The organism is Streptomyces sulfonofaciens, assembly GCF_014656295.1.
GTDB classification, from domain to species: domain Bacteria; phylum Actinomycetota; class Actinomycetes; order Streptomycetales; family Streptomycetaceae; genus Streptomyces; species Streptomyces sulfonofaciens.
The window spans coordinates 229668-272670 of sequence record NZ_BNCD01000013.1 but is presented as its reverse complement, the minus strand read 5'-3'; the positions used below and the strand labels follow the sequence as shown (position 1 = coordinate 272670).

The 43003-nt window shown below is 76.0% G+C and carries 20 protein-coding genes and 1 pseudogene; 7 read left to right on the top strand and 14 right to left on the bottom strand.

Annotated elements, in window-relative coordinates:
* The 6 genes and pseudogenes from IE313_RS35370 to IE313_RS21895 form a co-directional block, all read right to left on the bottom strand.
* Nucleotides 1-13319 (bottom strand): type I polyketide synthase (locus IE313_RS35370; protein WP_229924839.1); only part of this gene is annotated, 13319 nt, incomplete at its 3' end.
* A gap of 185 nt (nt 13320-13504) precedes the next feature.
* A complete protein-coding gene (locus IE313_RS21910; RefSeq protein WP_189934832.1) occupies nt 13505-18862 on the bottom strand; it encodes a type I polyketide synthase in 5358 nt (1785 codons plus the stop codon).
* Nucleotides 18863-19065: 203 nt separating this feature from the next.
* On the bottom strand, nt 19066-20130 hold the full coding sequence (locus IE313_RS21905; protein ID WP_189934830.1) for a ketoacyl-ACP synthase III family protein: 1065 nt from the start codon (nt 20128-20130) through the stop codon (nt 19066-19068).
* Nucleotides 20131-20492: 362 nt separating this feature from the next.
* A complete protein-coding gene (locus IE313_RS21900; RefSeq protein ID WP_229924838.1) occupies nt 20493-21272 on the bottom strand; it encodes a 4'-phosphopantetheinyl transferase family protein in 780 nt (259 codons plus the stop codon).
* A 199-nt stretch (nt 21273-21471) separates the two neighbouring features.
* A pseudogene (locus IE313_RS35365) lies at nt 21472-21555 on the bottom strand (prephenate dehydrogenase dimerization domain-containing protein); the annotation flags it as partial.
* Between the two features lie 297 nt (nt 21556-21852).
* Nucleotides 21853-22419, bottom strand: coding sequence for a rhodanese-like domain-containing protein (locus IE313_RS21895; protein WP_189934828.1), 567 nt, complete (start codon nt 22417-22419; stop codon nt 21853-21855).
* Nucleotides 22420-22509: 90 nt separating this feature from the next.
* On the opposite strand from IE313_RS21895, the gene IE313_RS21890 reads away from it, so the two are divergent.
* The gene (locus tag IE313_RS21890; RefSeq protein ID WP_189934825.1) at nt 22510-22788 is read left to right on the top strand and encodes a metal-sensitive transcriptional regulator; all 279 of its coding nucleotides are present in this window, start codon (nt 22510-22512) and stop codon (nt 22786-22788) included.
* Between the two features lie 10 nt (nt 22789-22798).
* Here IE313_RS21890 and IE313_RS21885 read toward each other — a convergent pair whose 3' ends face one another.
* Nucleotides 22799-23089: a hypothetical protein gene (locus IE313_RS21885; RefSeq protein ID WP_189934823.1), complete on the bottom strand. Its 291-nt coding sequence runs from the start codon at nt 23087-23089 to the stop codon at nt 22799-22801.
* 426 nt (nt 23090-23515) lie between these two features.
* Here IE313_RS21885 and IE313_RS21880 point away from each other — a divergent pair, with 426 nt between their 5' ends.
* Nucleotides 23516-25525 carry an arabinofuranosyltransferase AftB family protein gene (locus IE313_RS21880; protein WP_189934821.1) on the top strand — a complete coding sequence of 670 codons (2010 nt, stop codon included), beginning with the start codon at nt 23516-23518 and terminating at the stop codon, nt 25523-25525.
* Between the two features lie 77 nt (nt 25526-25602).
* Here the strand turns inward: IE313_RS21880 and IE313_RS21875 are convergent, their stop codons facing one another.
* From IE313_RS21875 to iolC, 7 genes are all read right to left on the bottom strand, one after another.
* Nucleotides 25603-26403 carry an ABC transporter permease gene (locus tag IE313_RS21875; RefSeq protein ID WP_229924846.1) on the bottom strand — a complete coding sequence of 267 codons (801 nt, stop codon included), beginning with the start codon at nt 26401-26403 and terminating at the stop codon, nt 25603-25605.
* Between the two features lie 302 nt (nt 26404-26705).
* The gene (locus tag IE313_RS21870) at nt 26706-29690 is read right to left on the bottom strand and encodes an alpha/beta fold hydrolase (protein ID WP_189934819.1); all 2985 of its coding nucleotides are present in this window, start codon (nt 29688-29690) and stop codon (nt 26706-26708) included.
* A gap of 500 nt (nt 29691-30190) precedes the next feature.
* The gene (locus tag IE313_RS21865; RefSeq protein WP_189934817.1) at nt 30191-31693 is read right to left on the bottom strand and encodes a CoA-acylating methylmalonate-semialdehyde dehydrogenase; all 1503 of its coding nucleotides are present in this window, start codon (nt 31691-31693) and stop codon (nt 30191-30193) included.
* 22 nt (nt 31694-31715) lie between these two features.
* The gene (gene iolD / locus IE313_RS21860) at nt 31716-33596 is read right to left on the bottom strand and encodes a 3D-(3,5/4)-trihydroxycyclohexane-1,2-dione acylhydrolase (decyclizing) (RefSeq protein WP_189934815.1); all 1881 of its coding nucleotides are present in this window, start codon (nt 33594-33596) and stop codon (nt 31716-31718) included.
* A 70-nt stretch (nt 33597-33666) separates the two neighbouring features.
* Nucleotides 33667-34539, bottom strand: coding sequence for a 5-deoxy-glucuronate isomerase (iolB, locus tag IE313_RS21855; protein ID WP_189934813.1), 873 nt, complete (start codon nt 34537-34539; stop codon nt 33667-33669).
* 74 nt (nt 34540-34613) lie between these two features.
* Nucleotides 34614-35513: a Cgl0159 family (beta/alpha)8-fold protein gene (locus IE313_RS21850; protein ID WP_189934811.1), complete on the bottom strand. Its 900-nt coding sequence runs from the start codon at nt 35511-35513 to the stop codon at nt 34614-34616.
* A complete protein-coding gene (iolC, locus tag IE313_RS21845) occupies nt 35510-36505 on the bottom strand; it encodes a 5-dehydro-2-deoxygluconokinase (protein WP_189934878.1) in 996 nt (331 codons plus the stop codon). Before iolC ends, IE313_RS21850 begins: the two co-directional genes overlap by 4 nt.
* Before the next feature lie 279 nt (nt 36506-36784).
* Between iolC and IE313_RS21840 the strand changes: the two genes are divergently transcribed.
* From IE313_RS21840 to IE313_RS21820, 5 genes are all read left to right on the top strand, one after another.
* On the top strand, nt 36785-37684 hold the full coding sequence (locus tag IE313_RS21840; RefSeq protein WP_189934809.1) for a sugar phosphate isomerase/epimerase family protein: 900 nt from the start codon (nt 36785-36787) through the stop codon (nt 37682-37684).
* 381 nt (nt 37685-38065) lie between these two features.
* Nucleotides 38066-38266, top strand: a complete 201-nt coding sequence (locus tag IE313_RS21835; protein ID WP_189934807.1) for a helix-turn-helix transcriptional regulator — start codon at nt 38066-38068, stop codon at nt 38264-38266.
* A 378-nt stretch (nt 38267-38644) separates the two neighbouring features.
* Nucleotides 38645-39319 (top strand): GNAT family N-acetyltransferase, encoded by a 675-nt coding sequence (locus IE313_RS21830; protein ID WP_189934805.1) that lies wholly within the window; start codon nt 38645-38647, stop codon nt 39317-39319.
* 463 nt (nt 39320-39782) lie between these two features.
* The gene (locus IE313_RS21825) at nt 39783-40043 is read left to right on the top strand and encodes a heavy-metal-associated domain-containing protein (RefSeq protein WP_189934802.1); all 261 of its coding nucleotides are present in this window, start codon (nt 39783-39785) and stop codon (nt 40041-40043) included.
* A gap of 85 nt (nt 40044-40128) precedes the next feature.
* A complete protein-coding gene (locus IE313_RS21820; RefSeq protein ID WP_189934800.1) occupies nt 40129-42645 on the top strand; it encodes a heavy metal translocating P-type ATPase in 2517 nt (838 codons plus the stop codon).
* The last annotated feature ends 358 nt before the right edge of the window (nt 42646-43003 follow it).

Below are 43003 nucleotides of genomic sequence, written 5' to 3'. Positions count from 1 at the left end.
CCCAGGGTGCCCGTGCCGCCGGTGATCAGGACCGTGCCGTCGGGGTCGAGCCGCACGGCGTCCGCGCCGGACGGGCCCGCGTCCCCCGCGGTGGCGCTGACGCGGGTCAGCCGTGGCACCAGGACGGTGCCCTCGCGCACCGCGAGCTGGGTCTCGGGTGCCGCGGCGCCGGACGCCCTCGGGGCGCCGGCCAGCAGGTGGCCGTGGTCCTTGCCGGTGAGCCCGGCGAGCGCGGCCGGATCGGTGAGGTCCTCGACGTCGACGAGGACGATCCGGCCCGGGTGCTCCGTCTGGGCGGAGCGCACCAGGCCCCACAGTGCCGCGCCCGCCACGTCGCGCACCGCCCGGTCCGCCCCCGCGGCGATGGCGCCCGAGGTGACCACGGCGAGCCGTGCCGCGGCGTACCTGTCGTCGGTGAGCCAGTCCTGCAGCAGGGAGAGGGCCCGGCGGGTGACGGCCCGGGACGCGGCGGACGAGGGGTCGCCGAGCGCGGCCGGGAACGGCGCGACGACGAGCGTGGGCACCGGGTCCCCGGCGTCCACGGCCGCGCCCAGCGCCTCGGCGTCGGGGTAGGACCGCACCTCGACGTCGCCGCCGCACCAGGCGGCCGTGCGGTCCGCGGCGCCGAGCACGGCCCAGGGGCCCTCGGGCGCGGCGGCCGGTGCCCCGCCGCCCGGTACCGGGATCCAGTCCAGCTCGAACAGCGTGTCGTGGCGGCCGGCGGCGCGCTCCAGCCGATCTGCCGCCATCGGCCTGACCACCAGCGAGTCGATCGTGGCGACGGGCCGTCCCGTGCCGTCCGTGACCCGTACGGACAGGCTGTCGGGACCGGCCGGGGCGGTGCTCACCCGCAAGGCGGCGGGTGCCGCCGGGCCGTGCAGGCGTACGCCGCCGAAGGAGAACGGCAGCGGGACCTGCCGCTCGGACCCGTCCTGGTGCGCCTCCTCCCGCAGCAGGACCGTGTGCAGGGCGGCGTCCAGGGCGGCGGGATGGATGCCGTAGGCGCCGGTCAGGCCGTCCGGGAGGGCGACCTCGGCGTGGATCGCGTCGCCGTGCCGCCATGCCGTGCGCAGCCCCTGGAAAGCGGGCCCGTAGGCGAGGCCGCGGTCGAGCAGGTCGCGGTGGAAGCCGTCGACGCGCACCGGCACGGCACCTGCCGGGGGCCAGGCGGTGTGCTCGGCGTACTCGGCACCGTCGCCACCGGCCCCGGCGGGCGCGAGGGTGCCGGTGGCGTGCTCGGTCCAGGGCGCCTTCGCACCGGCCGGGCGCGAGCGGGCGGTGAGCGTTCTGCGGCCGGCGGCGTCCGGCGCACCGGTGAGCAGATGGAGGTGCACCGCGCCCTGCTCGGGCAGCACCAGCGGGGCGCTCAGCGTGAGGTCGTCGAGCCCGCCCGCGCCGGTGTGTGCGGCGGCGTGCAGGGCGAGTTCGACGAAGGCGGTGCCGGGGAGCAGGACGGTGTCGAGGATGGTGTGGTCGGCCAGCCAGGGGTGGGTGGCGAGGGAGAGGCGGCCGGTGAACAGGTGGCCGCCGTCGGGCAGTTCCACCGCCGCGCCCAGCAGCGGATGACCCGCCTCGTCCAGACCCGCCGCCGCGGCGCCGCCGGTGCGGGGCGGAGCGTCGAGCCAGTAGGGCCGGCGCTGGAAGGCGTAGGTCGGCAACCGGACGGGGCGGCCGCCGCCCCGGCCGAGGAAGGCGTCCCAGGCGGGGCTGGTGCCGCGGGCGTGCACGGTGAGCACGGCGCGGGTGACTCCGGCGGCCTCCGGCTGGTCGCGGCGGAGCGCCGGGACGACGGTCGGTGCGGTGGCGGCCTCGGCGAGGGTGTCCTCGACCAGGCCGGACAGCACGGGGTGCGGGCCGAGTTCCAGGTAGGTGCTCGTGCGGTGGTGCCCGTGCAGGTGGCGGATGCCGTCGTGGAAGCGGACGGTGGAGCGTATGTGGTCGGTCCAGTACTGCGGCGAGGTGAGCTGCTCGTCGGTGGCGGTGGTGCCGGTGACGTTGGAGACGACGGGGATGCGCGCCGGATGGTACGTCAGCGTCTCGGCGACCGCGCGGAACTCGGTGAGGACGCTGTCCATGTGGGCCGAGTGGAAGGCGTGGCTGACGGCCAGCCGCGTGGTCCTGCGGCCGTTCTCCTTCCAGCGCGCCGCCAGCGCCAGCACCGGCTCCTCGTCACCGGCGATGACGGTGGACGTCGGCCCGTTCACGGTGGCGACGGTGACGCGGTCGTCGCCCTCGGGGAGGGTGGCGCGGACCTCGTCCTCCGCGGCCTGGATGGCGATCATCACACCGCCGGCCGGTGCGGCCTGCATCAGGCGGCCGCGCGCGGCGACGAGCGTGCAGGCGTCCTGAAGGCTGAACACGCCCGCGAAATGGGCGGCCGTCAGCTCGCCGACGGAGTGGCCGATGAGCCGGTCAGGGCTGACGCCCCAGTGCTCGAACAGCCGGAACAGGGCCACCTGGAGGGCGAAGAGGCAGGTCTGCGTGTAGCGGGTCTGGTCGAGCAGGGCCGCCTCGTGGGTGCCTTCCGCGGCGAACATCAGCGTCTTGAGCGGCCGGTCCAGATGCGGGTCCAGATGGCCGCAGACCTCGTCCAGGGCCCGGGCGAAGACGGGGAACGCCTCGTACAGCTCGCGGCCGATGCCGGGGCGCTGGCTGCCCTGGCCGGAGAAGAGGAACGCGACCCTGGCGTTCTCGGCGGCCCCCGTGGTGCCGCGCAGCACCGCGGGCGCCTCCCGGCCGGCGGCGAGAGCGTCGAGCGCGGCCAGCAGTTCGCGCCGGTCGCCGCCCTCGGGGAGCACCGCGGCGCGGTGCGCGAAGTGGGTGCGGGTGGTGGCCAGCGCGTGCGCCACGGCGGACGGATCCAGATCGGGGTGGGCGGCGGCGAAGTCGCGCAGGCGTGCGGCCTGGGCGCGCAGTGCCTCCTCGTCCTTGGCGGAGAGCACCCACGGCGCGTGCGGGACCGGTGAGCCGGTGTCCGTGGGAGCCGGGGCGTCCTGCGCGGTGGCGGCCCGGGCGGGCTCGGGCGCCGCTTCGAGGATGACGTGGGCGTTGGTGCCGCTGATGCCGAAGGAGGAGACGGCGGCGCGGCGTGGTCGGTCGGTGGTCGGCCAGGGGGTCTGCTCGGTGAGCAGTCGGACGGCTCCGGAGTCCCAGTCGACGTGCGGCGAGGGCTCGTCCACGTGCAGCGTCCTGGGCAGCACCCCGTGCGCCATCGACCGGACCATCTTGATCACACCGGCGACACCCGCGGCGGCCTGGGTGTGGCCGATGTTCGACTTGATCGAGCCCAGCCACACCGGTGGTCCGGACGCGTCGCGGTCCTTGCCGTAGGTGGCGAGGAGTGCCTGTGCCTCGATGGGGTCGCCGAGGCTGGTGCCGGTGCCGTGGGCCTCGACGGCGTCGACGTCGGCGGGGGTCAGGCGGGCGGCGGCCAGGGCGGCACGGATGACCCGCTGCTGGGAGGGGCCGTTGGGGGCGGTGAGGCCGTTGCTCGCGCCGTCCTGGTTGACGGCCGAGCCCCGCACCACGGCGAGCACCCGGTGCCCGTTGCGCTCGGCGTCCGAGAGCCGCTCCACCAGCAGCAGCCCCGCGCCCTCGGAGAACCCGGTGCCGTCGGCGGCGGCCGCGAACGCCTTGCAGCGCCCGTCGGGCGCCAGCCCGCGCTGCCGGCTGAACTCGACGAACGTCGCCGGGGTCGCCATCACCGTCACACCACCGGCCAGCGCCAGATCGCACTCACCACCGCGCAGCGCCTGCGCCGCCAGGTGCAGTGCCACCAGCGACGACGAACACGCCGTGTCCACCGTCACCGCAGGCCCCTCAAGACCGAACGTGAACGAGATCCGGCCGGACGCGACGCTGCCGTGGCTGCCGTTGCGCAGATAGCCCTCCAGTTCCGCGGGAGCCTCGCGCAGCCGGCCGCCGTAGTCGCCGTACATGATGCCGGTGAAGACGCCGGTGCGGCTGCCGCGGAGCGCGGCCGGGGCGAGCCCGGCGTCCTCGAAGGTCTCCCAGGCGACCTCGAGCAGCAGCCGCTGCTGCGGGTCGGTGGCCAGCGCCTCGCGCGGGTTCATGCCGAAGAAGTCGGCGTCGAAGTCGCCTGCGTCGTGCAGGAACCCGCCGTGCCGGGTGGTCACCTTGTGGGCGCGCTCGGGGTCGGCGTCGTACAGGTCCTCGATGTCCCAGCCGCGCCCGCGCGGGAAGTCGCCGACGGCGTCGCGGCCCTCGGCGACCAGCCGCCACAGGTCGTCGGCGGAATCCACGCCGCCGGGGTAGCGGCAGCCGATGCCGACGATCGCGATGGGCTCGTCCGCGGCCGTGCCGGGCCCGGATGCCGTGGGCTCCTCCCCCGGCCCCGGCGCGCCGGTGAGTTCGGCGCGCAGATGGCGGGCGAGCGCGGCGGGCGTCGGGTGGTCGAAGACCAGGGTGGCGGTCAGCCGCAGGCCGGTGGCCTGGGTCAGGCGGTTGCGCAGCTCGACCGCGGTCAGCGAGTCGAAGCCGAGCTGCTTGAAGGCGCGGTCCGCCTCGACGGCGTCCGGCCCGGTGAGCCCGAGCACCGCGGACGCATGGGTGCCGATCAGTTCCAGCAGCACCCGGTCCTGCTCGGCGGCCGGGCGGCCGGCCAGCAGTCCTGGGAGCCCGCCGCCCGCGGCGGACTCCTCGGGGCCCCCGGCGGCCCGGCGCACCGGGGCGCGCAGCAGCCCGCGCAGCACCGGGGGCAGGTCGCCGGCCAGGGCCCGGCCGCTCAGGGCCGCGGTGTCGAACCGGGCCGGCAGCAGGGCCGGACGGTCCGCGGCGAGCGCGGCGTCGAAGAGCGCGAGGCCGCGCTCCGAGGCGAGCGGCAGCACGCCGCCGCCCAGCATCCTGGCCCGGTCGCCGTCGGCCATCCGCGCGGTCATGGCGCTGGTCTGCTCCCACAGGCCCCAGCCGAGCGAACACGCGGGCAGCCCGAGGGCCCTGCGGTAGTGGGCCAGACCGTCCAGGAAGGCGTTGGCCGCGGCGTAGTTGCCCTGTCCCGCGCTGCCCAGGGTGCCGACCACGGAGGAGAACAGGACGAAGGAGGCCGGTGCCAGGTGCCGGGTGAGCTCGTGCAGGTGCCAGGCGGCGTCGGCCTTGGGCCGCAGCACGCCGGCGAGGCGTTCGGGGGTGAGCGAGCCGATGACGCCGTCGTCGAGTACGCCCGCGGTGTGGACGACGGCGGTGAGGGGGTGCTCGGCGGGGATGTCGTCGAGGAGTCGGCGCAGGGCCTCGCGGTCGGCGGCGTCGCAGGCGGCGACGGTCACCGAGGCGCCCTGCGCCCCCAGCTCCGCCGCCAACCGCGCGGCACCGTCCGCCGCGGGCCCCCGCCTGCTGGTCAGCAGCAGATGCCGCACACCGTGCTCGGCCACCAGATGCCGCGCCAGCAACGCGCCCAGCGTCCCCGTACCACCCGTGACCAGCACCGTCCCCTCCCCGTCGAACGAGGGCTTCGCGGCCGCGGCGGCGGTGTGCTCCCCGGCGTCCTCCGCGGCCTTGGGGGCCCGTACGAGGCGGGGGACGTGGACGGTGCCGGCCCGGACGGCGAGTTGGGGCTCCCCGGTGGCCAGGGCCGCCCCGACGGCCTCACGCGAGGCGTCCTCGTCGTCGAGGTCGAGCAGCAGGAAGCGGTCCGGGTTCTCGCTCTGCGCGGTGCGTACAAGGCCCCACACGGCCGCGGCGGCCAGGTCGGGCAGGTCTCCGGTGCCGGGTGCGGGGACCGCGCCGGTGGTGACGACGGCGAGCCGGGCGCCGGGGAACTCGTCGCGGGCCAGCCAGTCCTTGAGGAGCGCGAGGGCCCGGCCGGTGGCCTCGCGGGCCCCGGCGGCCGGGTCCGCGGCGGGCCCGGACCGCTCGCCGCCGACCGCGGCGAGGACGACGTCCGGCACCGTGCCGCCGGCCGCGACGGACGCGGCGAGCGCGGCCAGGTCGGCGTGGCGGCCGGCGGGCGCGTCGCCCGCCGAGCCCGTGCCGCGTCGAGCCGCCGCGGCGCCGAGCGCGGCCCATGCGGCGCCGGCTTGCGCCCGATCAGCGGCGGGCGCCGCCGGGACCCACTCGACCTCGAAGAGACCGCCCTGCCCCGCGGCGTGCCGGGCACCGGTGAACCGCTCGGGGGCCGCGGGGCGCAGCGTCAGCGATGCGGCGGTGAGGACCACGGCGCCGGTGGTGTCGGCGATGGTCAGCGCGACGGTGTCGGGGCCGGTGCGGGCCCAGTGCACACGGCCCGCGGTGGCGCCGGTGGCGTGCAGGGAGACACCGCTCCAGGCGAACGGCAGCCGGATGCGGCCCTCGTCGTCGGCGCCCAGCAGCCCGCCGAGCGCGAGCACGTGCAGCGCCGAGTCCAGCAGCGCGGGATGGACGCCGAACCGCGCGCCGTCCGCCCGCTGCTCGTCGGCGAGCCGCACCTGCGCGTAGAGGTCGTCGCCCGCCTGCCAGGCCGTCTGCACGCGCCGGAACGCGGGCCCGTAGTCGTAGCCCTGGGCGGCGAGCCGGTCGTAGAGCCGGTCGACGGGGACCTGGGCGGCCCCCGCCGGGGGCCAGGCGGCCAGGTCGGTGCCGTGGGCGCCGGCCGGGGACGGGGCGAGCAGGCCGGTGGCGTGGCGGGTGTGGGGGGCCTCGTCGTCGGCGCCCTGCGGACGGGAGTGCACGGTGACCCTGCGCCGCCCCGAGCCGTCCGGCGGTGCCACGCTCACCTGGAGCAGGACGCCGCCGTGCTCGGTCAGGACGAGGGGCGCCTCCAGGGTGAGCTCGTCGACGTGGTCGCACACGGGAAGGCCGGTGCGGGCCGCGGCGTGCAGCGCGAGTTCGAGGAACGCGGTGCCGGGCAGCAGGACCGTGCCCGCGACGGCGTGGTCGGCGAGCCAGGGGTGGGTGGCCGGGGAGATCCGGCCGGTCATGACCAGGCGGTCGTCGTCGGCGAGGGTGACCGAGGCGCCCAGCATCGGGTGGTCGGCGCCGCCGAGTCCGAGTCCGCCCGCGTCGGTGGCGGCCGGGGTGCGGGTCAGCCAGTGGCGCTCGTGCTGGAAGGCGTAGGTGGGCAGGTCGACCCGGCTGAAGCCGCGGCCGGTCAGCACCGGCCGCCAGTCGACCGGCACGCCGCGCACATGGGCCTCGGCCAGCGAGGTGCACATCCGCTGCCAGCCGCCCTCGTCCCGGCGGAGCGAGCCCACCACGGCACCGCCGGGTCCGGCGGCACCGGCCGTGCCGGTCCCGGCAGCCGCGGCGGCGGCCGCGTCGTCGAGTGTCTCCTGGACGCCGACGGTGAGCACCGGGTGCGGGCTGGCCTCGATGAAGGTGCGGTGCCCTGCGGCGAGCAGCGCGCGGGTGGTCTCCTCGAACCGCACGGTCCGGCGCAGGTTGCGGTACCAGTACTCGGCGGTCAGCTCGGTGGTGTCGACGGGCGCGGCGGTGACCGTGGAGAAGAACGCGGTCCGCGACGCCCGGGGCGTGATGCCGGACAGCACGTCCAGCAGGTGGTCCCTGAGGGGCTCGACATGGGCGCAGTGCGAGGCGTAGTCCACCGGGACCTTGCGGGCCCGGGCGCCCTCGGACTCGCAGGCGGCGACCACCTCGTCGATGGCGCCCGGGTCGCCGGAGACGACGGTGGACGAGGGGCCGTTGACGACCGCGATGTCCAGCCGTCCCGGCCACCGCTCAAGCAGTGCGGCCACTCGCTCCGAGGGCAGCGCCAGGGACGCCATCCCACCGGTGCCCGCCAGCGCGACCAGGGCCTTGCTGCGCAGGGTGACGACGGCCGCGGCATCCTCCAGGGAGAGCGCCCCGGCGACGCAGGCGGCCGCGATCTCGCCCTGCGAGTGCCCCACGACGGCGTCGGGCCGCACGCCGAAGGAGCGCCACAGCTCGGCGAGGGAGACCATGACGGCGAACAGTGCGGGCTGCACGACGTCCACCCGCTCCAGCGACGCGGCGCCCGGCGCGCCGCGCAGCACGTCGATCAGCGACCAGTCGACGTGCGGTGCCATCGCGGCGGCGCAGTCCTGGACGCGGTCCCGGAACACCGGGCTGGTGTCGAGCAGTTCCACCGCCATCCGCGGCCACTGCGAGCCCTGGCCGGGAAACACGAAGACGACTCCGCCGGCCCCGCCCGTACCGCCCGTGCCGCCGGCGTCGGGCGCGGCGCCGCGCACCAGCGACGGCGCGCTGCCGCCGTCGGCCAGGGCACGCAGGCCCTCCAGACGGCCGGCGCGGTCCCCGGCGACGATCACGGCGCGGTGGTCGAAGAGCGAACGGGTCTCGGCCAGCGACAGGCCGAGGTCCCCCGCGCCCGGCGCGTCGTCCGCCGCGGCGTGCTCGTACAGGCGCGCGGCCTGGTCCCGCAGGGCCTGGCCGGTCCTGGCGGAGACCAGCCAGGGGATCACGGGGCCGGTGTCGGGCCCGGCCTCCCGCGGTGGGTGCGGCACGTCGGCGGTGGCCGGCCCGCCGTGCGGGAGCGCGGGCTCGCCCGCCGTGCCGTGGCCGGCGGGGGCCGCGGGGTCCTGCTGCGGGGCCCCGGGCGCCTCCTCCAGGATGACGTGGGCGTTGGTGCCGCTGATGCCGAACGACGACACCGCGGCCCGCCGCGGGCCGTGGCGCCGCGGCCAGGGTCTGGACTCGGTGAGCAGGGACACCGCGCCGGCGGACCACGCGACGTGCGGGCTCGGCTCGTCGACGTGCAGGGTCTTCGGCAGTTCCGCGGCGCGCAGCGCCATCACCGTCTTGATGACGCCGGCCACGCCCGCCGCTGCCTGGGAGTGCCCGATGTTGGACTTCAGCGAGCCGAGCCACAGCGGACTGCCCGCGTCGCGCTGCCCGTAGGTGGCGATGAGGGCCTCGGCCTCGATGGGGTCGCCGAGGGCGGTGCCCGTGCCGTGCGCCTCGACGGCGTCCACGTCCTCGGCCCGCAGCCCGGCGTTGCCGAGGGCCTGGCGGATCAGCCGCTCCTGGGAGGGGCCGTTCGGGGCGGCCAGGCCGTTGCTCGCGCCGTCCTGGTTGATCGCGGAGCCGCGCAGCACGGCCAGCACCGGGTGGCCGAGGCGGCGGGCCTCGGAGAGCCGCTCCAGGACGACGACGCCGACGCCCTCGGCCCACGCGGTGCCGTCCGCGCCCGCCGCGAACGCCTTGCACCGGCCGTCCCCCGCGAGGCCGCGCTGCCGGCTGAACTCGACGAACATGCCGGGGCCCGACATCACGGTGGCACCGCCGGCCAGCGCCATCGAGCAGTCGCCCTGCCGCAGCGCCTGCACGGCCAGGTGCATCGCCACCAGCGACGACGAGCAGGCCGTGTCCACCGTGACGGCGGGGCCTTCGAGGCCCAGCGTGTACGCGATCCGGCCGGAGGCGACGCTTGTGGTGCCGCCCGTCAGCAGATAGCCGCCGAGTCCCTCGGGCGCGTCGTGCAGGGCAGGCAGGTAGTCCTGGGCGGTGGCGCCCACGAACACGCCCGCCGGTGCGCCGCGCAGGGTCAGCGGGTCGATCCCGCAGCGTTCCAGCGCCTCCCAGGAGACCTCAAGCAGCAGCCGCTGCTGCGGGTCCATGGCCAGGGCCTCGCGGGGGCTGATGCCGAAGAAGGCGGGGTCGAACCGGTCGGCGTCGTAGAGGAACCCGCCCTGCGTGGTGTAGGTGGTGCCGTTGGTCTCCGGCGAGGGGTCGAAGAGCTGGTCGAGGTGCCAGCCGCGGTTGTCCGGGAAGGGCCCGATGGCGTCCTCGCCGTTCCTGACGAGCCGCCACAGCGCCTCCGGCGAGTGTGCGCCGCCCGGGTAGCGGCAGGCCATGCCGACGATCGCAACCGGCTCGTCCGGGGCCGCCGGTGGCGCGGCGGCCCGGTCGTGGCCGCCCGCCGGGTCGTCACCGGCCGTCAGCTCGGACAGCAGGTGGCGCACGAGGGCGCCGGGCGTCGGGTGGTTGAAGGTGAGTCCGGTCGGCAGCCGCAGACCGGTCGCCTCGGTGAGGCGGTTGCGCAGTTCGACGGCGAGGGACGAGTCGAAGCCGAGGTCCTTGAACGCCCTGCCGCCGTCCACCGCGTCGGGGGTGAGGTGTCCGAGCACCACCGCCACCTCGGTGCGGACCAGGTCGAGCAGGGCACGCTCACGCTCGGCGGCGGCGAGCGGCGCGAGGCGGCGCGCCCAGGGCAGGGCGTCGTCGGCGTCCGGGGCCGCCCCGTCGCCCGTGCCCGCGGGGTCCTGGAGGTCCGCGGCCGGGGCGGCGGACGCCGGGTACGCGGTGGTTCGGCTCGGGGCCGCGGGACCGGTGCCGGCGGCCGCGGCGTCGAACCGGGGCCAGTGGCGCCGCCGCTGGAAGGCGTAGGTGGGCAGCGGCAGGCGGCGCGGGTGGTGCGGGGCGAGGACCCTCTCCCAGGCGACCCCGGTGCCCTGGGCGTGCAGCCGGGCCAGGGCGGTGAGCAGGGCCTCGGGTTCGGGGCGCCCGGGGTGCAGGGTGGGCAGCAGCAGGTGCCGGGGGGTGGCGGCGTCGCCGAGGCACTCCTCCACCATGCCGGTCAGCACGCCGCCGGGACCGAGTTCGAGGTAGGCGGTGACACCGTCGGCGTGCAGGGTGCGCACACCGTCCAGGAAGCGCACGGCGTCCCTGGCGTGCCGCGCCCAGTACGCGGGCGAGCCCAGTTCCTCGGCGGTGGCCGGGCGTCCCGCCACGTTGGAGACCACCGGGATGCGCGGCGCGGCGTAGCTCAGGCGTCCGGCGATCTCGGTGAACTCCGCCAGCATCGGTGCCATCCGGGGCGAGTGGAAGGCGTGGCTGACGCGCAGCCGCTTCACCTTGCGGCCCCGCGCCTCCCAGTGGGCGGCCACCTCCAGTACGGCGTCCTCGTCGCCGGAGACGACGACGGAGCGCGGGCCGTTGACCGCGGCGACCGCGATCCGCGCCGCGCCGTCCCGGGCGGTGCCCGCGGTTTCGGAGGGTGCGGCCTGCGCGGTCCTGGGCGGTGCGGTGCCCGCGGATCCCGGCAGCCCGGACGCTCCCGACGGTCCGGACAGCGCGTCGAGTGAGGCACGCACCTCGTCCTCGGCGGCCTCCAGCGCCACCATGGCGCCGCCCGCGGGCAGTTCCTGCATCAGCCGGCCGCGGGCGGCGACCAGCGTGCAGGCGTCCGCCAGCGACAGCACCCCGGCGACGTGCGCCGCCGTCAGCTCCCCGACGGAGTGCCCGATGAGCACGTCGGGCGTCACGCCCCAGTGCTCGACCAGGCGGAAGAGCGCGGTCTCGACGGCGAACACGGCCGCCTGGGTGTAGCGGGTCCGGTGCAGCAGCGCGGCGTCGCTGCCGGTGCCGGTGCCGGTGCCGCTGTCGGCGTCGGCGTCGGCGTCGGCGGGGTCCGCGGCGGCGAGGACGACGGCCCGCAGCGGGCGGTCCAGATGCGGGTCGAGATGCCGGCAGACGGCGTCGAACGCGTCCGCGAACACCGGGAACTCCTCGTACAGCGCGGCGCCCATGCCCGCGTACTGGCTGCCCTGCCCGGTGAACAGGACGGCGAGCCGGCCCGTGCCGGTGGCGCTGCCGCGCACCACGCCGGCGCCGGGCTCGCCCGCCGCGAGCGCCCGCAGGCCGGTGAGCAGCGCCCTGCGGTCCCGGCCGACGACGACGCCGCGGTGCTCGAAGGCGGTGCGGGTGGTGGCCAGCGACCAGCCGAGGTCGAGCGGGGCCGCGCCGGGCCGCTCTTCGAGGTGCGCCACCAGGCGTCCTGCCTGCCCGCGCAGGGCGGCGGCAGTACGGCCCGAGAGCAGCCAGGGGACGACCGGGCGGGGCTCGGCACCCGCCGCACCCGCCGCGCCCACCGGGTCCGCCGCGGACGCCGGGTCGGCGGCGGGCGCCGCGGGAGCCGGGTCGGCACGGTCCTGGCCCGGGGCCTGGGCCAGGATGACGTGGCAGTTGGTGCCGCCCATGCCGAAGGAGCTCACCCCGGCGGTCAGCGGGCGGTCCTCGCGGGGCCAGGGTCCGAGCGTGCGCTGCACCCGCAGCCGCAGGCCGTCCAGCGGGATGGCCGGGTTCGGGGTCTCGAAGTTCAGGCTCGCGGGCAGCCGGCGGTGGTGGATGCTCAGGGCGGCCTTGAGGAGGCCGACGATGCCGGAGGAGCCCTCCAGGTGCCCGACGTTGGTCTTCGCGGAGCCGACCACCAGCTCCGACCCGGTGGTGCGCCCGGCGCCGTAGGCGGCGCCCAGCGCGGCGGCCTCGACGGGGTCGCCGACCGCGGTGCCCGTGCCGTGCAGCTCCACGTACTGCACGTCGAGCGGGTCCGCTCCGGCCTTGGCCAGGGCCTCGCGGACGACGTCCTCCTGGGCCCGGGCGCTGGGCACGGTGAGCGCGTCGGTGGTGCCGTCGTTGTTGAGGGCGCTGCCGCGGATCACGCAGTAGACCTGGTCGCCGTCGGCGAGCGCGCGTGCGAGCGGCTTGAGGAGGGCGAAGGCGCCGCCCTCACCGCGTACGTAGCCGTTGGCGCGGGCGTCGAAGGTGTGGCTGCGGCCGTCCGGGGAGAGCGCCCCGAACGCGGCGGTCATCGCCGTGCTGTCGGGGCCCACGATCAGTTGGACGCCGCCGGCGAGCGCGAGCTCGCACTCGCCGGTGAGCAGGCTCTGGCAGGCCATGTGGACGGCGGTCAGCGAGGAGGCCTGGGCGGCGTCCACGGTGAGGCTGGGGCCGCGCAGGCCGAGCGTGTAGGAGAGCCGGTTGGCGATGATGCCCCGGTTGGTGCCGGTCAGCGAGTGCTGGGTGTAGCCGGCGCCGTGCCGGGCGAGCTGGACCGCGTAGTCGTCGGCGATGGCCCCGACGAAGACGCCGGTGCGGCTGCCGCCGAGCGAGCGCGGCAGGATCGCGGCGTCCTCCAGGGCCTCCCAGCCGAGTTCCAGCATCAGCCGCTGCTGGGGGTCCATCTGCACGGCCTCGCGCGGCGAGATGCCGAAGAAGCCCGCGTCGAACCGGTCGATGCGGTCGAGCAGTCCGGCGTGCCGCGGCCCCGCCGCGGCACCGTCCACGGGACCGCCGACCGCCGGACCGCCGGCGTCAGGACCGCCGACCGCCGGGCCGCCGACCGCCGGGCCGCCGTCCTCCGGCTGCTCTTCGAACCGCTCACCGAACCGCTCACCGAACCGCTCGCCGAGCCGCTCTTCGAGCCGTGCGGTGACCGCGCTCGTGCCGTCGGACAGCAGCCGCCAGAACTCCGCCGGGGTGGCCGCGCCGGGCAGACGGCAGGAGAGCCCGATGACCGCGAGGTCGGAGTCGGTGCCGGCCGCGGGCGAACCGCCCCCCGGCGAGCCCTCCCCGCCGAGGACCGTCGCCTTGTGCTCGTCAGGAAGCATCACCTTGTGCCGTCCTCCCGTATCCGTCCGCCGAGCGGAACTCGTGGGCCTTCTCGTGCCTCGTGCGGCCCGCGCCGCACCGGCCGCTCCCCCCGGGGCGGCCGGTGCGGCCAAGGCGGCCGCGGGTGCGGCCGCCGGTGCCGCGGGCGCCCGGGTCCTGGGCCGCCGCGGCGAGGGGTGGGTGGTCAGCCGACCACCAGGGCCGGCGCACCGGCCGTCCGGGAAGCGTCCTCGTCGGCGCCGGCGAGCAGCCCGGCCAGGTGCCCCGCCACCGCGGAGACGGTGGGCTTCTGCCACAGGAGGGTCGCGGGCAGGCTCTGCCCGAAGCGCTTCTCCAGACGCCTCCTGACCATGATCGTCAGCACTGAGTCGAGGCCCTGCTCCACCAGCGAGCGCCCCGGGTCGAGGTCGCCGGAGTGGAGTTTCATCTCCGCGGCGATCTGTTCCCTGACCTGCTCGACGAGGCGTTCGTGCAGTTGGTCCGCGGTCAGGCCGGCGAGAGCGGCCACCTCGTCGTCCCCACCCGCCGTGCGGGACGCCGCCTCGGCGTCCTGCGCACGGATCTCGCTGAGCACCGGGGAGCCGTCGTCCGCCGGGCCGGCGGGTCGCACCCGCAGCACCGCGTAGGCGCCGGGGCCGTGCCGCTCGGCCAGTTCCCAGGCCGCGAGCGCCTCGTCGCCCGAGAGGGCGTCCACGGCCGCGGGGTCCGCCCCGTCCGTGCCGGTGTCCCGGCCGGTGTCCGTGCGCAGGGGCGCGAGGCCGAGGCTGAGGGTGCGGTCGCCGCCGGTGGCGCCGCGGTGCGCCGCCAGCGCGTCCAGGAAGGCGCCCGCCGCGGCGTCGGCGGTGCGTCCCGGCCGGTCGAGGAGCTGGCCGCAGGAGGAGAAGAGGACCAGGAAGTCCAGCTCGCCCGCGGGGAAGAGCCGGTGCAGCACCCAGGCACCGGCGACCCGCGGCCGCATCGCGGTGCGCAGCGCCTGCTCGTCGAGCGCGCGCAGGGCGTGCTCGTCGGTGTCCGCGCCGATGTGCACCACGCCCCGGATCGGCGGCAGCCCCAGCAGGTCGGGCTCGCGCAGCAGCCCGGCCCGGGCGGGGTCGGTGACGTCCAGGGGCAGCGCACGCACCGTCACACCGCGGCCCTCCAGCGCGCGCACGGCGTCGATCCAGCGGCGCTGCGCGTCGTCGGCCGGTGCCTCCCACGCGGAGCGCGGCGGGAAGGGGCCGCTGTCGGCGAGCACCAGGCGGCGGGCGCCGCGGTCGGCGAGCCGGCCCGCGACCCGCAGGCCGAGCGCGCTCAGGCCGCCGGTGACGAGGTAGGTGCCGTCCGGGCGGCAGTGCGGGACGTCGCCCGCGATGTCGCCGCCCGTGCGGGCCAGCCGCGCCACCGACGCGCTGTCCTCGCCCAGTGCGACGACGTCCTCGCCGGGTGCGGCGGCCATGAGGCCGAGCAGTGCGGAGGCGACCCGGGCCGGGTCGCACGAGGGGTCCACGTCGACGGTGGCGCCCCACAGGCCCGGGTGCTCGGCGGCGACGACCCGGCCTGCACCGGCCAGCGCGGCGAGCGGCAGTGCGGACTCCGTCCCACCGTGCCCCGCGCCTGCCGTCAGGCACCACAGCCGGGGCGGCTCGGCCCCGGCCGCGCCGGACGTCACGTGCTGCACCGTCCTGGCGAGCAGCCAGGCGAGGTCGCCCGCGGCCTCGTCGGCGGGTACCTCGGGGTCGGCCGGCGGCACGACGAGCACCAGGTCGGTCGGTGCGGGACCGCCGTCGGGGGCGGCCAGCATCTCCGGTACGGGCACGACCGTGCAGGTGTGCCCGGCGCCGGTCCAGCGCTCCTTCAGTCCGGCGACCGGCTCGGTGCCGGGGCCGACGAGGACGATGTGCCGGGCGCCCGGTGCCTGCCCGGTGGCCGCCGCGTCGGCGGTGGGCGGCTCGAAGGGCCGCCATTCGAGGCGGTGGACCAGGTTCCGCGGGTCGGCGGCGAGCGGCTGCTCCGCGCCGATCACCGCGTAGACGAGGCCGTCCATCCGGGCCACCACGCGGCCCCTGTCGTCCAGCACGGCCACGTCCACGGCGTCGTCCCGGTCCGCGCGGACCTTGATGTCCATGATGGCGGTCTCGGGCGGCGGGCCCTGCACGGTGACCTCGCCAATCTCGACGACCATGCGCAGCACCGGGTCGCCGGGGTAGGTGACGGGCGCCAGGGTCATCATGGCGTCGAGCACCGGGGCCCAGCCTGGGCGTTCGGTCGGCTCGATGCGCACCCGGCCGCGCAGGGCGCCCTCGCCGCGCCGCAGCTCCTCGACGGTCCACTCGAATCCGGTGGACGGCACGCCGACGGCGCTCAGCCGCTCCTGGACGAGGCCGGTGGGGACCTGGGGCAGGTCCTCGTCGCCGGTGAGCGGCGAGCCGGCGAGCGCCCGCGGCGCGGTGGCGCCGGCGGGCAGGTCGGCCTCGGCGTGGGTGAGCCAGGGGGCGTCGCCGCCGTCGGCGGCGCGCGAGGAGAGCCGCAGCGTGCCGCCCTCGTGCACCACCTGCACCTCGCGGCGCGTGGCCGTCATCAGAGGCTGCCGCATGGAGATGCCGGTCAGGGCGGGCGGCGCGCAGTCGTCGTCGGTGATCGCGCGGAAGAACGAGGTGAGGAACACCGCGGCGGGCACGATCTCGACGCCGCTGATGCTGTGGCTGCCCGGGTAGGGGCGGTTGGTGTCATCGAGCCAGGTCCGCCAGAGCCGCACCCGGCTGCCGGCGACCGAGGTCGCGGAGCCCAGCAGGTGCTGGGAGGCGGGGTCGTGCCCCTTGCCCTCGGTGCCCGGGCCGTACTCGGGCACCCGCCACAGCGAGCGGTGCCGCCAGGGGTTGTTCGGCGCGGTGACGAGCGTGCCGGCCGGTTGCAGGCGGGTCCAGTCCACCGTGAGGCCGTGGCAGTGCAGGTCGCCCGCCGCCGTCAGCAGTTGCTGCTGCTCGGGGGCGTTGCGGCGGAGCGTGCCGCCCACGAACGTCTCCGCCTCCTCGATGCCGTCCGCCTCGGCCAGCGTCTCGCTGATGGAGTAGGTGACGACCGGGTGCGGTGAGATCTCCAGGAAGGCGCGGTGGCCGTCCTCGACGGCGGCGCCGATGGCGCCGGCCAGGCGTACCGGACGGCGCAGGTTGGCCGCCCAGTAGGTGCCGCCGGCGTAGACGCCGGTGCCGCGCGGGTCCTCAAGCGCGGTGCTGTAGACGGGCAGTTCGGGGCGGCGGCCGGTCAGGTTCCCGGCGGCCGCGGTGAGGTCGGCGAGCAGCGGGTCCATGTGCGGGCTGTGGAAGGCGACGTCGGAGGCGACCCGCCGCACCACGATCCCCTCGGCGCCCCACTCCTTCACCAGCGCCTCGACGGCGCCGGGGTCGCCGGCCACCACGGTGGACGCCGGTGAGGAGGCGATGGCGGCGGTCAGGTCGGTACTGCCGGCGAGCCGCCGTTCGACCTCCTCGAAGCCGAGGCCGACCATCGCCATGGCGCCCCGGCCCGCGACGCGGCGCAGCAGCTTGGAGCGGCGGCAGATCAGCCGGGCGCCGTCCTGCCTGCTGAGGGCGCCGGAGGTGACCGCGGCGGCGATCTCGCCGACGGAGTGGCCGATGACTGCGGCCGGGGCGACGCCGTAGGAGCGCCACACCGCGGCCAGCCCCACCTGCATCACGAAGATCATGGTCTGGATGCGGTCGACGCCCTCGAAGTCGCCGTCGGTCAGCACCCGGCGCGGCGAGAAGCCGATCTCCTCAAGGAAGACCGGTTCGAGGGCGTCGACGACCTCGGCGAACGCGGGTTCCGTAACGAGCAGGTCGCGGCCCATGCCGACCCACTGGGAGCCGTGCCCGGAGAACACCCAGACGAGGCCCGCGCCCTTCCCGGGCAGCGGGGAGGCGGTGACGACGCCGTCCGGCTCCTCCTCGTCGGCGAGGAAGCGGAGCTTGGACGCCAGGTCGCCCCAGCCGGTGGCGGTGACGGCGGCCCGGTGGTCCAGGTGGGAGCGGCGCAGGGCGAGGGTGTGGCCGAGGTCGGCGAGGCTGAGTCCGGCGCCGCGTTCCGAGAGCCAGTCGGCGAGGACGCCGGCCTGGGTGCGCAGGGCGTCGTCGGAGCCGGCCGACAGCGGGTACAGCCGCGGCCGCGGGCGCCCGCCGTCCGCACTGCGGTCGGCCGCAGCGGTCCCGGCGGGCCTCTCGGGGGCCTGTTCCAGGACGACGTGGGCGACGGTGCCGCCGTACCCGAATCCGGAGACGCCGGCGCGCCGCGGGCCGTCCCCGGCGGGCCACGGGGTGTGCTCGGTGACGACCCGCAGTCCGGACGTGGACCAGGGGATGTCCGGGTTCAGCTCGGTGACGATCGGATTCGCGGGGATCTCGGCGTGTTCGAGGGCGAGCACCGCCTTGATCACGCTGGCGATGCCCGCGGCGCCTTCCAGGTGGCCGATGTTGGCCTTCACGGAGCCGATCAGGCAGGGCTGTCCGGGGCGCCGTCCCGCTCCGTAGACGGCGGAGAGCGCGGCGGCCTCCTGCGGGTCGCCGAGGCGGGTGCCCGTGCCGTGCGCCTCGACGTAGCCGACGGTGGCGGGCGCGAGGCCCGCCTGGGCGCAGGCGCGTTCCATGACGTACTCCTGGGCCTCGCCGCAGGGCGCCATGATGCCGGGGGTGTGGCCGTCCTGGTTGACGGCGCTGCCGCGCACGAGCGCGAGGACGCGGTCGCCGTCGCGCTCGGCGTCGGCGAGCCGCTTGAGGACCACCACGCCGCAGCCCTCGCCGCGGCCGTAGCCGTCGCCACCGGCGTCGAAGGCCTTGGAGCGGCCGTCGGGCGCGAGCGCTCCCGCCAGGTCGAGGGTGACGGTCTCGCCGGGCGAGACCAGCAGGTTGACGCCGCCGACGAGGGCGAGCGTGCTCTCCTTCAGGCGCAGGCTCTGGCAGGCGAGGTGCAGCGCGACCAGGGAGGCCGAGCAAGCGGTGTCGACGGCGAGGCTGGGCCCGCGCAGGTCGAGCAGGTGCGAGACGCGGTTGGCGACGGCGCAGCGTGCGGCGCCGATGCCGCTCCAGGCGTCCATGTGCGGCAGGTCTTCCAGCAGTTGGCGGCGGTAGTCGTCGGTGCAGGAGCCGACGAAGACACCGGTGTCGCTGCCCGCGAGGCCCAGCGGCGGGATGCCGGCGTTCTCCAGCGCCTCCCAGGCGACCTCCAGCAGGACGCGCTGCTGGGGGTCCATCAGCTCGGCCTCGCGCGGTGAGATCCCGAAGAACTCGGAGTCGAACTTGTCGATGTCCTCCAGGAAGCTGCCCCGGGTGACGGTGGCGCGCAGCACCGAGGCGTAGGCGGGGCCGAGGTCCTCGTAGCACTCCCAGCGGCCCGCCGGCACCTCGGTGGTGGTGTTGGCGCCGCTGAGGAGGAGTTTCCAGAAGTCGGCGGGGGTACCGGCGGCACCGGGGAAGCGGCACCCCATCCCGACCACCGCTATCGGCTCGGCCGCCGGCTCGGCGGCGCCGTCGCTGTCCGGGCGCTGCTGTCCCGGTCGTGGCCCATCGACCATCACTGTTGATTCCCTTCGAGATCACCGGGTGACCTCTGGGGCCACGACCCTGGCGGTGGATGACGGAGCACAACGGGGGGCCGCCCGGCAGCGGCACGGGCCCCTGACGGCACCGGCCGTGTGCGGCGCGGCGTTCGGACCCGGGGCGGCGAGCCGGTCACCTGACGGGCACGGAAGGCTCGGGCGAGGACTCGCCGCCGCGCTCACGCGCCCTGTGGCGGTGTACTGAGGATCCTGACGACGGCGGCGGAGATGACGACTCCGGGCCCGTTGGCGAGCATCAGCATGTGGTCGCCGGGGCCCAGCTCACCGGTGCCGAGGAGGTGGTGGAGGGCGAGTGTCTGGTCGCTCGCGCCGCAGTGCCCGACGGTGCGGCCGAAGTCCCACGTCGACTTCGACATCGGCAGCCCCAGCGGGGCCATGCAGCGCTGCTCGACGATCTCGCGGGAGCAGCTCATGTAGCCGACCCGGGTGATGTCGTCGATGGTGACACCGGCCTCGTCCAGGGCCTGCTGGACGACCTGCGGCTGGCGCTCCTGGACCCTGGCCATGGCGACCATGCCCGGTGACGGCTTGCCGCCGGGCGCCTTGGCCACCGCCCTGCGCCGGGCCTCGCCGCCGCGGGCGCCGAAGTTGACGCCGCTGCCGACGGTGATGCTGGGCGGGAAGAGCGGGGTGGCGCCGCGGTGCAGGACCTCCGCCTCGGCCACGGTCGCCGAGGTCACCGACAGAAGCTGGGCGAAGCCGCGCTCCTTGGTGAGCACGAGCGCGCTCGCCGCGTCACCGCCGATGTAGCCGGCTCCGATGTTGAAGCGGTCCATCATCGGGGTGCCGTAGTTGTCCGCGGCCACCAGCAGCGCGGCCTTGCGCTCGGGCACCGCGAGGAGGTAGCTGGCAGCCAGCTCCATCGCGCTGAACATGCCGTTGCAGCCCTGCTTGATACCGGTCGCGGGCACGTCGCCGCCGACCAGGTGGCGCTGGAGGTAGGCGTGCGGGAGCCAGCCCTCCGGGCCCTGGTGCCAGGTGCTCGCGTACAGCAGCAGGTCGACGTCCGACGGGTGCCTGCCGCAGCTCTTGAAGGCGTCCCGGGCCGCGCTGAGCGCCATCTCGGGCGCCGGTGTGTCCCCGGCCACCGCCGCACCGGCCAGTTGGTGCAGCTCGATCTCCAGCTCGTCGTACAGCCCCTGTTCGACCGCCGACTCGACGCTCATCAGCGTCGACGGCAGGTAGACGCCCAGACCGCTGATGAACATCTCGGACAAGCGCACGGATGTGTCCCCTCTCCGTTTCCCTTCCGGGCCCCGGCAGTGTGCCCGGCGGGCGGCCCGGTACGGCGCTCGGTCGGCCGCCCGGCGGGCCCGTCGGTCAGCGGCCTCCGCAGGAAACGTCACGGGCACGACTGCCGCCTTGTCGGCGAGTCTCGTCCGCGGTCCTTAAGCCCTCCTAACCCGGATCTTTCGTGGCGCCCGGGCGGGCGGCGGGGCGGTGCGGCACGGGGCGTACGGATCCCGGGGCGTACGGGTGCGGCGGGTGGCGCACGGGTGCGGCGGGTGGTGAAGGGGAACGGGGAGGTGGCGCACGGGCTTACGTGCGGGTGCCCGGTGGTACGCAGCCCCCGCCGCGGGACCGCTCACACCCGGACGGCCACCGCCGCGAGGTATCCCTGCGGCACCCGCACGTCCGTCAGGGCCCAGCCCCGCGGCCCCGGTGGCGGGGTGGGCCCGGTGCCGACGTAGTCCAGGGCGAGGCTGCGGGACAGGCCGGTGCCCAGGGCCTTCAGGTATGCCTCCTTGCGGACCCACGCACGGCCGAACGCCATCGCGCGCTCCGCGTCGGGCAGCGCGGCGAGTTCCGCGGCCTCGTCCGGGTGCAGCATGCGGGCGGTCTGGTCGGCGACCTCACGGGAGGGGGTCTCCTCCACGTCGGCCCCTACGGTGACCGGCGCCATGGCGATCAGGGCCAGGGCGCCGCTGTGCGAGAGCGAGAAGTGCACACCGCCGCCCACCACCGCGGGCCTGCCGTGCAGTTCGCCGCAGGTCGGGCAGGTCTCCCTGGTCAGCCGCACCGCGCCCGGTGCCAGACCGAGCCGGGCGCCGAGCAGGAACCGCAGTGCCACATGGGCGGCGACATAGCCCCTGCGGTGCTCCTCGCGCCGGAAGTCCGCCGCCCGCTTCTGCTCCGTCGCGTCCAGCACCCCGGGCGCGAGCACGGCGGCGGCGTCCGCCTCCTCGACGACGTTCAGCACCCGGAGCACGAGCGGCGGCGCGGCCCCGCCGCCGTCCGCCGACGGCCCGGGCCCGCCCGGTGAGCGCGCCGGCAAGGGCGCCGGCGGGTACACCGCGCCGGCCGCGGCCTCCGCGGCCAGCGGGGAGCGTGACGACGGCAGGCGGAACACACTGGGGGCTATCACACCCCGAGCATAAGGCGGGCACCGCCCGCACGGGGCGGCCCCGCCGGGTGAACCCCGGTGCGTGCGGCGCGCTTTGGACCGGAGCCGGGCCGGACGCCCCGGACCGACCCGGGCCGACCCGGGCCGACCCGGGCTTGCTCGGACCGCCCGGGGGGACCCGGCTTGCTCGGACCGCCCGGCCCGACCGGGGCGTGCTCCCGAGCCGGGCCGCGACCAGGTTGGAGACCAGGTGCGGCATGTGGGAGACGAGGGCCACGGCGCGGTCGTGGGCGTCCGCGTCCATCGGCCGAGACCAGTCCATCGTTCGACTTGCATGTGTTGAGCACGCCGCCGGCGCCTCGTCCCCCACCACCGCCGCCCGTCCGCTTCGACAGCGACGCCGGCACGATCATGCTGCTCCCCTCGGCCGGCATGTGCATCCCGAGGAGGCCGGGTTCGCCACCGGCCTCCCGTCCGCGTTCGCCACCGGCCCCACGTTCCGAGTTCTCCCCGGTCGCGAGGACGTACGCGGTCCAGCAGGTCCCTTCGTCGCCGTGACCGGACACCGCCCCTGCGTGGGCGGGCCGCCTCGGTGGCCGCGTTACAGTCCGAGGGCTTCGAGGGTGGCGTCGAGGTCGGTGGTGCCCGGCCGGTTGTGGGGGAGCCTGGCCAGCAGGGCGGCCATGCCGCAGGTGTCGGTGACGGCGGAGAAGACCAGGCCGGCGCCGATGGCGGCGGACAGCCAGCGGGCGCGGCGGTAGCGGGTGCCGAGCGCGAGCCCGGCGACGACGAGGGATCCGGCGGCGAGGCGGACCTGGCGTTCCATGGGCCAGACCGCCTTGGCCTCCTCGTCGCGCTGGACGGGGTGGCCCTGGGCGGTCCATGCGGTGGTGCCGCCGGCCAGGTTGGTGGCGGGGATGTCGGCGGCGGCGAGCTGCTCGCAGGCGGCGGCCGAGCGGTTGCCTGAGGCGCAGACCATCAGCAGCTCGCCGCGGGCGGCCGCCGTCCTGAGGGCGGGCAGGGCGGGCGCGAGGTGGTCGAGGGGGATGTTGTGGGCGCCCGGCAGGTGGCCGGCGGCGTATTCGCCGGGGGTGCGCACGTCGATGACGGTGTAGGTGCTCAGGTGCTCGTCGGCCTGGGCGGGGTGTATGGCGGCGGGGGTGCTCATGTGCGTGTGGTTCCCTTTCGTTCCGCGTCCGGGGGTGCGGCGTCCCGAACCGATTACAATACCCTAGGGGGTATCCAAGGAAGAGGGAGTATGGAGCTTGAGATGGCGGCCGATGAGCTCAGGAGCGTGCTCAACCGGCTGCGCCGGGCGCAGGGACAGATCGCGGGGATCATCAGGATGATCGAGGAAGGCCGGGACTGCGAGGATGTGATCACCCAGCTCGCGGCGGTCTCCCGGGCGCTGGACCGGGCCGGGTTCGCGATCATCGCGACGGGGCTGCAGCACTGCATGGCCGAGGGCGGGCAGGCGGCCGGGGACCGCGACCAGATGCGTGCGAGGCTGGAGAAGCTGTTCCTCTCCCTTGCCTGAGCTTCTCCGGTCAGGTCAGTGCGTCGGCGAGCACGAGGACTGCCACGGCCGGCGGTACCAGCGCGAACAGGCGTTGCGGGCGGGGTCCCGAGACTTTCGCGGCGAGGCGTCCGCCGTCCCAGGCACCCAGGATCGCGGCTCCGGCGAAGGAGCCGACAACCGCCGGCTCCAGTGCGGTGGCCCCGCTGGGGCGGGTGGCGAGCGAGGCCAGGGATCGACTGTCCGGCCGCCCTGCCCGCGCCCGTCGACCACCGGCGGCCCGGCCCAGGCGGCGCCCGGCCACCGGCGTCACCGACGACATGCCGCACACCGTGCTGGGGCGCCGGGCGCTCGGCGAGTCCGTCGAGCAGATCCAGCCCGGCCTGCGAGCAGATCCAGCCCGACCTGGTCATCCCCACCGGCGAGCGCAAGGGCCGGAACCACTCCGGTCGCGAGCAGCCACCGGGCGTTCCGCCGGGCACGGAAGGCGCGAGGAGTAGCCCGAAGCCGTCGAGCAGGCCCGCGCCGGCCTCACCGCCCCCCAGGTCGGCGACGTTCCCAGCCCCCGCCCCGCTCACCCTGACCAGGCATCACTTCGACCACGGAGTGCTACCTGTCACTTCGCGGCGGCTTCGGGAGAACGGGGCCGGGCCCGCGGGCGCCCCGGGGCACCCGACCGCACCCGTTCGGCGCAGGCCGCTTCGTGCCGCCGTCAAGGGCGTGTGGACGCGGGCCGATGAAACGGGACATGACGACGTCCACGCACGCCCGCGGCTCCCGCGGCCCCCGGACCTCTCGGGCCTCGCGGGCCCGCAGGCCCCCGGCGGGCCGTGCGCGGCGCCCCGAGCGGCACGATGCGGCCGGGCGCCCGCGGCTCGCGGTCCTCGTGCTGCCGGTCCTGCTGGTGGGCGTGGCCGGTTTCCAGCGGCGCTGGATGTCCGACGACGGCCATATCTATCTGCGCACGGCCCGTCAGGTGCTCGCGGGACACGGGCCCGTGTTCAACGCGGGTGAGCGCGCCGAAGCGTCCACCGGCACGCTGTGGCAGTGGCTGCTCGTCCTCGCCGGGCTGCCGGGCCTCGACCTGGCGCGGGCCGCGGTCTGCTCGGGCCTGCTGCTGACCGTGCTCGGCTTCGGGTTCGCGACCCTGGGCGCGGTGCGGCTGCACACCCGCGCGTGCCGCCCCGGCAGCACCCCCGTCGTCCTGCTGCCCCTGGGCTCCCTGGTGCTGCTCGCGCTGCCGCCCGTCTGGGACTTCGCGACCTCCGGCCTGGAGACGGGCCTGACCACCTGCTGGCTAGCGGGCGCATGGCTGCGTCTGGTGACGCGCCCGCGCTCGGCCGCGACCAGCGCCCTGCTGGGCCTCGGGCCCCTGGTGCGCCCGGACCTGGGCCTGGTGTCCGCGGTCCTGCTCGCGGCACAGTGGTGGTGCACACGCCCGCCGCGGCGTGCCGCGCTGTGCTCGCTCGCCGCCGCGCTCGCCCTGCCCCTCGCCTACGAGGTGTTCCGCGCCGGCTACTACGGCCATCTGGTGCCGCTGCCCGCGGTCACCAAGGAGGCGTCGGTGAGCCTGTGGGGCCGGGGGCTCGGCTACCTGGCCGACTTCACGGGCCCGTACCTGCTCTGGATCCCGGCGCTCGTGGTGGGTGCCGCGGCGCTGTGGGCACTGCGGCGGCCGGTGCCCGGCGGGGCCCGCGGCACGACGGCAGGCCGGCCATCCGCCCGGGCGACGGCCGCGCCGGTACGCGGGCGGCCGCGCGGTACCCGCCTCGCCGGACGGCCCGCGCCGCACGGCGCACGGCGGACCCGGGCACCGGTCGGCACCGCGGGGGCTCGGACGGTGCCGGTCGTCGCCGCGGGGGCTCGGACGGTGCCGGTCGGCGCCGCGGGGGCCGCGCGGGCGCAGGGCCCGGACCGCGCACGGCGGGCGCAGGCCCTCGCGCCCGTGTTCGCGGGGGCGCTGTGCTGGCTGTACGTCATCAGGGTGGGCGGTGACTTCATGCACGGCCGGATGCTGCTGCCCGGCCTGCTGCTGATGCTGCTGCCGGTCTTCGCCGTACCCGCCACCCGGGCCTGGGTCTGCGCGGTGGCCGCTGTCGGGATCTGGGCGGTGGCCTGCGCGTGCTGGCTGCGGGTCGGCTACGCGGGCGGGATCGGCCCGGCCGGTGTCGCCGACGAGCGCGGGGTGTACGTCCGGCAGAACGCCTCCGCGCACCCGGTCCACCACCACTTCGCGGCGGCGCCCCGGCTGCGCTCCTACGCCCGCACCGTGCGCGCCGCCGAGCGGGCCGGCTCCCCGGCCCTGGTGCTGGGCGGAAAGCGGCTGGCGGGCTCCTCGCCATCGGTGACCGGCGTGCACGCCGTGCTGGGCTTCGACGGCACGGTGGTTCCGCTGTCCGGCGCGGCGCTCGACCCGATCGGGCTCGGCTACCCGCTGGCCGCGCACTCGGAGCGGGAGCCCGGCGGCCGTGTCGGCCACGACAAGCACCTGCCGCGCGCCTGGGTCCTCGCCGACCGCGGCACCGCGGCCGACCTGCCGCCGGGCGCGCGGCGGGCGCAGGTGGCCGCGGCCCGCCGCGCCCTGCACTGCGGGCCGCTGGCCGACCTCGCGGCCGCCACCCGCGCCCGGCTCACCCCCGCCCGCTTCTGGCACAACCTCACGGGCGCCTGGCGCCGCACCGCCTTCCGCTTCCCGGCCGACCCGGTACGCGCCGCACACGACATGTGCGGCCCCCGGGCGCCGGGCGCGGGCCACTGAGCGGGTCCGGCGGCACAACCGCGCCCCGGCGCACCGCAAGACGGGGCCCGCAGGACGGGGCGGCGGCCCCGGACGCGTCAGGACACCACGTCCTTGCGCCGGAAGCCGCGGAAGGCGAGCGCGACGAACACCATCGCGTACGTCACCGACACCGCCGCGCCCTGGATCATGCCGCCCCACTCCGGCTGCGGCTGGATGAGGTCTGCCCAGGCGAACTGCCAGTGCGCGGGCAGGAAGGCCCGCCAGTGGCCCAGGGCCGTCACCGCGTCCAGGACGTTGCCGGCGATCGTCAGGCCGACCGCGCCGCCGACCGCGCCCAGCGGGGCGTCCGTCCGCGTGGACAGCCAGAACGCGAGGCCCGCGGTGACCAACTGGGAGACGAAGATGTAGGCGACGCCCACGGCCAGCCCCCGCACGGCGGTCCCGGCGTCGAGCACCCCGCCGGTCGGGATCTGCAACGGCCCCCAGCCGTAGAGGACCGTGCCGAGCGCGAGCGCGACCACCGGAAGCAGCACGATCGCGCCGAGGCTGAGGCCGAGCGCGACCGCCAGCTTGGACCACAGCAGCCGGGCGCGCGGCACGGGCGCCGCGAGCAGGTACCGCAGCGACGACCAGTTCGCCTCCGAGGCCACCGTGTCCCCGCAGAACAGCGCCACCGGGATCACCAGCAGGAAGCCCGCGCTGACGAAGAGGCAGGTGGCCGCGAAGTTGGCGCCGGACTCGGTGGCCGTCGTCATCAGGCTGACCTGGCCCCTGCGGCCCGGGTCGCCGACGGCGAGCGCGACGGCCAGGACGAACGGCAGCAGCCCGAGCACCGCGCCCATCACCAGGGTCCGCCGGCGCTTGAGCTGCCGTACCAGCTCGACGCGGAGCGGCAGCGTGCGGGCGGGGCGGTAGCCGGGCGCGGTGGACCCGGCCTCGGACTCCGCCGGGGCAGCGGGGGCCGCGTGTGCGGGCGTGCCGCCCGCCTGGGCGGGTGCAAAGGCCGCGGCGTCCCGTGGTGGGCCGTCGGCGCGGGGCGGCTCGGTGTCCGCGCCCAGCTCGTCGGCCGGTGCCGCCGCCGCGTGCGGGGGCAGACCGGGGTCCGGGGCGAGGCCCGCGGCCCGCACCGCCTCGGCGTCCGCCGCGAGGGCGGCCCCGGTGGCCGGGGCCTTCTCCTCCGTCCGGCTCGTGTCCGCGCTCATGCGGCTCCTCCGATCAGCGTCAGGAACGCGTCTTCAAGGCGGCGGTGCGGCCCCATCGACGTCACCGGCACGCCGAGCCCCACCAGCCCGGCGAGCAGCCGGGCCGCGGCCGGTTCCGCCGCCGCGCCGTCACCGCCGTCCTGCCCCTCGGTACCGGCCGGCACGGCGAGGCGGATCAGCAGCCCGTCGGGGACGGGCACCGCGGAGGCCACCTCGGGCAGCGCGCCGACCCGGTCGAGCAGGGGCGCGGGGAGCTCTCTGGCGAGCCCGACCAGCAGCGTGTCGCCGGAGCCCACGATGTCCGCCACGGGACCGGCCTGCACCAGCCGGCCGCGGTCCATCACGACCAGGTGCGTGCAGGACTGCTCCACCTCGGCGAGCAGATGGCTGGAGACGATCACGGTGCGCCCGCCGCGGGCGTAGCGGATCATCACGTCGCGCATCTCGCGGATCTGCGGCGGGTCGAGCCCGTTCGTCGGCTCGTCCAGGATCAGCAGGTCCGGCAGGCCCAGCATGGCCTGGGCGAGGGCCAGGCGCTGCCGCATGCCCTGCGAGTAGGTGCGCACCGCCCGGTCCAGGGCGTCGCCGAGCCCGGCGATGTGCAGCGCCTGCTCGGCGTGGGCGTCCTGGGCCGGGCGGCCGGTGGCCTGCCAGTAGAGGTCCAGGTTGGCGCGGCCCGACAGGTGCGGCAGGAAGCCCGCGCCCTCGACGAACGCGCCGACCCTCGACAGCACCGGCGCCCCGGGCCTGATGGCGTGCCCGAAGACGCGGATCTCGCCGGCGTCGGGCGTGATCAGGCCCATCAGCATGCGCAGCGTGGTGGTCTTGCCCGCGCCGTTCGGCCCGAGCAGCCCGAGCACCTGGCCCCGCTCGACCCGGAACGCCAGGTCGCGCACGGCGTACCGGTCGGCCGCGTTCGCGTACCGCTTGCTCAGGCCGGTGATCTGGAGCGGCACATCGGCGAGCCGGGGGTCGGGCGCCGGGGTCGCGGCCCTGCGGCGGCCGGTGAGCACGAGTCCCAGCGCCACGGCGGCGCCTGCGGCGGGCAGCCACCACACCCAGGAGGGCACCGGCGCTCCGGAGGTGCTCACCCCGGGCGCGGTCGGCACGTGCAGGCCGTCGCCGGCGAGCGAGACGGTGTACGTCGCCGGGGCGGCCGGCGAGGCGTACGCCAGGTCGGTGCTGGCGAGCACCAGCCGCAGCCGGTGGCCCTTGACCACCTCGTGGTCGAGGGCGGGCAGCGTGACCCGGACCTCCTTGCCGTGCTGGGCGCCCTCGATCCGCAGGGGCGACACCAGTTGTTCGGGCAGCGAGGCACGGCCGCCCTGGCCGGGCGAGACGTCGTAGAGCTTGCCGAAGAGCACGGCGTCGGGCCCCGACGACCTGACGTGCACGGTGACCGTCGGCGAGCCGGTGATCCGCAGGTCCCGCTCCAGCGGCGCCGAGTCGAAGCGCGCGTACTGGCCGGGGAAGTCCAGCGAGGGCCCGAGGCCGAGCCCGGACAGTTGCGAGGCGCCCGACAGGCCCGGCACCGCGGAGATCGAGGGCGGACCGCCGCCGGGCGGGTTGACGAAGGTCTCGGCGGTGCCGCGCAGCGGTACGGTCCGCGGGTGGCCGTTCAGGCCGGGGTAGCGGTCCCCGGTGGCGCCGCGGGTCCCCGAGGTGCCGTCGGTGGTGTCGACTCCCCCGGTGCGGGAGATCCGGAAGACGGGGCCCGTGTCGGCGGAGGTGTCGTGCCCCAGGTAGCGGTCGAACCAGTGCGCCACCCGGTCGGTCATCCGGCCGGTCTCCAGGTCGCCGCCGTCGTGGCCGCCAGCGAGCCAGTCGACGTCGACGGGCGCGCCGTTGGCCTTGATCCGCTCGGCCATGGCGTCGGCCTGGCCGAGCGGGAAGAGCGAGTCGGCCTGGCCCTGGGCGATGAGCGTGGGCACCTTGATGCGGTCGCCCACCGCCGACGGGCTGCGCGCCTCCAGCAGGGCGCGTGCCGCGGCGTCGGGCCTGCCGTTCTCGGCGACCCGCTGGTACATCGCGCAGAGCTGCGTCTCGAAGCGCCCGCAGGCCGAGGCATCGGGCGGCCCGGCAGCGCCCCGGTCCGCGGGTCCGCTGCCGCCGGACGCGCCGAGGACGACCGCCGTGGCGGAGCCGACGGAGGCGCCGGCGGCCGTGAGGCCCCCGCCGCCGTCGGAGCGCGCGGCACCGGCCGGGTCGGCGGACCCCGGGGCGTCGGAGGACACCGGCGAGTCACCGCCGCCCGCCCCGCCGGGGCCCGCGCCGCCCGGCCCCGGGGGCGTGCGGTCCTGCTGGTCCTGCTGGTCCGCCGGGCTTCCTGCGGCCCCGGTGGTGAAGAAGATCCCGGCCCACAGCTTCTTGAAGACGCCGTCCGGGAACAGCGCGTCCGCCAGGTTCCAGTAGGTGATCTGGGGGGCGATGGCGTCCACCCGGTGGTCGTACCCGGCGGCGAGCAGCGAGACGGCACCGCCGTAGGAGCTGCCGGTGACGCCCACGCGCGGGTCGCCTGGATGGTCGAGCTGCACCTCGGGGCGGTGCGAGAGCCAGTCGATCAGCCGGGAGACGTCGGCGACCTCGGCCTTCGGGTCGTTCAGACCGATCTTCCCGGTGGAGTGGCCGAAGCCGCGGGCCGACCAGGTGAGCACCGCGTAGCCGTCGCGGGCCAGTTGCTCGGCCTCGGGCCTGACGTCGTCCTTGCTGCCGCCGAAGCCGTGCGCGAGCAGTACCGCGGGACGGCGGGCGCCGGGGTCGCCCGCCGTGAAGTACGAGGTGTCGATCGTCGCGCCGTGCGTCGGCAGCATGCGGTCCGTGCGGTGCACGGCGCTCTGGCCGCCGAGCGCACCCGCGGCGGCCGCGGACCAGATGCCTCCGGTCGCGAGCACGGCTACGGCGGCCACGGCGGCGGCCCACCGGCGCACCCGGCGCGAGCCGGGCAGGCGTGACGCGCGCCGCCCGGGCAGTCTCAGAACCATGCCCCCAACCGTACGGGCGGTCCCGGGTTTTCGAGCGCGACGACGGTCTGAGCCGTGCCACCTCCTGGCGCAGTACGCCGAGGTGGCGGCGTACTGCGGGCGTGGTACCGGCGGGACCGTGGTGTGCGTCACGTGCCACCGGCCGCGGGAGCAGCCCCCCGCCGGTGAGGTAGGTCACACCGGGCGTGGTGGCCGCGCCGGGACCGCCGCCCGCGGCGCCCTGTCGTACCGGTGGGCGTCCCTCGGAGGCCGGTCGGGGGCGCCACCGGGCCTTCGCGCCCCCGGGGTCGGGACACCGCCGCGGCTCGGCGCGCGGGTCTTCGCGGTGCGGGTGCCTCGGCGGGTCTTCGCGGTGCGGGTGCCGGTGGGTCTTCGCGGTGCCGGTGCCCCCGTACGCGGGAGCCCCGGTGCACGGGTCCTCGGTGCGCGGGGCCCCGGTGCCGTGCGGGGCGGGCCGGGGGCCACGCGCGGTCGGCGGCCCCGGTCGGCGGCCGGTTCCCTCAGTGGTTGCCGGGGAAGCCCAGGTCCACCCCGGCGGGCGCGTCCGCCGGGTCCGGCCACCGGGTCGTGATGGCCTTGCCGCGGGTGTAGAAGTGGACGCCGTCGTTGCCGTAGATGTGGTGGTCGCCGAACAGGGAGTCCTTCCAGCCGCCGAACGAGTGGTAGCCGACCGGTACCGGGATCGGCACGTTCACCCCGACCATGCCCGCCTGCACCTCAAGCTGGAAGCGTCGGGCCGCGCCACCGTCCCGGGTGAAGATCGCCGTGCCGTTGCCGTACGGCGAGGCGTTGATCAGCGCAAGGCCCTCCTCGTAGGAGTCGACCCGCAGCACGCTCAGCACCGGGCCGAAGATCTCGTCCCGGTAGGCGTCGGCGGTCACCGGCACCCGGTCAAGCAGCGAGATCCCGATCCAGTGGCCCTGCTCGTAGCCCTCGACGGTGTGCCCGGTGCCGTCCAGGACGACCTCGGCGCCCTGCTCGGCGGCGCCCTTCACATAGCCGGCCACCCGGTCGCGGTGCTCTGCGGTGATCAGCGGTCCCATCTCGGAGGCCGGATCGGTGCCCGGGCCGATGATGATCTTCTCGGCACGCTCCCTGATCCGCTGCACCAGGTCGTCCCCGACGGCGCCCACCGCGACCACCGCGGAGACCGCCATGCACCGCTCGCCCGCCGACCCGTAGGCGGCGGAGACCGCGGCGTCGGCGGCCGCGTCCAGATCCGCGTCCGGCAGCACCAGCATGTGGTTCTTGGCGCCGCCCAGCGCCTGGACGCGCTTGCCGTGCGCGGAGGCGGTGCGGTGCACGTGGCGGGCGATCGGGGTGGAGCCGACGAAGGACACGGCGGCGACGTCGGGGTGTTCGAGCAGCGCTTCGACGGCGGTCCTGTCGCCGTGCAGGACGTTGAGGACGCCGTCCGGCAGTCCCGCCCGGGTCAGCAGCTCGGCGAGCCGCACGGAGGCGGACGGGTCCTTCTCGCTGGGCTTGAGGACGAACGTGTTCCCGCAGGCGATCGCCAGCGGGAACATCCACATCGGCACCATCGCCGGGAAGTTGAACGGTGTGATGCCCGCCACCACCCCGAGCGGCTGCCGGATCGCCGCCACGTCCACCCGCTGGGACACCTGGGTGGACAGCTCGCCCTTGAGCTGGGTGGGGATGCCGCACGCCAGGTCGACGATCTCCAGGCCGCGGGCCACCTCGCCGAGCGCGTCCGCGTGCACCTTGCCGTGCTCGGCGGTGATCAGCGCCGCGATGTCCTCGCGGTGCGCGTCGAGCAGGGCGCGGAACCTGAAGAGGATCGAGGTGCGCTGGGCCAGCGAGGAGGTGCTCCAGCTCCCGTACGCGGCCCTGGCCGCGGCGACGGCCGCGTCCACCTCGCCGCCGTCCGCGAAGGGCACCTGGGTGGTGACGGCGCCGGTGGCGGGGTCCGTGACCGGCCCGAACCGGCCCGAGGCACCCTCGACGGGCTTGCCGCCGATCCAGTGGCTGACGGTCTTCGTCATGTGCAACTCCCGAGTCCGTACTTCACAGATGGCGCCTGCGCCGGCCGGCCTGCCGCTCGTACTCCTCGCGCGCCGCCACCGCGGGCGCGCGGGTCGCCGTCTCCGCCACCGGCACATCCCACCATGCCTGGGCGGGGGGCGCACCGGGAACCGCCCCGCTGGTGTCGGTCTCCACGTACACGCACGTGGGCAGGTCGGACGCGCGCGCGTCGGCGAGCGCCGCGCGCAGCTCGCCGTTCGTCCCCGCCCGCAGCACCCGCATGCCGAGGCTCGCGGCGTTGGCGGCGAGGTCGACGGGCAGCGGCTCGCCGGTGTACGAGCCGTCCGCCGCGCGGAACCGGTACGCCGTCGCGAACCCCTCGCCGCCCACCTGCTCGGACAGGCCGCCGATGGAGGCGTAGCCGTGGTTCTGCAGGATGACGAGCTTCAGCGGGATGCCCTCCTGGACGGCGGTGACGATCTCGCCGGGCATCAGCAGGTAGGTGCCGTCGCCGACCAGCGCCCACACCGGGCGTCCCGGCGCGGCGAGGGCGACGCCGATCGCGGCCGGGATCTCGTAGCCCATGCACGAGTAGCCGTACTCGACGTGGTACTGGTCGCGGGAGCGGGTGCGCCAGAGCTTGTGCAGCTCGCCCGGCAGCGAGCCCGCGGCGTTGATGACGACGTCCTCGTCCCCAACGACGGCGTCCAGCGCACCGAGCACCTGCGGCTGGGTGGGCCGTGCGGACTCCTCGCCGTCGTACGCGGCGCTCACCCGCCGCTCCCAGCGCGACTTGGCGTTGCGGTAGCCGATCACGTAGGAGGGCGCGACGCGGTGCGCGCCAAGGCGCCGGTGGAGCGCGTCGAGGGCGGTACGGGCGTCCGCGACCAGCGGGAGGCCGGCCATCTTGTGCCCGTCGAAGGGCGCGATGTTGATGTTCAGGAAGCGGACCCCGTCGGCGGCGAAGAGAGTGCCCGAGGCGGTGGTGAAGTCGGTCCACCGGGTGCCCACGCCGATCACCAGGTCGGCGCCGCGGGCCAGCTCGTCGGCGGTGGCGGTGCCGGTGTGGCCGATGCCGCCGACGTCCGCCGGGTGGTCGTGGCGCAGCGCGCCCTTGCCCGCCTGGGTGGCCGCCACCGGGATGTCCGTGTCCTCGGCGAGCCGCCGCAGCGCGTCCTCGGCGGCGCTGTGCCGCACCCCGCCGCCGGCGACGATCAGCGGCCGCCTGGCGCCGAGCACCGCGCGCACGGCGGCGTCCAGCTCGTGCGCGTCGGGCTCGGGGCGGCGCACCGTCCACACCCGCTCGGCGAGGAACTCCTCCGGCCAGTCGAAAGCCTCGGCCTGGACGTCCTGCGGCAGCGCCAGCGTGACCGCGCCGGTGGCCACCGGGTCGGTGAGCGTGCGCATCGCGGCCAGCGCGGCCGGGATGAGCGCCTCGGGGCGGGTGATGCGGTCGAAGTACACGGAGACGGGCCGCAGGCAGTCGTTGACGGACACGTCGCCCGCGTGGGGCACTTCGAGCTGCTGGAGCACCGGGTCGGCGGGCCGGGTCGCGAACACATCGCCGGGCAGCAGCAGGACGGGGAGGTGGTTGATGGTGGCGAGCGCGGCACCGGTGACCAGGTTGGTGGCGCCGGGGCCGATGGACGTGGTGACGGCATGGGTGGCCAGCCGGTTGCGCTGGCGCGCGTAGCCGACGGCCGCGTGCACCATGGCCTGCTCGTTGCGGCCCTGGTGGTACGGCATCTCGTCGCCGTACTCCACGAGCGCCTGCCCGAGGCCGGCGACGTTGCCGTGGCCGAAGATGCCCCAGGTGGCGCCGATCAGCCGGTGCCTTACGCCGTCGCGTTCCGTGAACTGCCTGGCGAGGAAGGCGACGAGGGCCTGGGCGGTGGTCAGGCGGCGGGTGGCGCTGGTGCTCATGGTCGGCCCTTTCTGGACCCTGGGGTGCGCACGGCGGTCCTCGCGTGCACCCGGACGCCGGGCGGGGCGCTCACCGGTAGCCCGGGGTGTTCGCGAGGTGGTCGGGGTGGAAGCAGATCTGCCAGGCGCGCTCGGCACCCGGGCCCGCCATCACGTTGAGGTAGTACATGTCGTGGCCCGGCGCGGCGATGGACGGGCCGTGCCAGCCGTTGGGCACCAGCACCGCGTCCCCGCCGTGCACCTCGGCGAGCACGTCGCTGCCGCCCGGGCGGGACGGGAAGACCCGCTGGTAGCCGAAGCCGTTCGGCCCTTCGAGCTCGAAGTAGTAGATCTCCTCCAGCTCGCTCTCCTCGCCCGGGCGCGTCTCGTCGTGCTTGTGCGGCGGGTACGAGGACCAGTTGCCGCCCGGGGTGACCACCTCGACGGCGATGAGCGTGTCGCAGTCGAACACGCCGACGGCGGCGAAGTTGCGCACCTGGCGGGTACACATGCCGCTGCCGCGCTGCTCGACGGGAACCTCCGGCGCGGGGCCGTAGCGGGCGGGGAGTCTGCGCTCGCACTTCGCTCCTGCCAGGGCGAAGCGGCCTCCCGCACCGGAGGCGATCTGTGCATGGGCATCGCGCGGCACGTAGGCGAAGTCGCTGACTCCTGCGAACACGCTCTGCCTGCCCAGCAGTTCGATGGTCCGGCCTTCCGTGTGGACCGTACATCCTCCGCTCAGCGGCAGCACGATCCACTCGCACTCGCCGGCCACCACGGAGTGCACCTCGCCGGGGCCGAGTTCGAGCACCTTCAGCCGGGAGTAGGTCCACCCGGCGCGCTCCGGGCCGATGTCGACCGTGCAGGGGCCGGTTCCGGTGCTGCCGTGGGGCACGTACAGGCCGGTGTCCTGGGCGGCCGGGGCGCCGACCCCGGTGCCGGTTGCGCCGTTCGTCTCGCTCATGTGCGTATCTCTACCCCGCGACGCGTCGCGCGTGCCTGCCGCCCCGTCGCCCGTGCTCCCGCCCCCACCGGTCCTCACAGCAGCCCCACCGCCGTGTCGACCGCGGCCGCCACGTCGCCGTCCGCCGGATACAGCAGCGAGCGGCCGACGACCAGGCCCTGCACGGTCGGCAGCCGCAGGGCGCCGCGCCACTTCTCGTAGGCGCCGAGCTGCTCCTCGGCGGTGCCGCCCACCTCGCCGCCGAGCAGCACCGCGGGCAGGGTGGTGGTCGCCATGACCCGGGCCATGTCGTCCGGGTCCTCGGTGACCGGGACCTTCAGCCAGGTGTACGCGGAGGTGCCGGCGAGCCCGGAGGCGATGGCGAGCGACTTGGTGACCGCGGTGGCGCCGAGGTCGGTGCGCAGCGTCCCGTCCCGCGGGTCGCGGCGGCACAGGAACGGCTCGACGAACACCGGCAGGCCCCGCTCCGCCATCGCGTCCACGGCCCGGGCGGCGGCCTCCAGGGTGGCCAGCGAGCCCGGGTCCTCGTAGTCGATGCGCAGCAGCAGCTTGCCCGCGTCGAAGCCGTACCGCTGGATGTCCTCGGGGCGCAGGCCGGTGAAGCGGTCGTCGAGTTCGAAGACGGCCCCGGCGAGGCCGCCGCGGTTCATCGAGCCGATGACGACCTTGCCGTCCAGGGCGCCGAGCAGCAGCAGGTCGTCGAGTATGTCGGCGGCGGCCAGCACACCGTCCACCCCCGGCCTGCCGAGCGCGACGCAGAGCCGCTCCAGCAGGTCGGCGCGGTCGGCCATGGCCAGTGCGTCGCCGCCCGCGCCGAGCGCGCCGCGGGCCGGATGGTCGGCGGCTATGATCATCAGCCGCCCGCCGTCGAGCAGCGGCCGCCTGGCCCGGCGGGCCGCGGCCTGCGCCACGGCCTCGGGGTGCCTGGCCCGCAGCCGCGCGAGCTCACCCGCGTCCACGGCCCCCGTGCTCATCGCACCGCCCCCGCCGCGAGCGCGGCGTCCACCTCGGCGGGCGTCGGCATGGCGGAGGAGCACTCCAGGCGGCCCGCGACGATCGCGCCCGCGGCGTTGGCGTAGCGCATGGTCCGCTCCAGGTCCCAGCCCGCCAGCAGCCCGTGGCAGAGCGCTCCGCCGAAGGCGTCCCCGGCGCCCAGGCCGTTGAGCACGTCCACCGGCAGCGGTGGCACCTCGGCCCGCTCGCCGGACGCGGACAGCGCGAGGACGCCCTTGGGCCCCTGTTTGACCACGGCCAGCTCGACGCCCGCGGCCAGCAGAGCCCGGGCCGCGGCCGCCGGTTCGCGCTCGCCGGTGGCCACCTCGACCTCGTCCAGGTTGCCGACCGCGACGGTGGCGTGCCGCAGGGCCTCGGCGTAGTAGGGGCGCGCACCCTCGGGGCCCAGCTCGGGGCCGGCCGGCGGGACGCCGCCCGGGTCCCCGGCCGCGGTTCTCGCCCTGCTGCGGTCGGTCCAGAACATCGGACGCCAGTCCAGGTCGAAGACGGTCGGTCCGGTGCGTGCCCGGTGCGCCAGCGCGGCGAGCGTCGCGGTGCGGCTCGGCTCCTCGCTCAGGCCCGTGCCCGTCATCCAGAAGACGCGGGCCGCGGCCACCGCGTCCAGGTCCAGCTCGTCGGGGTGGATCACCAGGTCGGGGGCCTTGGGCAGGCGGTAGAAGTACAGCGGGAAGTCGTCCGGCGGGAAGATCTCGCAGAACGTCACCGGAGTGGGCAGGCCCGGTACCGGGGTCACCCAGCGGTCGTCGACGCCGAAGCCGGTGAGCGCCTGGTGCACGTAGTCCCCGAAGGCGTCCTGGCCGGTGCGGCTGATCACCGCCGTCCGGCGGCCGAGGCGGGCGGCGGCGACGGCGACGTTGGTCGCGGAGCCGCCGAGGAACTTCCCGAACGTGCCGACCTCCGCCAGCGGCACCCCCGCCTGCAGCGGGTACAGGTCCACCCCGATCCGGCCCATCGTGATGACGTCGTGCGGGCCGGTGGACGGCTCGCTCCGCGGGTCCGTGTCCGGGTCGATCACCTGCACGTCCCTTCCTGGGGAGGGCGGCTTCCCGGGCCCCGCCGGGCCGTTCGCGTCCTTCTGGGGGACGTGGCGCCCCTGGGGACGGCCGGAGGGGAGGTGCCGCGTTTCGGCTGCCACCAGGTGTAATGCCGGCTCGGGAGCCTGTCAATGTTTTGTCCAGACATTCGGACGAGACCTTGACACCTCTCCCCCGGCGCCCGGAAAGTGACGGCCATGACGACGCTGTCACGCATCCGGATCGGTTCGGCACCCGACTCGTGGGGCGTCTGGTTCCCCGACGACCCGCGGCAGGTCCCCTGGCAGCGCTTCCTCGACGAGGTCAGCGCGAGTGGTTACGAGTGGATCGAACTGGGCCCGTACGGCTACCTGCCCACCGATCCCGAGGTGCTGGCGGAGGAGACCGGGCGCCGCGGGCTGCGGGTCTCCGCGGGCACCGTCTTCACCGGCCTGCACCGCGGCCCCGGTGTCTGGGACGCCACCTGGGAGCACGTCGCGGGCGTCGCGGCGCTGGCCCGCACGACGGGCGCCCGGCACCTGGTCGTCATCCCCGCCTTCTGGCGCGACGACAAGACGGGCGAGGTCCTGGAGGAGAGCACCCTCACCGCCGGCCAGTGGCGCGACCTCACCCGCCAGACGGAGCGACTGGCCCGCGAGGTGCGCGAGCGCTACGGCCTCAAGGTCGTCGTCCATCCGCACGCGGACACCCACATCGACACCGAGGAGAACGTCACCCGCTTCCTGGACGCCACCGACGCCGACCTCGTCTCGCTCTGCCTGGACACCGGGCACTACGCCTACTGCGGCGGCGACAGCGTCAAGCTCATCGAGACCTACGGCGAGCGGATCGGCTACCTCCACCTCAAGCAGGTCGACACGCGGGTCCTGGCCGAGGTGCGGGCGCAGGAGCTGCCCTTCGGCCCGGCCGTCGCCCGCGGCGTGATGTGCGAACCGCCGTCCGGCGCACCCGCCCTGGAACCGGTGCTGGCCGCCGCGCAGGGCCTCGGCGTCGACCTGTTCGCCATCGTCGAGCAGGACATGTACCCCTGCGCGCCGGACGCCCCGCTGCCCATCGCCCGCCGCACGCGCGCGTTCCTGCGCTCCTGCGGCGCCTAGGGCCTGGGGCCTGGGGTTGGATCATGCCGGGCTCGCGGGCCCGGCACGCGCGTCTGCGGCGTCGCCGTCGGTCGACCGACGCTCCGCGCCTTGCGCCTGCACGCACCCGGATCCCGTTCCCCGATCCGGCCCGATCCGAACGGAAGGCCCTGGGGCCGGACGCGCGGCGGGCCGCCGATCTCGTCGGTCGTGTCACAAACACCACCTCCCCGTCACAGGTGTGCCGGATCGGCGGGGTGCGCGTCACACCCGGTCGACAGGCCCTGACCGATGTCACCCTGTGTCGTTCACCGGACACATGCTGAGAGATCGTCAGCGCTGCGCCCGGCTGGTGCCCCGGCACCCGCCGGGCCGCGGCGTGGCGGGGAGGAGATGCCACGGATGACCGACCGCAGTCTCTGGTCGTACAACGACATCGCCGCACACATCAAGGTCCGGCCCGACACGGTGCGCTCGTACCGCAAGCACGGACTGCTGCCGCCGCCCGACCACGTGGAGGCCGGCAGACCGTACTGGTACGCGGACACCGTCCGCGCCTGGGTGGCCTCGCGACCGGGCAACCGCGGCCGGCGCGAGGGCTGAGCCGCCCGGGGAACGGGCCGGGCCCGCGGCGTGGGCCGAGACACCCGGGGCGTGGACCGGGAACACCCGGGGCGTGGACCGGGAACACTCGGGGGCGTGAGCCGAGGCCGTCCGCCGAGCGCGGACGCAGGCCGGGCGGGCGCTCGCGTCCTCCTGCGTCCGCGGCACGGCGGCGGCCCGGGGCAGGCGCACTGGGGAACGTGCTCCGAGGGGCCGCACAGGCCGGTCGGCGACGCGCTCGCCGTCCCGCCGACAGCGGCCCCCGGTGGCACCGCCCGCCGAGTCCGGCACGGCCCGCGCGAGACGGCCGCGGTCCCGGCGGTCCGGGCCGGTGCCGCCGCGTTGCCGCCGCGGTGGCGCCCCGCGCAGAATCCGCAGATGACGTCACCCTCGCACCTCCCGCCCCAGCCACCACCCGTGCCCGCGCCCGCGCCCGGGTCGTCACCGGTCCCGGGCACCCCCCGGCAGGGCCGCACCGGCTTCGCCGTGAAGCCGGTGCTCACCGGCCGGAAGGTCGTCCTGCGGCCGTTCACCGCCGAGGACACCGACACGATGGCGGCGATCATCGACGACCCGGAGGTGCTGCGGTACACCTTCGCCCCGCGCGGCGCCCTCACCAGGGAGCGGCTGCTGGCCTGGTACGGCTCCCGCGGCGAACCGCACGACCGGCTCGACCTCGCCGTGACGGACCGGGCGAGCGGCGAACTCGTCGGCGAGAGCGTGCTGTACGACTGGCGCGAGGGCGACCGTAGCTGTCTCTTCCGCATCCTGCTCGGCCCGCGCGGCCGCGACCGGGGCCTCGGCACCGAGACGGTCCGCCTGATGCTGGCGCACGCCTTCGAACGGCTCGGCCTGAACCGCGTCGAGCTGGGCGTGTACTCCTTCAACCACCGGGCGCGGCGCGCCTACGAGAAGGCCGGCTTCGTCGTGGAGGGCGTCAGGCGCGAGGCGTCGCTGCGGGGCGGTGAGGCGTTCGACGAGATGGTGATGTCCGTACTGGCCCGGGAGTGGCGGGAGCACCGCGGGTATCCGGGCGGGACGGCGAAGCGCTGACGCGGACCGCGGGTACCCGGGGTATGCGGCGGAGCGCTGACGCGGACCGCGGGTACCCGGGGAGGACGGCGAAGGGCAGACGCAGACCGCGGGTACCCGGGGAAGGCGGCGAAGGGCTGACACGGACCCGGCCGCGACCGGCCAGGCACCCGGGCCCGGCCGCGACCGGCTGGGTACCCGGACCCGACCGCGCTCCGGCGGCTCGGTTGCGGGCCTCCCGGACCCGGCTGCCGTCCTCCCGGACCCGGCCGCGGGGCTTGGCGCCCGGCGTCGGGCCCCGGACTCGGCGCCGCGGAAGTCTCTCGTCGCACCCACCCGATTACTTACCCCCTAGGGGTATAGTGTGAGGAGAGTCGGACGGGGCCGCCGGTGCGCCGTGCGCCACCTGCTGCGCGGCACCCGGATGCCCGCACCGGCGCCCGCCCCCACCCGTACGCGTACCGCACCCCCCAAGGAGAACGAGATGGCCACCCAGAGCGAAACCCCCCAGCAGACACCGTCCGCCGAGGGCCTGATCACCGCGGTCTACCAGGTGACCGGCATGACCTGCGGCCACTGCGAGGGCGCGGTCGCGCAGGAGGTCGGCGAGCTGGCCGGGGTCAGCTCCGTGCGGGCCGAGGCCGCCACCGGCCGCGTGACCGTGGTCTCCGCGGCCCCGCTCGACGACGCGGAGGTGCGCGCCGCCGTGGACGAGGCCGGCTACGAGCTGGTGGGCAGGGCCTGACCCGAACCGCCCGGCAGGGCCGCGCACCTTCCGGCCCGCGGGCACGGCCGTCCCGACCGGAGCACACTCCCGTTTTGGAGCCGACATGACCAGCAGCGCGTCCCAGGCACCGCGGGCACCCGGCGCACCCCGCGCCGAGGTGCCGGGCGGCGGGCCCGCCCAGCCCGCGGCCACCGCACGGACCGAACTCAGCATCGGCGGAATGACCTGCGCCTCCTGCGCGTCCCGCGTCGAGAAGAAGCTCAACCGCATGCCCGGCGTCACCGCCACGGTGAACCTCGCGACGGAGAAGGCGAGGATCACCCACCCCGAGGGGACGACGGTCGCCGACCTCATCGCCACCGTCGTCAGGACGGGCTACACCGCCGAGGAGCCCCCGCCGCCCGCGCCCGCCCCGGCCCCCGGGGAGCCCGCGCCGGGTCAGGACCCGAGCGGACCGCGGCCCGCACCCGCCGACCCCGAGGCCGCCGCGCTCCGCGGGCGCCTGCTCGGCTCCGCGGTGCTCGCCCTGCCCGTCGTCCTCCTGTCGATGGTGCCCGCCCTCCAGTTCGAGAACTGGCAGTGGCTCTCACTCACGCTCGCCGCGCCCGTCGTCGTCTGGGGCGGCTTCCCCTTCCACCGCGCCGCGTTCACCGGCGCCCGGCACGGCGCGGCCACCATGGACACCCTGGTGTCCGTCGGCACCCTCGCCGCCTTCGGCTGGTCGCTGTGGGCGCTGTTCCTCGGGGACGCCGGGATGCCGGGTATGCGGCACGGCTTCGACCTGCTGGCCACCCGCGCCGACGGTTCGAGCTCCCTCTACCTGGAGGTCGCGGCGGGCGTCGTCACCTTCCTGCTGCTGGGCCGCTATCTGGAGGCCCGCGCCAAACGCCGCGCGGGCGCCGCCCTGCACGCCCTGCTCGAACTGGGCGCCAAGGACGTCTGCGTACTGCGCCGCGGGCCGGACGGGGCGCTGACCGAGGTACGCATATCGGCGAGCACGCTGGCCGTCGGCGAGCGCTTCGTCGTGCGCCCCGGCGAGAAGATCGCCACCGACGGCACCGTGGTCGAGGGCAGCTCGGCCGTCGACGCCTCGATGCTCACCGGCGAGTCGGCCCCCGTCGACGTGACCGCCGGCGACGCCGTCACCGGTGCCACCGTCAACGCCGGCGGCCGCCTGGTCGTCGAGGCCACCCGGGTCGGCGCGGACACCCAACTGGCCAGGATGGCGCGGCTCGTCGAGGAGGCGCAGAACGGCAAGGCCGAGGTGCAGCGGCTCGCCGACCGGATCGCCGGTGTCTTCGTGCCGGTGGTGATGCTGATCGCGCTGGGCACGCTGCTCGCCTGGCTGATGGCGGGAGGCGGGGCGGCCGCCGCTTTCACCGCCGCGGTGGCGGTCCTGATCATCGCCTGCCCCTGCGCCCTGGGCCTCGCCACCCCCACCGCCCTGCTGGTCGGCACGGGCCGCGGCGCCCAGCTCGGCATCCTCATCAAGGGGCCCGAGGTCCTGGAGTCCACCCGCCGCGTCGACACGGTCGTCCTGGACAAGACCGGCACGGTCACCACCGGGCGCATGACGCTGCGCGGGGTGTACCCGGCAGGTACGGGGGACGCCGGCTCCGGGGCCCCCGGGACCGACCGGACCCCCGCAACCGCCGGGAACCCGCCCCCGGTGCCGGACGAACGCGTGGCACCCGTGGCGGCCGTGGCGTCCCCGGCGGCGGTGGCGCCCACCGAGCCGGTCGAGCCGGTCGAGCCGGTCGAGCCGGTCGACGAGAAGGAGCTGCTGCGGCTCGCGGGCGCCTTGGAGCACGCGTCCGAGCATCCCGTGGCCCGTGCGATCGCGGCCGGGGCCGCCGAGCGTGCGGGGGCGCTGCCGGCGCCGGAGCGGTTCGAGAACGTCCCGGGACTCGGCGTGCGCGGCACGGTCGAGGGCCACGAGGTGCTGGCGGGCCGCGAGCGGCTGCTGACCGCCGCGGGAATCCCCCTGCCCCCGTCGCTCACCGCGGCCCGGGCCGCCGCCGAGGCGGAGGGGCACACCGCGGTCGTGGTCGCCTGGGACGGCACCGCGCGGGGCGTGCTGACGGTCTCCGACACCGTCAAGGAGACCAGTGCCGAGGCGGTGCGCGAACTGCGCGCCCTCGGCCTGACGCCCGTGCTGCTGACCGGGGACCACACGGCCGCCGCCGAGTCGGTGGCGCGCGCGGTCGGCATCGACGAGGTGATCGCCGAGGTGCTGCCGGAGGAGAAGGTGGCCGTCGTGCGCCGGCTGAAGGCGGCGGGCCGTACCGTCGCGATGGTCGGTGACGGGGTCAACGACGCGGCCGCGCTCGCCACCGCCGACCTGGGCCTCGCGATGGGCACCGGCACCGACGCGGCGATCGAGGCGGGCGACCTGACCCTGGTCCGCGGCGATCTGCGGGTGGCCGCGGACGCCATCCGGCTCTCCCGGCGCACCCTCGCCACGATCCGGGGCAACCTCTTCTGGGCCTTCGGCTACAACGTCGCCGCCCTGCCGCTGGCCGCGGCCGGCCTCCTGAACCCTATGATCGCGGGAGCGGCCATGGCCTTCTCGTCCGTCTTCGTGGTCAGCAACAGCCTGCGGCTGCGCACCTTCACGTAACGCCTACAGCGCTACGCGTATGTTGTCTCAGAACCGACCCTCAAAGCCTTCACACCTCTTCACAGAACCGGTGCAATATCTCTACTCTTAGGGCCGGATCGGCATGCGAGGGCTCTTGCGGCGACGATGGAGTTGTGCAGGAGACGCAGATCACATGGATTTCAGCGTAACCATAGAAGGGGCTCGCGAGTCTAAGAAGACGATGCTGGAGACGTCTTGGGGGGCGTCTCCGGTGTTGACGGAGATGTCTTGGGGGACATCTCCGAGGTTGTGAGGCCGGGGCACGTACACCGGGGAGCTTGAGCGGCCCTCCCGAGCGTGCGCGTCCCGGCAGATCACGCCACCGCTGGCGCGGCCC

Coding starts and splice junctions, on each gene's coding strand:
- IE313_RS21870 (WP_189934819.1), bottom strand. CDS start 29,690: ATGGTTCTGAGACTGCCCGGGCGGCGCGCGTCACGCCTGCCCGGCTCG.
- IE313_RS21825 (WP_189934802.1), top strand. CDS start 39,783: ATGGCCACCCAGAGCGAAACCCCCCAGCAGACACCGTCCGCCGAGGGC.
- IE313_RS21880 (WP_189934821.1), top strand. CDS start 23,516: ATGACGACGTCCACGCACGCCCGCGGCTCCCGCGGCCCCCGGACCTCT.
- IE313_RS21910 (WP_189934832.1), bottom strand. CDS start 18,862: ATGGTCGATGGGCCACGACCGGGACAGCAGCGCCCGGACAGCGACGGC.
- IE313_RS21895 (WP_189934828.1), bottom strand. CDS start 22,419: ATGAGCACCCCCGCCGCCATACACCCCGCCCAGGCCGACGAGCACCTG.
- iolD (WP_189934815.1), bottom strand. CDS start 33,596: ATGAGCACCAGCGCCACCCGCCGCCTGACCACCGCCCAGGCCCTCGTC.
- iolC (WP_189934878.1), bottom strand. CDS start 36,505: ATGGGCCGGATCGGGGTGGACCTGTACCCGCTGCAGGCGGGGGTGCCG.
- IE313_RS21830 (WP_189934805.1), top strand. CDS start 38,645: ATGACGTCACCCTCGCACCTCCCGCCCCAGCCACCACCCGTGCCCGCG.
- IE313_RS21890 (WP_189934825.1), top strand. CDS start 22,510: ATGGAGCTTGAGATGGCGGCCGATGAGCTCAGGAGCGTGCTCAACCGG.
- IE313_RS21840 (WP_189934809.1), top strand. CDS start 36,785: ATGACGACGCTGTCACGCATCCGGATCGGTTCGGCACCCGACTCGTGG.
- IE313_RS21885 (WP_189934823.1), bottom strand. CDS start 23,089: ATGTCGTCGGTGACGCCGGTGGCCGGGCGCCGCCTGGGCCGGGCCGCC.
- iolB (WP_189934813.1), bottom strand. CDS start 34,539: ATGAGCGAGACGAACGGCGCAACCGGCACCGGGGTCGGCGCCCCGGCC.
- IE313_RS21865 (WP_189934817.1), bottom strand. CDS start 31,693: ATGACGAAGACCGTCAGCCACTGGATCGGCGGCAAGCCCGTCGAGGGT.
- IE313_RS21820 (WP_189934800.1), top strand. CDS start 40,129: ATGACCAGCAGCGCGTCCCAGGCACCGCGGGCACCCGGCGCACCCCGC.
- IE313_RS21850 (WP_189934811.1), bottom strand. CDS start 35,513: ATGAGCACGGGGGCCGTGGACGCGGGTGAGCTCGCGCGGCTGCGGGCC.
- IE313_RS21835 (WP_189934807.1), top strand. CDS start 38,066: ATGACCGACCGCAGTCTCTGGTCGTACAACGACATCGCCGCACACATC.